The sequence below is a fragment of the Georgenia sp. Marseille-Q6866 genome (assembly GCF_965111665.1).
Map to the genome: position 1 here is coordinate 1 of NZ_CBCOOR010000013.1, position 56,416 is coordinate 56,416.

Consider the following 56,416-nt stretch of genomic DNA (forward strand, 5'->3'; position numbering starts at 1 on the left):
AGCTCCCAGCGCCCGACTGAGTTACGGCCTCAAACGGACCAAGCAGAAACGACGTCAACGGGCGACCGGAGCACTATTTTCAGCCCGCCAGGGCGCTCCCGCCAGGGAGCAGGGGGACTGAGTTGTTCCTCGGAACAACTCAGCGCTCGGCGGTAGGTCGGCTGCCGGTGGAGGGGGTGGGAGCTAGAGCTTGGTCACCGGGGCGTAGCGCAGGAGCAGGCGCTTGACCTGGCCGCCGCCGAAGTCGATCTGGGCGACGGCGCTGGAGCCGGAGCCCTCGAGGCCGACGACGGTGCCCAGGCCGTAGGAGTCGTGGGTGACCTTGTCGCCGATGTCGAAGCCGGGGATGTCGCCTGCCGGGCGCGGGGCCGCCGAGCCGAAGCTCGGGGACTCCGGCTCGCTGCGGCGCGTGCGCACCGGGCCGCTGCGGGCGCCGCTGCCCCCGGCAGGACGCCCGCCGCCGTAGCCGAAGCCGCCGGATCCCCAGCCGCCGCCGCGCAGGGCGTCGGTGGAGGACTCGGCCCGCCGCCAGTCGAGGAGCTCCTCGGGGATGTCGGAGATGAAGCGGCTCGGCGGCAGCTGCTGCGGCATGCCCCAGGCCGTGCGCACGGCCGCACGGGACAGGTAGAGGCGCTTGCGAGCGCGGGTGAGCGCGACGTAGGCCAGGCGCCGCTCCTCGGCGAGCTCGTCCTCGTCGGTGAGCGAGCGCTGGTGGGGGAAGGTGCCGTCCTCCAGGCCGGTGACGAAGACGACCGGGAACTCCAGGCCCTTGGCGGTGTGGACGGTCATGAGGGTGACCTGCCCCTGGTTGGCGGCGTCGTCGTCGGGGATCTGGTCGGAGTCGGCGACGAGCGCGACCCGCTCGAGGAAGTCCCCGAGGTCGCCCTCGGGGTCGCTCTGTGAGAACTCGGCGGCCACCGCGTGGAGCTCGGCGAGGTTCTCCACCCGGGTGGCGTCCTGCGGGTCCTCACTCGCCCGGAGCTCGGCGAGGTAGCCGGAGCGGTCCAGGGCGGCGTCGAGGATCTCGGCGGGGCCGGCGCCGGCGGCGAGCATGTCGCGCAGGCCGGTCATCAGCTCGTGGAAGCCGCGCACCTGGGTGCGCCCGCGGGTGGCGAGGCCCAGGACCTCGGGGGCGGCGCCGTCGGGAGCCGCGGCGTGCTCGATCGCGCCCCCGAAGGAGATCCGCTCGCGCTCGGCGTGGGCGGCGAGCATCGCCTCGGCCCGCTCCCCGAGCCCGCGCTTGGGGACGTTGAGGATGCGACGGAGGTTGACGGCGTCGTCGGGGTTGGCGACGGCCCGCAAGTAGGCGAGGGCGTCCTTGATCTCCTTGCGCTCGTAGAAGCGCGTGCCGCCGACCACCTTGTAGGGGATGCCGACGCGGACGAGCACCTCCTCCAGCGCTCGCGACTGGGCGTTGGTGCGGTAGAAGACGGCGACGTCACCGGGCCGCACGCCGTCGGAGTCGCCGAGGCGGTCGATCTCCTCGGCGATGAAGCGCGCCTCCTGGTGCTCGGAGTCCGCGACGTAGCCGACGACGTCCGGGCCGGCGCCGCTGTCGGTCCACAGGTTCTTCGCGCGGCGGTTCGGGTTGCGCGAGATGACCGCGTTGGCCGCGCTGAGGATGTTCTGCGTGGAGCGGTAGTTCTGCTCGAGGAGGATGGTCGTCGCGTCGGGGTAGTCCGCCTCGAACTCGAGGATGTTGCGGATCGTCGCGCCGCGGAAGGCGTAGATCGACTGGTCGGCGTCACCGACGACGGTGAGCTCGGCCGGCGGCAGGCCTGCGTCGTCGCCCTCGACGCCCGCGAGCTCCCGGATGAGGACGTACTGCGCGTGGTTGGTGTCCTGGTACTCGTCGACGAGCACGTGGCGGAACCGGCGGCGGTAGTGCTCGGCGACGTGCGGGAAGGCCTGGAGCAGGTTGACCGTCTGCATGATGAGGTCGTCGAAGTCGAGGGCGTGCGCCTGGCGCAGCCGCGCGTCGTACTGCCGGTAGGCCTCGGCGAGCGCGGTGTCGAAGGCGTTGCCCTCGCTCACCTCGGCGGCGAAGGAGTCCGGGTCGACGAGCTCGTTCTTGAGGTCGGAGACCTTGCGGGAGAAGGTCTTCGGCGGGAACTTCTTGGGGTCGAGGTCGAGCTGGCGCATGACCAGCGCCATGAGGCGCTGGGAGTCCGCGGCGTCGTAGATCGAGAAGCTCGAGCGCAGGCCGAGGGTGGCGTGCTCCCGGCGCAGGATCCGCACGCAGGCGGAGTGGAAGGTGGAGACCCACATGTGGCGCGCGACCGGCCCGACGAGCTCGGTCACCCGCTCGCGCATCTCCGCGGCGGCCTTGTTGGTGAAGGTGATCGCCAGCACCTCCCCCGCCCGGGCGCGCCCGGTGGCGAGCAGGCCGGCGATGCGGTGCGTGAGGACGCGGGTCTTGCCCGACCCGGCGCCCGCGACGATGAGCAGAGGCCCGCCCTGGTGCACAACGGCGGCGCGCTGCTGCGGGTTGAGGCCCTCGAGCAGGTCGGCCTGGCGCGGCGTCACGGGGGCGGCGGAGGGCGCGTCGTCCTCGCGCGGGGGGACGGCGGCGGCGAGGGGCGGCAGGTTCCCGCCCATGAGCCCGGGCAGGTTGTCGAAGAGGGAGGTCATGGCCCTTCCAGGGTAGGTCCTGCCACCGACACCGCCGCCGTCAGGTCTGCCACATGCCGATGAGGAGGGCGCCGGTCGCGACGAGCGCCCCGCTCAGCTCGACGAGGATCGCCAGGCCGACGGCGCGCATCGCCCGGACGGTGGAGCGCCAGGCCTCGCCCTGGTCGCGCAGGCGGGTGCTCTCGGCAGCGTAGACGCCGGCGACGAAGCCGATCGGCAGCCCGATGACCGGGATGACGAAGAAGCCGACGACGCCGAGCACCGCCCCGATGACGAGGGTGCGGGTGGGCACGCCGCCCTTGCCGAGGTAGCGCCCGGCGAGGACGTACTTGCCGATCTCCGCGCCGAGGACCGCGACGACGGCGATCGTCCCCACGGTCCACCCGACCGTGCCGCCCGTGACGACGGCCCACACGACGGCGGCCGCCCCGACGAGGAAGCCACCGCCCGGCACCACCTGCACGACGGCGCCGACGAGCCCGATGATGACGACGATGAGGACGATCGCCTCGCCGAGAACGCCCATCAGCGGGTCAGCGCCACAGCGCCGCGATGGCGATGTTGAGGGTGGTGAGCGCGGCGATGGAGCCGATGAGCGCGCGGCTCGGCTCCTCCTTGCGGCTCGCGACGACGACGAGGGCGGTGACGACGACGGCGACGACGAGCTTGATGCCGATCTTCATGTAGTTGAGGTCCGGCAGGCCGTCCCCCATCTCGGCGACGCCGGTCATGAGGACGCCGGTGACGAGCGCGGTGAGCGCGCCGTGCAGGACGCCCGGCGCGAGGCGCGGCGTCCGGAGGTTGGTCACCGTCCCGCCGAGGACGATGGCCCAGCCGACGAGGTGGAGGAAGAAGAGGAGGTAGTACACGACTGTCATGCCCGCCAGCCTAGGCGAGCGCCGTCGTCGCCCTGACGAGCCGGGCGCTTGTGTACCGGTTCTCACCCGACCGGAACCGCGCGTGGGTGCTGCTTCCCTTCACGGCTGCGAAGCGTTCGAAGGGCCGGTGGACGGGGCGCGGGATCCACGCGTCGAGGAGGGCACGGCGGCGGTCGTCGTCGAGCTCGAGCGCGGCGCAGGCGTTCGCGGTGATGTCGTGGAGCTCCACCACCTCGAGCGGGCCATCGCGCAGGGTGGCCTGCAGCTCCACCATCTCCTCCCGCCCGCGGAAGTCGGCGAAGAGGAGGCTCCCGCCGGGGCGGAGCACCCGGTACGCCTCCGCGAGGAAGGCCTCGACCGAGGGGTAGCAGTGGGAGGACTCGACGTTGACGACCACGTCGAAGGACTCGTCGGGGAACGGCAGGTCCAGCGCGTCACCCTGGACGAAGGTGAGGCCGGGGGCGTGGCGGTGGCGCCGGCACAGCGCGACCGCGGCGCGGGAGAGGTCGACGCCGGTCGTGGTGCGGGGCGCCCGGTAGCGCGCGAGGAACGAGGAGCCGCCGCCCCGCCCGCAGCCGACCTCGAGCACGTCGGCGCCGCGCAGGTCCGCGTCGCGGGTGACGTGGTCGTAGAGCTGGATGCACATGCGGTCGGGCTCGTCGGCGGGCTCGAGGGCCAGCGGCTCCTCGCCGTCGAGAGGCGCGTAGCCGTAGTTCATGAAGGCCCACTCCGGCCGGCGCACGCGCGCCCCGAGCACCTCGTACAGGGCTCGCCACCCGAGCTGCCGCATGCTCATGCCTCAGGCTAGAGCGCCCCGCCGCCGGGCGGCGTCAGATGAGCCGACGCACTGCTGCCCACCTCGTGAGCTCGTGGCGCGAGGAGAGCTGAAGCTTGCGCAGCACCGCCGACACGTGGGTCTCCACGGTCTTCACCGAGATGAACAGCTCGCTCGCGACCTCCTTGTAGGAGTACCCGCGGGCGATGAGGCGCATGACCTCCTGCTCGCGGGCGGAGAGGCGGTCGAGCTCGTCGTCGGTCGTGGCGATGTCCTTCGCGGCGGTGCCGAAGGCGTCGAGGACGAAGCCCGCGAGCCGCGGGGAGAAGACGGCGTCCCCGCCGGCCACCCGGCGCACGGCGTCGGCGAGCTCGGTCGGGGTTATCGCCTTGGTCACGTAGCCGCGAGCGCCGGCGCGGATGACCCCGACGACGTCCTCGCTGGCGTCCGACACCGACAGCGCGAGGAAGCGGGTCGGGACGTCACGGCAGCCGGTGATGACGTCGATGCCGCCCCCGCCACGCCCGCCGGGCAGGTGGACGTCAAGAAGGACGACGTCGGGCCGCGTCTCGCGGACGACGGCGACGGCGGACTCGACGTCCGCGGCCTCCCCGACGATCCGCAGGTCCGGGGCGTGCGCCTCGAGCTCGCTGCGCACCCCGCTGCGCACGAGGGCGTGGTCGTCGACGACGACGACCCGCAGCCGACCGTCCTCTGGTGTCGTGCTCATGTCACTCCCCTGTCGCCGGCTCGGGCATCCGGAGCACGATCTCCGTGCCCTCCAGGCCGCTGCCCGGTCCCGTACGGATCGTCGCACTGCCGCCGTGCCGTTCCAAGCGGCCGACGATCGAGTCGCGCACCCCGTGCCGGTCGCCCGGCACGGCGGAGGGGACGAAGCCCGGCCCGCGGTCGCGGACGAAGACCTCCGTCGCGCTCTCGCCTACCTCGACGTAGAGGGACACCGGCGGTGCGCCGTGGACGACGGCGTTGCGCAGCGCCTCCCGGGTGGCGGCGAGCAGCGCCTCGGTGGTCGCGTGCGGGGGCCGGTCGCCGGCGGTGACGACGTCGACGGCCACCCCGTGCTGGTCCTCGACCTCCGCGGCGACGTCTCGCAGCGCGGCGGCCACGGAGGTGCCGGCGGCGGGCCGGTCGGAGTAGAGCCACTGCCGCAGCTCGCGCTCCTGCGCGCGGGCGAGCCGGGAGACCTGGTCGGGGTCGTCGGCGCGGGCGCGGATGAGGGAGAGGGTCTGGAGGACGGAGTCGTGCAGGTGGGCGGCGATGTCGGCCCGCTCGGACTCCCGTGCGCGGGCGGTGCGCTCGGCGCTGAGGTCGCGCACGAGCCGCAGCCACACCGGCGCGAGGACGACGGCCACGCCGACGAGGATCGCGGTGCTCGCAAGGATCCCGGAGAGGAGCTCGTCGGCGCCCAGCCCGCGACCGAGCAGGAGCACGATGCCGACGACGGCGAGGAGCAGCCCGCCACCCACGCGCGCCACCCGGTGCCACCGGGGCGCGGGCGCGGCGTCCTGCCCGGACAGCGACGCGTCGAGCTGCGTCCAGACGAGGGCGGCGCCACCGACGACGACGAGGAGCGGCACCAGCCACTCGTTGGGCAGCGGCACGTCCGCCCGCCACAGGAGCACCGCGCCGGCGGCGAGGAGCAGGAGCAGGCCGACGACGACGTCGGTCGCCGGGACGACGCGGCCCATCTTCCGCAGCCGGGGCGCCAAGCGCACGGACGCCGCCGGCCGCGCGGCCTCGGCGGCGTCCTCGGGGTCACCGCTGGGCACGAGCACCCACAGCCAGCCGTAGAGGACGATCCCGGCCCCGAAGGCGAGCACCGACAGCAGCATGGCCAGGCGCACCCGCGCCACGGGCAGGCCGAGGTGGGCCGCCAGGCCGGCGCACACGCCGCCGATCCGCTGACCGGCCGTCGGCCGGCGCAGGGGCAGCCGCTCGGGGAGGAAGGTTGTCACGGCCCGATCGTCACACGCCGCAGGGCCTTACCGGGAGTCCCCCGGCCCAGGACCAGGGGCGCTCCCGGGGTCCCGGCGGCACCGGCCGGGGGCGGATCAGGGGTCTCCCCGATACCCGGCGCAGTCCGCGCACGCTTTGCTGGTCCTATGAACGGCCACAGTGCACCGCACACCCCACCCGCACCACCCTCTCCGCCGTCGGTCGGCTTCTTCGACTCCGTCCGCCGCCTCGGCATCTGGCGCTCCACCGACCGCTGGGCCGGGGGCGTGGCCGCCGGCATCGGCCGGCGCTACGGCCTGGACCCGCTGCTCGTGCGGGGGCTCTTCGTCGTCGTCACACTCTTCGGCGGCCTCGGGCTCGTCCTCTACGGCCTCGCCTGGGCGCTGCTCCCCGAGGAGACCGACGGCCGCATCCACCTCGAGGAGGCGGTGCGCGGACGGTTCGACATCGCCCTGGCCGGCGCCGCCGCCGTCCTCGTCATCGGCCTCAGCCGACCCGTCTTCTGGTGGGGCGCGGCCTGGTGGTCCGCCCCGTGGGTCCTCGCCGTCGTGGCGGTCGTCGTCCTCGTCATCGTGAGCAAGGACCGCGACACGACGACGGCGCCGCCCGCCCCGGGCACCCCGCCCCCTTCGCGGCCGGCCCGGCCACCGCCCCGCCCGCGCCCGCCCCGCCGCGGCCCGCCTACGACGTCCCGGAGGACGCCATGCCCCAGACCACTGCCCCGGCCACCGGGGAGAGTGCCTCCTCGACGGAGGTGACCGACTTCCCCACGCTGCCGATGATCGAGCCCGCCACGCGCCCGTTGTCCGCGGCCACCGGGACGACGACCGAGGACGTGCCCGGCCCCACCGAGCCCGCGGAGCCGGCAGAGCCCGGTACCACCGCGCCGGGTGAGGGCAGCTGGCAGGGCAGCGGCGCGGGTTGGCACGGCAGTACCGCCTGGCACGGCGGCTCGGGCGCCGACGGTTCCGGCGCCGGCGGCTGGGGCGGCTCCGGGTGGAGCGGCGGGCACACACCCCGCCGCAGCCGCCCGTCGCCCCGCGCCCGCCCGTCCCCGGACCGGGGGCCCGCACGACGAACCTCGTCCTGGCGATCTGCCTCCTCGGTGCCGCCGGCGTCGCCCTCGCCCACCAGCAGGGCGCCCTCGACGCCAACCCGTGGCTCATCGGCGGCGGCGGTGTCCTCGCCGTCCTCGGCGCCGGCGTCCTCGTCAGCGGCCTGCGCGGTCGCAGCCGGGGCGGGATCGGCGTCGCCCCCCCCCGCGTCGCGCTCGTCATGGTCCCGGCCGCGGCCGCGGCCGCCACACTGCCCGGCTTCGCCCGCTTCGGGGCCGACGCGACCACCTGGGCCGGGGACCCCACGTGGGTCCCTCGGACGGCGCAGGAGGCGGAGGCGGGCTACTCGCTCGTCGCCGGTGAGCTCGTCGTCGACCTCACCGATCTCGAGGAGGACGCGACCCTCCCCGTCAGCGTGACCTTCGGCAACCTCACCCTCGTCGTCCCCGAGGACGCCGACGTCACGGTCAACGCCGCGGTCACCGCCGGGGAGATCGTCGGCCCGCTCGACGGCGACTGGTCCGGCCCCGGGCTGCCCTCGGGCGACCCGGACGGGCGCGACCGCATCGCCGACGGCGCCGGCATCAGCACGACCCTCGTCCAGGAGGGCGACGGCCGCGGCCCGGAGATCGTCGTCGACGCGTCGGTCACCTTCGGCCAGCTCTACATCGAGGAGACGTCATGACCGACACCGACAGCTACACCGACCCGTCATCCGTCCGCCGCGGGCCCCGCGTGGGGACCGTCGTCTGGGGGATCATCCTGCTCCTGCTCGGGCTGGGCGTCCTCGGCGTCGGCGCCGGCCTCACCGTCGACCTCCAGGCCGCGCTCATCGCGCTCCTCGCCCTCGCCGGTGTGGGCCTGCTCGTCAAGGCCCTCCTCACCCGCTCCGACTGACCCGCCAAGACACGCCGAGAGCCGGATTCCTCGTCGAGGAATCCGGCTCTCGGCGCGTGCGGGAGTGCTAGGCGACGGGCTCGCGGACCGGCTCACGGGCCGGCTCGATGGCCGCGGGGACCTTGGCGAGCTGGTTCATGCCCAGGCCGATGACGACGAGGAGGGCACCGAGACCGATGACGAGGGCGGCGACGCCGTAGGAGACGACCGAGGTGAAGAGCGAGGCGCGGAGGAAGGAGGCGTTCATGATCGTCTCGCGCTGCGCCTGGAACTCGGCGGCGGCCTCGGTGTCACCGGCGGCCTCGGCCTCACCGGCGAGGGCGCCGAGCTCGGCGTAGGTGGCGCCGTTCGTGGCGTGCAGCGCGTGGGTGTTGATGATGTCGGCCTGGGCGTAGGCGCTGAACGGGCCCTGGACCTCGGCGCCGGCGAGGAACGCGGCGTCCTCGGGGACGGTGATGTTCTCCGCCTTGAGCTGGCTGGTGACCATTCCCCAGGTGACGCCGCCCGCGATGATGAAGATGGCTCCGGCAACGATCGCGAGGAGGCCGGCGATGCGGGCGATACCGGTGCGGCGGGTCGTGCTCATGGTGTGGTCCTTTCACAGTGGCTCAGTTGCCGTGAGGCCCGTGCTGGGCTTCTGAGGACAATCCTGGCATTCCGGATTGTCCGATTCCGGGCCCATGGTCCCAGGCCGCCACCACTGCGCCGCGAGTGCGCCGTGACCCGCGTCACCCTTGGGGCTCGCCCCTCTCCGCGGGCGCGTCGCTGCGCCCCGGGTGTGCGGTGAGGGTCAGGGTCGCCGTGACCGCGAACGCCAGCCACGTCGTCACGCTCCCCAGCCCGACGCTGAACGTCGTCGGGACGGAGAGCAGCAGTCCCGCCTCACCGGCAGGGACCGGACCCTCGACCAGGCCGAGCAGGAGGCACGCCCCGAGCGCCGCCCCGACGCCCAGGCCCCACCGGCGCCCCCATGCCCGGAACCCGAGGACGCACAGCGAGCTGACGACCACCGCGGCGACGATCGCGGGCCACGACGGCCGCCCGTGCACCGTCGCCTCCTCGTGCTGGTGGACGACCGCCGCGGAGAGCACCAGGAACCACACCAGTCCTGCGGCGACCCCGGCGGCGGTGACGTGTACCGGCCCGGTCCTCATGAGCACACCTTCACCTGCGTGAGCGTTCCCCCGGACAGGCTCAGGATGGCGACGATCAGTCTCGCGATCAAGACGTCCCGGGAGCTCGTGCTCGCGGCGCGCGTCCGCTCAGGTCGGTGCGGCCAGGGCGCGTGCGTAGAGCGCGTCGCAGGCACCGCGGACGTCGGACCAGTCGAAGGGCGGGGGCGTGGCGTGCGCGTGCTCGCGCAGGCGCCGCAGCAGGGCCGCGTCCTCGGTGAGCCGGACGACGGCGTCGGTGAGCGCCGCGTCGGCGGCGGCGTCGTCCAGCCCGTCGGCGCGGTCGGCGGTGAGCAGCCCGTCGACGCCGTCGGTGACGTACTCGCTCGGTCCGGTGCCGCGGCCGGCGACCACCGGCAGCCCGGCCGCGCGCGCCTCGAGCCCGGCGATGCCGAAGGCCTCGAGCCGGGCAGGGGCGATGAAGACGTCCTCCCCGGCGTAGCGCGCGACGAGCTCCTCCCGGGGCAGGCCGCCGGTGAGGGTGACGACGCCCTCGAGACCGAGCCGCTCGACGAGCGCGCGCACGCGGCGCTCCTCGGGGCCTGCGCCGATGAGGGTGAGGTGGACGCGCGGCTCCCCTGCCGGGCCCCGCCCGAGGCGGCGGTCGGCCGCGGCGACGATCTCGACGAGCGGTGCCGGACGCTTGCGCGGCGCCAGTCGCTGGGTGGCGACGAGGCGCAGGGTGCCGTCGGGGGTGCGCGGCGGCGCGGCCGGGCGCCAGTCGGTGACGGTGAGGCCGTTCGGCAGGACCGAGACGTCCTCCCGCCCGAGCATCCGCGCGACCCGCTCCCCCGCGGCGCCGGACACCGCCGAGACCGCGGCCCGCGAGCGCAGCGTCTCGCTGCGCCGGGCGAGCGCTCCGAAGCCGGTGACGACGCCGTCGAGCATGCAGTGCCACGTGATGGCGAGCGGCACCCCGGTGAGGCGGGCGGCCGTCACGCCGTCCAGGGCGAAGGGCGACACGACGCCGGCGTGGACGTGGACGACGTCGGGACGCAGCCGCTCGACGGCCTCCCGCAGCAGCCACGGGCCGCGCGGGTTGACCGGCAGGCCGAGGGTGATGGCCGAGGCCATCCGGTGCACGCGCACGCCCGAGCCCAGGACCCGGGTGGCGCGCCGCGTCCCGTCGGCGCCCGCCGTCGCCGTCGCGACGTGGACGTCGTGGCCGGCGCGCGCCTGGGAGACCGCGAGGTCGTGGACCTGCGTCTCGATGCCCCCCGTACGAGGCGGGAAGCAGTCCGAGACGTGGAGGACCCTCACTCCCACTCGATGGTGCCCGGCGGCTTGCTCGTGACGTCGAGGACCACCCGGTTGACCTCGGGGACCTCGTTGGTGATGCGGCTGGAGATGCGCGCCAGGACGTCGTAGGGCAGGCGTGACCAGTCGGCGGTCATCGCGTCCTCCGAGCTGACCGGGCGCAGCACGATGGGGTGGCCGTAGGTGCGGCCGTCACCCTGGACGCCCACGGAGCGGACGTCGGCGAGGAGGACCACCGGGCACTGCCAGATGTCGCGGTCCAGGCCGGCGGCAGTGAGCTCCTCGCGGGCGATCGCGTCCGCGGCGCGCAGCACGGCGAGCCGCTCGGCGTCGACGGCGCCGACGATGCGGATGCCCAGGCCAGGGCCGGGGAAGGGCTGGCGCCAGACGATGCCCTCCGGCACGCCGAGCTCGAGCCCGACGGCGCGGACCTCGTCCTTGAACAGGGTGCGCAGCGGCTCGACGAGCTCGAACTGGAGGTCGTCCGGCAGTCCGCCGACGTTGTGGTGGGACTTGATGTTCGCCGCGCCCTCACCGCCGCCGGACTCGACGACGTCGGGGTAGAGGGTGCCCTGGACGAGGAAGCGGACCTCCTCGTCCTGTCCGGCCTCCTCGACGATCTCGCGGGCGGCGGCCTCGAAGGTGCGGATGAACTCGCGGCCGATGATCTTGCGCTTCGTCTCGGGGTCGGTGACCCCGGCGAGCGCGGAGAGGAACTGCTCGGTGGCGTCGACGACCTTGAGGTTGACGCCGGTGGCCGCGACGAAGTCCTGCTCCACCTGCTCGGCCTCGCCCGCGCGCAGCAGGCCGTGGTCGACGAACACGCAGGTGAGCTGGTCACCCACGGCCTTCTGGACGAGCGCGGCGGCGACGGAGGAGTCCACGCCGCCGGACAGGCCGCAGATGACGCGCGCGTCACCGACCTGTTCGCGGATCGCGGCGACCTGCTCGGCGATGACGTTGCCGGCGGTCCACGTCGGCTGGAGGCCGGCGCCGTCGTAGAGGAAGCGCTCCAGCGCGGCCTGGCCGAAGTCGGAGTGCTTGACCTCGGGGTGCCACTGCACCCCGTAGAGGCGCCGGCCACGGTCCTCGAAGGCCGCGACGGGCGCGCCCGGGGAGGTGGCGAGGACCTCGAAGCCCTCCGGTGCCTCGTGGACGGCGTCGCCGTGGCTCATCCACACCTGCTGGCGCTCGGGCGTGCCCTGGAGGAGGGACCCGTCGCCGCGCAGCTCGACGACGGTCGCGCCGTACTCGCGGTCCCCGGTGCGGGCGACGGTGCCGCCGAGCGCGGAGGCCATCGCCTGGAAGCCGTAGCAGATGCCGAGGACCGGGACGCCGGCGGTGAAGAGCTCGGGGTCCACGCCCGGGGCGTCCTCGGCGTACACCGAGGCGGGACCACCGGACAGGATGATGGCGGCGGGGTCCTTCTCCAGGACCTTCTCGACCGCCATGGTGTGGGGGACGATCTCGGAGTACACCCCGGCCTCGCGCACGCGGCGCGCGATCAGCTGGGCGTACTGGGCGCCGAAGTCGACGACGAGGACGGGCTGCGGCGTGGCCGCGCGCTCGGCGGTGGTGGGGGCGTCGGTCGGGGCGTCGCTCATGCTCACCTCGCCAGGGTAGCCGCGCGGCGGGAGACCACGCCCGGGAGGTCCGCCTCGAACCAGCCCTTGGCGCGGTGCTCCATGACGAAGGACAGCACCGGGACGACACCGGCGACGACGAGCGCCGCCATCCGGCCCAGGCCCCAGCGCATCGCCGACCACAGGTTGAGGACGCTGACGAGGTAGACGACGTAGATCCAGCCGTGCGCGAAGGGGATCCACCCGATCCACGCCTCGACCTCCGGCCCCACCCCGACGAGGTAGACCAGGACCATCTCCACGCACAGGAGCAGCAGCATGACGCCTGTGACAAATGCCATGGCCCGGTAGAACGTCCAGGCCGTGCGCGCCTTGCGCTCACGCTCCGCCCGCAGGGCCGCACCCGGTGCGGTGCCCGGTGCAGCGGTGGTGTCCTCGCTCATGCGTCCTCCTTGCGCCCGCCCCTGCGAGCTCCTGCCCAGTGTCTCAGGAGCCGCCGACGGCGGAAAACAGGCTGCCCGGTGTCGTCGGCGACACCTAGGCTCAGGCCGTGCTCGACGTCCCGACCGGCCACCCCGGTCATCCCCCTCTCGGTGCGCCCACGGCCTTCCTCGCCTGGGCGGCCCGCGGAGCCTGGCCCACCCTCCTCGTCGGCTGCCTCCTCGCCTCCGTCGTCTCGCTCGCAGGGGCCGCGGTGCCGCTCGTCCTGGGCACCGCCCTGGACAGCGGGCTCGCCGACGGCGTCTCCACCCGGCTCCTGTGGCTGGCCCTCGCGCTCGTGGGGATCGGGCTCCTCAGCGCGGTCGCGACGAGCCTCGGCCACGCCGCCGAGGTCGGCGGCTGGCTGCACGGCGCCTTCAGCGCCTCGCGCCTCGTGGGGCACCATGTCACGCGGACCGGCCCCGCGATCGGCGAGGAGCTGCCCACCGGGGAGGTCGTCAGTGCCGTCGCCAACGACTCCTTCCAGGTCGGCAACGTCCTGGAGCTGCTGCCCGCCTTCGTCGGTGGGCTCGTCGGCTACCTCGCCGTGGCCGTCTACATGCTCCAGCAGTCCCCCACGCTCGGGGTCGTCGTCGCGCTGGGGCTGCCCGTCGTCACCGTCGTCGTCTCCTTCCTCATCAAGCCGCTCCAGGCCCGGCAGAAGGAGCAGCGCGACGCCGCCGGACGGCTCGCGACGCTCGCGACCGACACCGTCTCCGGCCTGCGGATCCTGCGCGGCATCGGCGGCGAGGACGCCTTCGCCGAGCGCTACCGCGCCCAGTCGCAGCGGGTGCGGCGGGCCGGAGTGCGGGTCGCCGGGCTGTCCTCGGTGCTCGAGGCGCTCCAGATCCTCCTGCCCGGCCTGTTCGTCGCCTGCGTCGTGTGGCTCGGGGCCCGGCTCGCGATCACCGGGGAGATCTCCCCCGGGCAGCTCGTCACCTTCTACGGCTTCACCGCCTACCTGTCCGAGCCGCTGCGCTGGGTCACCCAGTTCATCAACTTCCTCACCCGGGGACGCGTCGCCGCCCGCAAGATCACCGGTGTCCTGTCGGTGACCCCGGAGGCCGGGACGCTGGCAGAGTCCGAGGCCGCCGACTCGCTGCCCCGCCCCGCCGTCCCGACCACGCCGGGCGCGCTCGTCGACACGCTCACCGGGTTCGCGCCGCGACCGGGTGCGCTCACCGCCGTCGTCACCCCGCGGCCCGGGGAGGGTGAGGCGGTGGCGAGCCGGCTCGGGCGACTGGACGACCGCAGCACCGCGGAGGTCCTGCTCGACGGCGTGCCGCTGCGCGAGCTGCCCCTCGCCGAGGTCCGCCACCGCGTCGTCGTCGCCTCCTCGACCCCGCAGCTGTTCACCGGCCCGCTGCGCGCAGCGCTCGACGCCCGCGAGGACGGCCTCGACGACGCCACCCTTCTCCGCGCCCTCCACACCGCCGACGCGCACGACGTCCTCGAGTCGCTGCCCGAGGGTCTGGACGGGGAGATCACCGAGAAGGGCCGCTCCCTGTCCGGTGGCCAGCGGCAGCGGGTCGCGCTCGCCCGCGCGCTCCTCACCGAGCCGCAGGTGCTCGTGCTCGTCGAGCCGACCAGCGCCGTCGACGCCCACACCGAGGCGCGCATCGCCGCCCGCCTGGCCGAGTACCGCCGCGGCCGGACCACCGTCGTCCTCACCGCCTCCCCGCTCGTCCTCGAGCACGCCGACGACGTCGTCCTCCTCGACGACGGCGTCGTCCACGCCCGCGGCCGCCACCGCGAGCTCCTCGCCCGCGCCGCGGCCGGCGAGCCGGACGCGCAGGCCTACCACGCCGTCGTCGGCCGGTCCCTCACCACGGAGGTGGTCTGATGCAGCTCCCCGTCGCCGAATCTCGGCGCGTGCGCGCCTTCGCCGGGCGGCTGCTGCGCTCCTACCGGCGCCCGCTCGCCACCGTCGTCGTCCTCCAGGGCCTGGCGGCGGTCGCCGCGCTCGCCCTGCCGTGGCTGCTCGGCGGGCTCGTCGACGCCGTCGTCGCCGGGACCACGCGCCGCTACGTCGACACCGTCGCGCTGTGGCTCGTGGGGGTCGTCGTCCTCCAGGCGCTCGTCACCCGCTACGCCCAGCGCAGCGCCATGGTGCTCGGCGAGGAGGTCTTCGCCGAGCTGCGCGAGCGCTTCCTCTCCGGCGTCACCCACCTGCCGCTGTCCACGGTCGAGCGCGCCGGCACCGGTGACCTCCTCGGGCGGACCACCAACGACATCGACCGCGTGCAGTGGGCGGTACGCTTCGGCGTCCCGCGGGTCCTCGTCACGACGACGACGATCGTCCTCACCTTCGGGGCGGCGCTGCTCGCCTCCCCGCTCGTGGCGCTGGCCATGCTCGTCGGCCTGCCGGTGCTGGCGCTCGCCACCCGCCGCTACCTGCGCCGCTCCGCCCCCGCCTACCGGGAGAACGCCGCCGCCTACGCCGACCTCAACGGGGTGCTCACCGAGTCGGTCGAGCACGCCGCGACGGTCGACGCGCTCGCCCTGGGCCACCAGCGCCGCCGCCGGGCCGACGCCGTCGTCACCGCGGCGTGGAACACCGAGAAGGTGACGCTGCGGCTGCGGATGTCGGTGTTCTTCTGGCTCGTCACGTCCTTCGCGCTGCCGGTGGCCGCCGTCGTGCTGTGGGGCGCGCACCTCGTGGGCGCGGGCCTCGTCACCCTCGGCGCCGTCACCACGGTGGCGCTGTACGTCATCCAGATCCGCGGCCCGCTCTTCGAGCTGCTCATGTGGGTGGACGAGATCCAGGTGGCGACGGCGAGCCTCGCGCGGATCGTCGGCATCGAGCTCGTGCCGCCGGACCGCGAGGCCGGGCCCGCGCGGCCCGAGCGGGAGGACGTGCGCGCCCGCGAGGTGCGCTACGCCTACCGCGACGGCGAGGACGTCCTCCACGGCATCGACCTCACCCTCACCCCCGGGGAGCGGCTGGCGATCGTCGGCCCGCCCGGGGCCGGGAAGTCGACCTTCGGGCGCATGCTCGCCGGCATCCACCCGCCCACCGGCGGGCGCGTGACGATCGACGGCGTGCCGCTCGTCGACCTGCCCGAGGAGGAGCTGCGCCGGCACGTCGCGCTCGTCACCCAGGAGCACCACGTCTTCGTCGGGACGGTCGCGGACAACCTGCGGCTGGCCAAGCACGACGCCGACGACGCCGAGCTCGCCCGCGCCCTCGAGGCCGTCGACGCCCAGGACTGGGTGGCGGCGCTGCCCGACGGGATTGAGACGGCGGTCGGCTCGGGAGGTGCGACGCTCACGCCGGCGCAGGCCCAGCAGCTCGCGCTGGCCCGGCTCGTCCTGCTCGACCCGCACACGCTCGTCCTCGACGAGGCGACCTCGCTGCTCGACCCGCGCGCGGCCCGGCCCCTGGAGCGCTCGCTGTCCGCGCTGCTCACCGGCCGCACGGTGGTGGCGATCGCCCACCGCCTGCACACCGCGCACGACGCCGACCGCGTCGCCGTCATGGAGGCGGGCCGCATCGCCGAGATCGGCCCGCACGAGGAGCTCGTCGCCGCCGGCGGTGAGTACGCCTCCCTGTGGCAGTCCTGGCAGCAGGACTGAGGAACAACTCAGCTGTCGCTGCGGGGTTGTCCCCCACCCCCGCCGCGGGGTTGGCCCCCACCCCCGCCGCGGGGTTGTCCCCCACCCCCGCCGCGGGGTTGTCCCCACCCCCTTCGCCGAGAGCTGAGTTGTTCCTGTCTCAGCCGGCCAGCTCCTCCGCCAGCTCCCGCTCGTCCGCCTCGGAGAGGGAGGTCTTGAGGACCGTCCCACCGAAGTCGCCCATGGCCGCAGCGAACTTGTCCTCCGTGACCTTGCGCGCCATGACGACGACGGCTGCCTTGCCGGGCTCGAGCAGGCCCTGCACGCGGTCCTGGAAGCTCCGGTTGATCCCGGACCTGCCGAGCCTGCCGGTCAGCGCGCCGAGCGCGCCGCCGACGAGCAGCCCGAAGCCCGGCACGAGGAAGAGGAGGCCGAAGATCGCGCCCCACAGGGCCCCCGAGGCGGTGGAGGCCCCGACGACGTTCGACGGCGTGTCGACGTGCTTCTCGCCGTCGTCGTCGACGCGGACGAGCGCGAGCCCGGCGAGCTCGACGATGAAGTCGCCCTGCAGGTCCAGGACCTTGTCGTAGGCACGTCGGGCGGTGACGTGGTCGTCGTACCCGAGGATGATCAGCTCTGACATCGCAACGCTCCTTCTCCGGGAACACGGTCGGTCCCCACCCTTCCACCGGGCCGGCCGGGTCGGTACCCCCCGGGAGGGGGAACGGCGGGTGACCGGAGCAGCGGCTCGGCAGGACGGAGGCAGGGGATGACCGCGCAGCGTGTGGTCGCACCGGTGCCCGGCGAGCACGGGCTCGCCGCCGGGACCGCGCTGCGTGTGCTCGCGGCGCACTGGCGGGCCTGGCTGCCGGTCGCCGTCACCCTCCAGCTCCTCACCGCCCTCGTCGCCGGGCCGGTGGTGGGCCTGCTCCTCGCCGCCGCGCTGCGTGCCGCTGGTGTGCCGACGCTGACCGAGGCCAGCCTCGGCCAGGTGCTGCGGCACCCGGCAGCGGTCCTGCTCCTCGTCGCGCTCGCCGTCGTCGCCACGTCGGCGGCGCTGCTCCAGCACGCGGCCTTCGTCCTGTTCGCCCGGGGGCTGGCAGACGGACGGGTGACGCGCGTGCCGGAGCTCGCCCGGCAGGGCGTTGCCGTCCTCGTCCGCTCGGCCGGAGCACAGCTCGGGCTCCTCGCGCTCTACCTGCTCGTCCTCGCGCCCCTCGGTGGCTTCGCGCTGGGCGCCTCGTTCGTCCGGCCGCTCGAGGTGCCCGCCTTCATCGGCGGCGAGCTCCGGAAAACGCCACTCGGGACGGCGGCCTGGCTCGGGGCGGTCGCCCTCCTCGGGTACACCAACCTCCGTCTGCTGCTCGTCCCGACCCTCGTGCTCAGCACCGGTCTCACCCCCGCCGGCGCCTACGCCGCGAGCTGGCGGGCGACCCGTGGCCGGGTCACCCGGCTCGCACTCGTCGTGGCGGCGCTGTGGCTCGTCGCTGCCGTCGGCCTCGCGGCCCTCGCCGCCGCGGCCGTCGCCGTCACCCGTCTGTCGGACGCCCTCTGGCCCGCCGCATCACCGGTCGTCGCCGGCGCCGCCCTCGTCGTCGCCCAGGTGGCCCTCCTCGGCGGCGGTGGCCTGGTCGCGGCCTTCGTCGCGCTCCTGCTGCTCGGCATGGTCCCCGGCCGGCCTCCGGCGCCTGCCGGCCCGGCGCCTCCTGGTCGCGCGAGGCCTCACCGGGCGCTCGTGGGCGTCGTCGTGGCGGTGCTCGCCACCGGGACGGGCGCCGCCGGCGCGGCGAGCCTCCGCACCGCCGACCCCGGGCAGGCCACGCTCGTCATCGCGCACCGCGGCGCGACCTACGGCGCCGTGGAGAACACCCTCGAGTCGCTGGAGGCGGCGGCCCGGCTCGGCGCGGACGTCGTCGAGCTCGACGTCCTCCAGGCGGCCGACGGTGGGCTGGTCGTGGTCCACGACACCAACCTGCGCCGGATCGCGGGGGTGAACCGGGACGTCGCCGACCTCACCACCGAGGAGCTCACCGCCACGACCGTCCGGCAGGCCGGTCACGAGTCGACCATCCCGACCTTCGCCACCTTCGCCGCGCGGGCCGCCGAGCTGGGCGTCCCCCTGCTCGTGGAGGTCAAGCAGCACGGGCGGGAGCGCGGGGACATGGTCGGTGACGTCGTCGCCGTCCTCGAGGCCCACGACCTCGTCGGCACGTCCCTGGTCCAGGCCTTCGACCCGTCGGTCGTCGCCGAGATCGAGAGCCGCTTCCCGCACGTCACCACCGGGGGCGTCGTCGCCTTCTCCCGTGGCCGTCTCGACCCAGGCGCCGCCGACTTCCTCACCCTGGAGCAGAGCTCCTACACCCCTGACCTCCTGCGCCAGGCGCACACCGCCGGCGTGCAGCTGTTCCTGTGGACCGTGACGGAGCCGCGGCGGATGCGGGCTTTCGTCCGGGAGGGCGTCGACGGCGTCATCACCCCCTCCCCGAGCGTCGCCCTGGAGCAGCGTGGGGCCGTCGCCGCGGAGACCGGCGTGGCCGACCGCCTGGCCGACCTCGTCCGCTCGCTCGTCAGCTGAGGCTGCCCGGTCGGTGCCTACCCGCCGGTCGAGGCCAGGCGTGACTCGCGGACGTCGTCGCGCAGCACCTTGACCCAGAAGACCACGGCGAAGAGGGCGAAGGCCCACCACTCGATCGCGTAGGCCAGGCTCTGGAGGTTGGGGTCGGCGTCGAGCTCCTCGACGGGTGAGGGTGCCGGGGTCAGGCCGCCGGGCTGTGCCGGCTCCTCGAGCACGAGGTAGGCGCTGTACATCGGGGTGCCCCACTCCTGGGCGAGCTCACCGGCGCTGATGCCGCCGGCGAAGCCCTCGGGCAGGCCCGACTCCCCCGCGGCCTCGGAGTCGCTGAGCACCCCGACGACCTCGAGCCGCCCGGTCGGTGGCGGCGGCGCCGTCACCTGCGCCCCGCCCCCGGCACCGGCCTCGAGCCGGTCCGCGAGCGACTCCTCGGGGAGCCAGCCGCGCAGGACCGGCATGATTGCGCCTTCGTGCGGGCCGCCGCCGACGTGGAAGGCGGTGACGACCATGAGGGCGTCCTGCCCGCCGACGTTGCGGCCGGGCACGAGCACCTGCTGCTCGGCGTCGAAGGACCCCTCGAGACTCACCCGCCGCCCGAACTGCTCCATCCCGAAGGCGCTCTGCGGGGCCAGCACCTCGTCGATCGGGACGGCCGGGGCGGCCATGAGCTCCTCGCGCTCGATGCGCGCGGCCTCCTGCCCGCGGATCCCGGCCCGGTCCAGCTGCCAGAAGCCCAGGCGCGTGCACACCGCGGCCACGACGACGACGAGCAGCAGGAGGACGAGCATCCGTCGTGTCGTCGCCGCCCGCAGCCAGTCTCGGGCGTCGGCCCGGGGACGCTGGGCGGTGGTGGACACGCCTCCAGGGTAGTTCGCCGTGCCGGGGGTCCCGGCCTAGGACCTTCTCCGGTGGCTGCGGCCTCCGGGAACCGGAAGGCTGGGGGTGACTACTGACACAGGGAGTATCCGCATGAGCACTGCCTCCGTCCCCGTCACCACCAGCGCCTGGCGCCGCCGGGCCCGCCCCGCCCCGGACGACGCGACCCTCGACCGGATCGACGCCTGGTGGCGCGCGGCGAACTACCTGTCCGTCGGCCAGATCTACCTGCTCGACAACCCGCTGCTGCGCGAGCCGCTGCGCACCGAGCACGTCAAGCCGCGCCTCCTCGGCCACTGGGGCACGACCCCGGGCCTCAACTTCCTCTACGCCCACGCCAACCGGGCGATCCAGGAGCGCGAGCAGCCGATGATGTACATCACCGGCCCCGGCCACGGCGGACCCGGCCTCGTGGCGAACACCTACCTCGAGGGCACCTACTCGGAGGTGTACTCCGACATCACCCAGGACGCCGAGGGCCTGCGGCGGCTCTTCCGCCAGTTCTCCTTCCCCGGCGGCATCCCCTCCCACGTGGCACCCGAGACGCCCGGCTCCATCCACGAGGGCGGGGAGCTCGGCTACGCCCTGTCCCACGCCTACGGCGCGGCCTTCGACAACCCCGACCTCCTCGTCCTCGCCGTCGTCGGCGACGGCGAGGCGGAGACCGGCCCGCTCGCCACGAGCTGGCACTCGAACAAGTTCGTCAACCCCCGCACCGACGGCGTCGTCCTGCCGGTCCTCCACCTCAACGGGTACAAGATCGCCAACCCCACGGTGCTGGCCCGGATCGGGGAGGACGAGCTCACCGACCTCATGCGCGGCTACGGCCACCGGCCCTACGTCTTCACCGCCGGCTTCGACGACGAGGACCCGGCCTCCGTCCACGGCCGCTTCGCCGCGCTGCTCGACGAGGTCCTCGACGAGATCGCCGAGATCAAGCAGCGCGCCGCGCAGACCGACCCGGAGGAGGTCGAGCGGCCGCTGTGGCCGATGATCGTCATGCGCACCCCCAAGGGCTGGACCTGCCCGGAGGTCATCGACGGCCAGCAGGTCGAGGGCTCGTGGCGCTCCCACCAGGTGCCGCTGTCCAGCGCCCGCGACACCCCCGAGCACATGGAGGTCCTCGAGGGCTGGATGCGCAGCTACCGGCCCGAGGAGCTCTTCGACGACGACGGCCGCCTCGCCGGCGACGTTGCTGCCCTCGCCCCCGCCGGGCAGCTGCGGATGAGCGACAACCCGAGCACGAACGGCGGCCTGCTCCTCAAGGACCTCCGCCTGCCGGACCTCCGGGACTTCGCCGTCGACGTCCCCGCCCCCGGCGACGCGATCACCGAGGCCACCCGTGTGCTCGGCCAGTGGCTCACCGAGGTCATCCGCCGCAACCCGGACAACTTCCGCCTCTTCGGGCCGGACGAGGTGGCCTCCAACCGGCTCCAGGCCGTCTACGACGTCACCGCCAAGCAGTGGAACGCCGACATGGTGCCCGCGGACCGCGAGGAGCACCTCGCCCGCGCCGGCCGGGTCATGGAGGTCCTCTCCGAGCACCAGTGCCAGGGCTGGCTCGAGGGCTACCTCCTCACCGGCCGCCACGGCCTGTTCACCTCCTACGAGGCCTTCATCCACATCGTCGACTCGATGGTCAACCAGCACGCGAAGTGGCTCAAGGTCACCGACGAGCTCGAGTGGCGCCGGCCCATCGCCTCGCTCAACTACCTCCTGTCCTCCCACGTGTGGCGCCAGGACCACAACGGCTTCTCCCACCAGGACCCGGGCTTCATCGACCACGTCGTCAACAAGGGCGCCGACATCGTGCGCGTCTACCTGCCGCCGGACACGAACACGCTGCTCGCGACCTACGACCACGTGCTGCGCACGCGCCAGTACGTCAACGTCGTCGTCGCCGGCAAGCAGCCCGGGCCCGACTTCCTCACCATCGAGGAGGCGCAGGACCACTGCCAGCGCGGCGTGGGCATCTGGGAGTGGGCGGGCACGGAGGAGGAGGGCCAGGACCCCGACGTCGTCCTCGTCTGTGCCGGTGACATCCCCACCATCGAGGTGCTCGCCGCCGCCGACCTCCTGCGCCGGCACCTGCCGGAGCTGCGGGTGCGGGTGGTCAACGTCGTCGACCTCATGCGCCTGCAGGACGAGAAGGAGCACCCGCACGGGATGAGCGACCGCGACTACGACACCGTGTTCACCACCGACCGGCCGGTGATCTTCGCCTACCACGGCTACCCGTGGCTCATCCACCGCCTCACCTACCGGCGCACCGGCCACGCCAACCTCCACGTCCGCGGCTACAAGGAGGAGGGCACGACGACGACGCCCTTCGACATGGTCATGCTCAACGACCTCGACCGCTACCACCTCGTCATGGACGTCATCGACCGGGTGCCGGGCCTCGGCTCGCGCTACGCGGGCCTGCGCCAGCGGATGGCCGACGCCCGCCTCGCCGCGCGCCGCTACACCCGGGAGCACGGCACCGACATCCCCGAGGTCGCCGAGTGGCAGTGGCCCGACGTCGGGGAGACGGCCACCGCCTCGGGCGGCCCGCAGTACGACACCGGCGGCGACAACGCGTGAGCCCGGGACGTGGCCGGGCACACACGACCAACCGGGACAAAGTCCCAGGTGCTCCCGGAGCCACCGGGAGAGACTGACGTGTGGCCGCGAGCCTGGTGGCCGCCCGAAGCAGCACTGAGAGGAGACGTCGTGGCGCGCAGCATCTACATCGCCTCACCGGAGGGTGACACCGGGAAGTCGACCATCGCGCTGGGTCTGGTCGACCTGTTCGTGAGGCGGGTCGAGCGTGTGGGCATCTTCCGGCCGGTGGTCCACGCCGGCGACGAGCCCGACAACGTCCTGGAGCTGCTCCTGTCCCACGACGGCGTCGACCTCGCCTACGAGGACTGCGTCGGTGTCACCTACGACGACGTCCACGCCGACGAGACGGCGGCCCTCACGCGGATCGTCGAGCGCTTCCACGCCGTCGAGCAGCGCAGCGACATCGTCGTCATCGTCGGCTCGGACTACACCGACGTCGCCGGCCCGGCCGAGCTCTCCTTCAACGGGCGCGCCGCCGCGAACCTCGGGGCCCCGGTCCTCCTCACCGTGAGCGCCCTGGGCCGCACGACCGAGGAGATCCAGCAGGTCGTCGACATCGCCGCCGCCGAGCTGCGCTCGGACCACGCGACCGTCGCCGCCGTCGCCGTCAACCGCTGCGAGACGGAGCGCATCGAGGAGGTACGCGACGCCGTCGCCGTCCTCGACGTGCCCGTGTGGACCTTCCCCGAGATCCCGCTCCTGTCGGCCGCGACCATCGCCGACCTCGTCGAGGCGCTGGACGGCACCGTCATCGCCGGCGACGAGGACCTCCTCACCCGCGAGGCGGAGTCGATCCTCGTGTGCGGGATGAACGTCGAGCACATCCTCGAGCGGCTCAAGGAGGGCCAGCTCGCGATCGCGGCCGGGGACCGCTCCGAGGTGCTCATCGCGCTCGCCGCCGCGCACGCCTCCCAGAACTTCCCCTCCCTCGCCGGGATCGTCCTCAACGGCGGTTACGAGCCCAACGCCGAGGTCCGCACGCTCGTCGAGGGCCTGGGCCGCTCGCTGCCGATCGTCACCACCGAGCACAACACCTACGAGTCGGCGCGGATCGCCTCGACCACCCGGGGCCTCATCTCCCGCGGCAGCCAGCGCAAGCGGGACCTCGCGCTCAGCGCCTTCGAGCGGAACGTCGACGGCGAGGCCGTCCTCGCGGCCCTCGACGTGCCGCGCAGCTCGGTCGTCACCCCGCTCATGTTCGAGTCCGAGCTCCTCGAGCGTGCGCGCGGGGACCGCAAGCACATCGTCCTGCCCGAGGGCACCGACGACCGCATCCTGCGGGCGGCGAGCACGCTGCTCTCCCGCGGCGTCGCCGACCTCACGCTCCTCGGCAACGAGAGCGCCGTGCGCGACCGGGCCAGCGACCTGGGCCTGGACATCGACGCTGCCCAGATCGTCGACCCGCGCACGAGCGAGTGGCTGCAGCCCTTCGCCGAGGAGTACACCCGCCTGCGCGCCCACCGCGGCATGACGGTGGAGCGGGCGCTGGAGGTCCTCCCGAGCGTCTCGTACTTCGGCACGATGATGGTCCACCTCGGCTACGCGGACGGCATGGTCTCCGGTGCCCAGCACACGACCGCGCACACCATCAAGCCCTCCTTCGAGATCATCAAGACGCGGCCGGGCACATCGATCGTGTCCTCGGTCTTCCTCATGTGCCTGGCCGACCGGGTGCTCGTCTACGGCGACTGCGCCGTCAACCCCGACCCCGACGCCGAGCAGCTCGCCGACATCGCGATCTCCTCCGCCGAGACCTCCGCCCATTTCGGCATCGACCCGCGCATCGCGATGCTGTCCTACTCCACGGGCACCTCGGGCAGCGGCGCGGACGTCGACAAGGTGCGCGCGGCCACCGAGCTCGTCCGCGAGCGTCGGCCCGACCTCTTCGTCGAGGGTCCCATCCAGTACGACGCCGCCGTGGACGCCTCCGTCGCGCAGACGAAGCTGCCGGAGTCCGAGGTCGCGGGCAAGGCCACCGTCTTCGTCTTCCCCGACCTCAACACGGGCAACAACACCTACAAGGCCGTGCAGCGCTCGGCCGGCGCGGTGGCGATCGGGCCGGTCCTCCAGGGCCTCAACAAGCCGGTCAACGACCTCTCGCGGGGCGCCCTGGTCCAGGACATCGTCAACACCGTGGCCATCACCGCCATCCAGGCGCAGGCCAGCGAGGAGCAGCAGTGAGCAGCACCGTCCTTGTCATCAACTCGGGCTCGTCCTCGATCAAGTACCAGCTGATCGAGCCGGAGGAGGGCGTCGTCGTCGCCTCCGGGCTCGTCGAGCGCATCGGGGAGGACGCGGGCCTGCTGCGGCACACCTTCGAGGGCGTCGACACGCGGCTCACCGAGCCGGTCCCCGACCACGGCGCGGGCCTGCGTCGGGTCCTGGAGCTCTTCGCCGAGGTGGGCCCGGACCTGGGCGCCGCCGGGATCGTCGCCGTGGGGCACCGCGTGGTCCAGGGCGGGGCCCGCTACTCCGGGCCGGCCCTTGTCGACGACCACGTCCTCGCCGACATCGAGGAGCTCATCCCGCTCGCCCCGCTCCACAACCCCCCGAACCTGCGTGGGATCCAGGTGGCGCGCGAGCTGCTCCCCGACGTCCCGCACGTCGCGGTCTTCGACACCGCGTTCTTCTCCGACCTGCCCGACGCCGCCGCGACCTACGCCCTGGACCGGGAGGTGGCCAAGCGCTACCGGGTGCGCCGCTACGGCGCCCACGGCACCTCCCACCAGTACGTCTCCCGCACGGCCGCGACCGTCGTCGGCCGACCGCTGGAGGAGTTGCGCCAGGTGGTCCTCCACCTCGGCAACGGGGCCTCGGCCTCCGCCGTCGCGGGTGGGCGCGCCGTGGACACCTCGATGGGAATGACGCCGCTGGAGGGCCTGGTCATGGGTACCCGCACCGGTGACATCGACCCGGCCGTCATCTTCCACCTCAGCCGCAACGCGGGCTTCACGATCGACGAGATCGACGACCTGTTCAACCGGCGCTCGGGTCTCAAGGGCCTGTCGGGCAAGAACGACATGCGTGAGGTCCACGAGCTCGTCGCGGCCGGCGACGCCGGGGCCCGGCTCGCGCTCGACGTCTACGCCCACCGGCTGCGCAAGTACGTCGGCGGCTACGCCGCCGTCATGGGCGGCCTGGACGTCCTGTCCTTCACCGCCGGGATCGGGGAGAACGACGACATCGTGCGCGCCGAGGCGCTGAGCGGGCTGGAGTTCCTCGGCATCGAGCTCGACCCCGCGCGCAACGCCGGCCGCATGAGCGAGCCGAAGGTCATCTCCACCGACCGCTCCCGGGTGACGGTCCTCGTCGTCCCCACCCGCGAGGAGCAGGAGATCGCCCGCCAGGTCGTCGACCTCGTCTGACCCGCCCCTCCTCTCCGCCCTCCTCGTCGAGGACGCACGTTCGGTCACCTGGACGGCCCAGCACGGGCTCGCCGGTGACCGGACGTGCGTACTCGGCAGGGTGGACGGGACGCCTCAGCGGTCCGCCGTCGACTCCTCCTCGAGCTCCCCGCCTTCGGTCGACTCCTCGTCGCTGCCGACCTCGTCGGCCGTCGGGGCGATGACCGCGGGGTCCTCGCCGTAGAAGGTGCCGCGGTAGCGCGGGCGCATGAGGTTCTCCACCGAGAGGACGTCGTCGACCTCCGCCTCGGTGAGCAGCCCCCACTCCAGGACGATCTCGCGCACGCCGCGCCCGCTGCGGGCGGCCTCGCGGCCCACCCGGTCCCCGTTGTGGTGCCCGATGATCGGGTTGAGGAAGGTGACCAGCCCGATCGAGCTCATGACGTTGCGGCGGCACACCTCCTCGTTGGCGGTGATGCCGGATACGCAGCGCCGGTCGAGGGTGTCGCAGGCGCGGGTGAGCAGCGAGATCGACTCGAAGAGCGCCGTCGCGATGACCGGCTCCATGACGTTGAGCTGGAGCTGGCCGGCGGCCGCCGCCATCGTCACGGTCGTGTCGTTGCCCATGACGCTGAAGCAGACCTGGTTGACGACCTCGGGGATGACCGGGTTGACCTTCGCCGGCATGATCGAGGACCCGGCCTGCATCTCGGGCAGGTTGATCTCCCCCAGCCCGGCGCGCGGACCGGAGGACAGCAGCCGCAGGTCGTTGCAGATCTTGTCGAGCTTGACCGCCACCCGCTTGAGCGCGGCGTGCATCGACACGTAGGCGCCGGCGTCGGACGTCGCCTCGATGAGGTTCTCCGAGCGCACGACCGGCAGGCCGGTGACCTCGGCGAGGTGGGCGACGGCCCGCACCGTGTACCCGGGCGGGGTGTTGAGCCCGGTCCCGATCGCCGTCGCCCCGAGGTTGACCTCGAGGAGCAGCGCCTGCTGGCGGGAGAGGTTGAGCAGCTCCTCGCTGAGGAGCGCGGCGAAGGCGCTGAACTCCTGGCCCAGCGTCATCGGCACGGCGTCCTGCAGCTGGGTGCGGCCCATCTTGAGCACGCGGGAGAACTCGTGCCCCTTGCGGCCGAAGGTGCCCGCGAGCGCCTCCAGCCGCGCCTTGAGCCGCTCGACGGCCTGGTGGGTCGCGATGCGCAGGCCCGTCGGGTAGGCGTCGTTGGTCGACTGGCTCTTGTTGACGTGGTCGTTGGGGTGGACGACGTCGTAGCGCCCCTTGGGCAGGCCGAGCCGCTCGAGGGCGAGGTTGGCGATGACCTCGTTGACGTTCATGTTGACCGAGGTCCCGGCCCCGCCCTGGTACACGTCCACGGGGAACTGGTCCAGGCAGCGCCCGGTCTCGAGCATCTCGTCGCAGGCCCCGATGATGGCGTCGGCGATGTCCACCGGCAGGGTGCGCAGGTCCCGGTTGGTGAGCGCCGACGCCTTCTTGACCAGGACCATCCCGCGCACGAGGTCGGGCAGGTCGCGCACCCGGGTGCCGGACAGGGCGAAGTTCTCCACCGCGCGCAGCGTGTGGACACCCCAGTAGACGTCGTCGGGGATCTCGCGCTGACCGAGGAGGTCCTCCTCGGTGCGGGTGGCGGCCATCAGCTCGGGCGGGTCATCGAGACGACGTCGAGGGCCGCGTCGAGCTGCTCGGGCGTGATCTCCCCGCGCTCGACGTAGCCCAGCTCCTCGACGGACTCGCGGATCGTCGTGCCGTTCTTCACGGCGTGCTTGGCGATCGCCGCGGCGGCCTCGTAGCCGATGACCCGGTTGAGGGGCGTGACGATGGACGGGGAGGACTCCGCCAGGGCCCGGGCCCGCTCGACGTTCGCGGTGATGCCGTCGACCGTGCGGGTGGCGAGCGCGACGCTCGCGTTGGCGAGCAGGGTGATCGACTCGAGGAGGTTGCGCGCGATGACCGGCAGCATGACGTTGAGCTCGAAGGAGCCCGAGGCGCCGGCGAAGGCGATCGTCGCGTCGTTGCCGATGACCTGCGCACACACCATGAGCGTGGCCTCGGGGATCACCGGGTTCACCTTCCCGGGCATGATCGAGGAGCCCGGCTGGAGGTCGGGGATGGCGATCTCACCGAGCCCGGTGTTGGGGCCCGAGCCCATCCACCGCAGGTCGTTGCAGATCTTGACGAGCGAGACGGCCACGGTGCGCAGCGCGCCCGACATCTCGACCGCGCTGTCCTGGGCGCTCTGCGCCTCGAAGTGGTTGGTCGCCTCGGTGAGGGGCAGGCCGGTGTTCTCGGCGATCTTCGCGATGGCCGACGGCGCGAAGCCGGCCGGCGTGTTGATCCCCGTCCCGACGGCGGTGCCCCCGAGGGCGAGCTCGGCCAGCCGCGGCAGGGCGGCCTCGACCCGGGCGATGCCGTAGCGCAGCTGGGTGGCGTAGCCGGCGAACTCCTGGCCCATGGTCACCGGCGTGGCGTCCATGAGGTGGGTGCGGCCGGACTTGACGACGTCGGCGAGCTCCTCGGCCTTGCGCTCCAGGGACCCGGCGAGGGTGTCGAGCGCGGGCAGCAGGTCGTGGACGACGGCGGCCGTGGCGGCGATGTGGATCGAGGACGGGAAGACGTCGTTGGAGGACTGCGAGGCGTTGACGTGGTCGTTGGGGTGGACGCTGCGCCCGAGCAGCGTGCTCGCGATGTTCGCGACGACCTCGTTGGTGTTCATGTTCGACGACGTTCCCGAGCCGGTCTGGAAGACGTCGACCGGGAAGTGCTCGTCGTGCTCGCCGGCGATGACCTGCTCGGCGGCCTCGGCGATGGCCCGCGCGAGGTCCTCCTCGAGGACCCCGAGCTCGGCGTTGGCGAGCGCGGCGGCGCGCTTGACCTGCGCGAGGGCAGCGATGTGGTGCCGCGACAGGCGCGTGCCGGAGATCGCGAAGTTCTCCACGGCGCGCTGCGTCTGGGCGCTGTAGAGGGCGCCGCGCGGGACCCGCACCTCCCCCATGGTGTCGTGCTCGATGCGGAAGGCTTCGTCCTGCGTCACTGCTGCTCCAAAGCTTGGTTGGCGGGTACGGGTTGCGGTGGGTCCTACTTCTCGTCCAGGTCCTTGCTCAGCAGCTCGGCGAGGGAGTCGAGGACCTCCTCGGCGCGCTCGCCCTCGGCGGTGAGGACGACGTTCTCCTGGTACTTCGCGCCCAGAGTCATGACCCCGAGGATGCTGGCGGCGTCGACGGGCGTGCCCCCCTCCTTGGCGATCTTCACCGGGATGCCGGCCTCGCCGGCGGCCTTGACGAAGAGGGAGGCCGGGCGGGCGTGCAGGCCCACCTTCGAGCCGATGGTCACGGTGCGCTCTGCCATGGGAACTCCTACCGGTTGTTGTTGGGCGTGTAGGGGGAGACGACGACCTCGACCCGCTGGAACTCCTTGAGGTCGGAGTAGCCGGTCGTGGCCATCGCCCGACGCAGGGCGCCGATGAGGTTGACGGTGCCGTCGGGCGTGTCGCTGGGGCCGTGGAGGATCTGCTCGAGGGAGCCGACCGTGCCCACGCGCACGCGCTCGCCGCGCGGCAGCTGCGGGTGGTGGGCCTCCGAGCCCCAGTGCCAGCCGCGCCCGGGCGCCTCCTGGGCGCGGGCGAGGGAGGAGCCGAGCATGACGGCGTCGGCCCCGCACGCGACGGCCTTGACGAGGTCGCCGGAGCGGCCCACCCCGCCGTCGGCGATGACGTGGACGTAGCGGCCGCCCGACTCGTCGAGGTAGTCGCGGCGCGCGGCGGCGACGTCGGCGACGGCGGTGGCCATCGGGGTGTGGATCCCCAGCGAGGTGCGGGTCGTGTGGGCGGCGCCGCCGCCGAAGCCGACGAGCACGCCGGCCGCGCCGGTCCGCATGAGGTGGAGCGCCGCGGTGTAGGTGCCCGCGCCGCCGACGACGACGGGCACGTCGAGCTCGTAGATGAAGCGCTTGAGGTTGAGCGGCTCGGCCGTGGAGGAGACGTGCTCGGCGGAGACGGTGGTCCCGCGGATGACGAAGAGGTCCACACCGGCCTCGACGACGGTGCGCCAGTGCTGCTGGGTGCTCTGCGGGGAGAGCTTGCCGGCCACGGTGACGCCGGCGGCGCGGATCTCGTGGAGCCGCTGGGTGATGAGCTCGGGGACGATCGGCTGGGAGTAGATCTCCTGCATGCGCCGGGTGACGTCGGCGCCCTCGAGGGTCGCGATCTCCTCGAAGAGGGGCTCGGGGTCCTCGTAGCGCGTCCACAGGCCCTCGAGGTCGAGGACGCCGATGCCGCCGAGCTTGCCGAGGAGGATCGCCGTCGCCGGGCTCATCACCGAGTCCATCGGCGCCGCGAGGACGGGGATGTCGACGTAGTAGGCGTCGATCTGCCAGCCGACCGAGACGTCCTGCGGGTCGCGGGTGCGACGCGAGGGCACCACCGCGACGTCGTCGAAGGAGTAGGCCCGTCGTCCCCGCTTGCCGCGGCCGATCTCGATCTCGTTGCTCACACACGCCAGGTTACCCGGCGGTCGGTAGATTGCGGCCCATGGTCTGCGCGCACCCCCACGGTCCCTCCCGCCGGCAGGTCCTCACCTGGGCCGGCGCCGGTGCGGCGGCGCTGACGCTCGCCGCGTGCTCGGGCGAGGAGGACGCGCCGCCACCGCCGGAGGCCGGGGAGCGCCTGGTGGGCCTGGAGGAGGTCCCGGTCGGCGAGTCGGTCGGTGTCCGCACGAGCGCGGGCGCCGAGGTGGTCGTCACGCGGGTGGCCGAGGACGAGGTCGTCGTGCTCAGCGCCGTGTGCACCCACCAGGGCTGCACGGTCGTGCGGGAGGCCGAGGACCTCAGCTGCCCGTGCCACGGCTCGCGCTTCGCCGTCGCCGACGGCGCCGTCCTCCAGGGCCCCGCCGAGGAGCCCCTCCCCCGGGTCGAGGTCCGTATCGAGTCCGGCGCCGTCGTCACCGCCTGACCCTGCCCGCCCCGCCGACCGTTGAGTTGCTACGCAGGAACGAACTCGACGCTCTCCAGCGCTGGGCTGCCGACGCGGCGAGCAGTGCCGGCGTACCCGTCACTCCTCCTGGGTGGCGTCACCATCGAGACAGACCTCGAGCGCGTCGACGTCACTCCCTGTGACGTAGTGGCCCCAGTCGCCCCACACCCGGCATCCCACGAGCAGGGCCGGTCGCCCGTCGCGCGGCATGGCAACCCGCAGCATCACGCGTCCTTCGAGGACGGCCTGGACGACCTCCGCCACCGGCTCGACACCCCCGCCCAAGTCCTCCCCGACGAGCACCCCGGTCCCCGCGAAGGACACCCGGGCGACGCCGTCGTCGATCGAAGCATGGACGGTGAAGCCATCCGTCCGCACGATAACCACAGCAGTCCCGTCCGTCTGCGCCCGGACAGCGCTACCGAACCTCTGTAGGACGGCAGCGGCCAGGTCAGGTGCAGCAAAGCGTGTCATGGAAACACTCCCTCCTCGGTCGCCCTAGAGCAGAATCGCGAGCAAGATGCAATCAGCGATGAAGTGTGCGCCGATGACCCCAGCCAAACTACCCGACCGCAGCCTCAGGTACGCGGCAACGACTCCAAACGCTGCGGTGAGAACAACCCCTAGCCAACCGCCCGGGATGGCATGTAGGTGGATCGCACCGAACGCTGCACTAGTCACAAGAACGGCAGCGCCCCCCTGTGTGGAGAGGAGAGCGGCGCCGACGCGCACGCGGTCAAGCCACAGGTAACGCCAGAGGAACTCCTCGTGGACCGCATTGACCGCCGCCGCGCCGGCGAGCACCCCATACTGCAAGAGTGGGGTCTGGATCGCCGCGATCCGCCCGACATCGGACGACAGGAACAGCCCGTCTAGACTGGTGTACCAAAGGACAACTCCTAACGCCGCCGCTGATATTAGCAGCAACATCAGAGGCCAATCGCGTAACCGCCATAGGCTCTTCTTGTGCCGATAGAGGGCTATGAAGAGCGCGCACCCCAGTAGTGGCACTGGGACTGCGTAGCCAATGACGGCGCCAGCGCCCACGACTCCGATCATGACCGCGACTCCGAAGAACGCTAGGCGCTCCTTCCCACACCACCCGCGCCCGGCCATACACGCCGCGCCAGTTGCGAGAACAGAACCAGATACTGCCATCTCGACGCCTGGCAGGGTCATGAGGAAGAAGCCAGTTACGAAGAGTAAGAGCAGAAGATAGCCCTGGAGCCGCTGGACCTGCGATGTCAACTCAGCTCTCGGGCCTACTTTTTGCAAGTTACCTGAGCGCTTCCGCTGTACTGCCAACTCATCGACTTCGCGGAGACACCGTCCATCTTCCCTTGCCCCTTGGCGGCGGTACGGTACGTACCCCCAACACACCGCGTGTTCTTCGACGACATGATCGTGTACTTCTTGCCGTCTTCGACTGAATTGATCCTACGGGTGGCGGCAGAGTTCACGATCACCGATGTGGGCGGTCGAGCTCCGCCGCGAAGAAAGCCGAGGCGCTCTTGAGGATCGCGTTCGCCCGCCGCAGCTCGCGGTTCTCCCGTTCCAGCTCGGCCAACCGCTGGGCATCACTGCTCGTGGTGCCCGGCCGGTCCCCGGCATCCACCTCGGCCTGGGCAACCCAGCCGCGCAGCGTCTCGGGGTTGGCTAGCTGCTCACCCACCCGCCGACACGCCCCCACACGTGACTCGGGATCCTTCTTCGCTTCGAGCACCAGCCGCACGGCCCGCTCACGCAGCTCGTCGGGGTACTTCCTCGGTGCGCTCATAGCTCTCATCCTCCGTGGATTGAGAGCCTCCATGGAACCCGGGGCGGTTCAGTCTTCCACGACGGGCCCTACAGGACCCTGGCCGACGTCGAGTACGCCACCGCCGGCTGGGTCGACTGGTACACCACCGACGCCTCCACAGCTCCCTCTGGATGCTCACCCCGCTCCAGTACGAGCAAGCCCGCTACGCTGCGGTCAACCAAAAGCCGCAACCCGCATAGAAGCGGCAGAGAAGCCGTGCCGCTTCAGTACACCTAGGCCAGCACATGGGAGCCGGCGACGGCCCGGTCCACGGTCGGGAGCCACTCGAGGTCGATCCCGGGTCCGTCGAGGCCCTCGGCGGCGCGGCGGGCGTTGACGCGGGCCGCCCAGTCGCGGTGGTGCCCGCGCTGCCACTCGTGAAGGTCCGCCAGGTCGCGGGCACCGAGCTCGGGGAAGGCGACGAGCAGGCAGTCGAGCACCTGCAGTGTGGCGAGCACGTCGACCTCGGCGGTGTGGAGGCTCTCGAGGACCTCCACCCGGTAGTGCCCGCACAGGTCGACGAGCTTGCGTGCGCCTGCTCGCTCGTGGTCGAGGGCGCGGTCGATGACGAGGGGGTCGAGCACCGGGCCGAGGGTGCGGCCGAGCCGCTCGGCGAGAGTGGGCAGCTGCCAGCGGGCGAGCTCGTGCTCGAGCAGCGTGAGGTCGAAGCAGGCGTTGTAGGCGACGACGGGCACGCCGCCCTCGAAGGCTCGCACGAGCTGGTCCGCGATCTCCTCGAGCGCGACCCGCGGCGCAGCCCCCTCGGCGCGGGCAAGGTCGGTCGTCACGCCGTGGATCGCGCTGGCGGGCTCGGGGATCTCCACGCCGGGGTCGACGAGCCAGGTGCGCTGCCGGATCCCCCGGGCGTCACGGGTGACGAGCGCCGCGGTGACGATGCGGTCGTGGCGTGGGTCGACGCCGGTGGTCTCGGTGTCGAAGCCGAGGAACGGACCCGCCGTCCAGGTGTCCATGACCTCTCCTCCCGAGGTGCCCCGCTCCCGCGCGGCGTCGTCGATGTTCCCCACGGTGCCAGAGACCACCGACATCCCGGAGCGAGCCACGCGCACGGCGTCGGTCAGACCGGCAGCGCGACGTAGACGGCCTCGAGGAACTCCTCGATGCCCTCGACACCGCCCTCGCGGCCGAGGCCCGAGTGCTTGACCCCGCCGAAGGGGGCGGCCGCGTTGGAGACCAGACCGGTGTTGACGCCCACCATGCCCACCTCGAGGCGCTCGCTGAGCCGCAGCACGCGGGAGAGGTCGGCGGTGAAGACGTAGGCGGCCAGCCCGACGTCGGAGTCGTTGGCGAGCCGGACGGCCTCGTCCTCGTCGCGGAAGGTCGCCACCGGGGCGACCGGACCGAAGATCTCATTGACCATCACCGGGCTGTCGGGGGCGACGTCGGTGAGCACGGTGGGCCGGTAGAAGTACCCCGGCCCGTCGACGGGCTCCCCGCCGGTGAGTACGCGCGCCCCGGCCTCCCGGGCCGCGGTCACGAGCCCGTGCACGCCGTCGCGCTGGTCCGCGGAGACGAGCGGCCCGACGTCGGTGCCGTCCTCGAGTCCCGGACCGACCGTGAGGCCGGCGAAGTCCTCGGCGAGCCGGCGCGAGAACTCCTCGGCGACGTCCTCGTGCACGAGGAAGCGGTTGGCCGCCGTGCAGGCCTCGCCCATGTTGCGCAGCTTCGCCTGGCGGGCACCGACGAGCGCGGCGTCGAGGTCGGCGTCGCCGAAGACGATGAACGGCGCGCTGCCGCCCAGCTCCATCGAGGTGCGCAGCACGTTGTCGGCGGCCTCCCTGAGCAGCGACCGGCCCACCTCGGTGGAGCCGGTGAAGGAGAGCTTGCGCAGCCGCCGGTCCTGGAGGAGCGGGCCGGTGACGGTGCGCGCGCTGGAGGTCGGGACGATGTTGACGACGCCGTCGGGGACGCCGGCGTCCAGGAGGATCCGGCCGAGGGCCAGGGCGGTCAGGGGCGTGAGGGCGGCCGGCTTGAGGACGACGGTGCAGCCGGCGGCGAGCGCCGGGGCGATCTTGCGCGTCGCCATCGCGAGCGGGAAGTTCCACGGGGTGATGAACAGGCAGGGGCCTACCGGGCGCTTGGTGGTGAGGATGCGCAGCGTGCCCTCGGGCGCCGTCTGGTAGCGCCCGTTGACGTGCGCGGCCTCCTCGGAGAACCACCGGAGGAACTCACCGCCGTAGGCGACCTCGCCGCGTGACTCGGCGAGCGGCTTGCCCATCTCCAGCGTCATGAGGGTGGCGAGCTCCTCGGCGCGCTCCGTCACCAGGTCGAAGGCCCGGCGCAGGATCTCCGCGCGCTCACGCGTCGGCGTCGCCGCCCAGGCGTGCTGGGCGGCCGCTGCGGCGTCCAGCGCGGCGGCGCCGTCCGCGGCCGACGCGTCCGCGACCGCGGCGATCACCTCGCCGGTGGCCGGGTCGTGCACGTCGAAGGTCGCGTCACCCTCCGCGTCACGCCACGCACCTCCGACGAGCAGCGTCGTCGGGGTGGTCTCCAGGAGTGCGGAGGGGGTCAGCGGCATCGGGGCACCTCGTTCTTCGACAAGTGCTCCCAGCATATGGGCCGGCCCCCGGCACGTCCGGGCGGCGTCTCAGCGGGTGTAGTTGGGCGCCTCGACCGTGAGCTGGACGTCGTGGGGGTGGGACTCCTTGAGCCCCGCGGAGGTGATCCGCACGAACTTGCCCTTCTCCGCCAGCTGCACGAGGTCGTGCGCACCGACGTAGAACATCGACTGGTGCAGGCCACCGATGAGCTGGTAGGCGACCGCGGAGAGCGGACCGCGGTAGGGCACCTGGCCCTCGATGCCCTCGGGCACGATCTTGTCGTCGGTGTCGACGTCCGCCTGGAAGTAGCGGTCCTTGGAGTAGGACACCCGGCCGCGGGAGGCCATGGCCCCGAGGGAGCCCATGCCGCGGTAGTGCTTGTACTGCTTGCCGTTGACGAAGACGAGGTCCCCCGGGCTCTCGTCGCAGCCGGCGAGGAGCGAGCCGAGCATGACGGTGTCCGCACCGGCGACGAGCGCCTTGGCGATGTCGCCGGAGTACTGCAGGCCGCCGTCGCCGATGACCGGGACACCGGCCGGCTTGCACGCCTGGGCGGCGAGGTGGATGGCGCTGACCTGCGGGACGCCGACCCCGGCGACCACGCGGGTGGTGCAGATCGAGCCGGGCCCCACGCCGACCTTGACGGCGTCCGCGCCGGCGTCGACAAGTGCCTGCGCGCCCTCGCGGGTGGCGACGTTGCCGCCGATGACCTGGACGTGGCTCGTCGCGGGGTCCTTCTTGAGGCGCGTCACCATCTCGAGCAGCGCCCGGGCGTGCCCGTTGGCGGTGTCGGCGACGAGGACGTCCACGCCGGCCTCGACGAGGGCCGTCGCGCGCTCCCACGCGTCCCCGAAGAAGCCGATCGCCGCACCGACGCGCAGGCGGCCCTCGTCGTCCTTGGTGGCGAGGGGGTACTGCTCGGACTTGACGAAGTCCTTGACGGTGATGAGGCCCTGGAGCACGCCGTCGGGGTCGACGAGCGGCAGCTTCTCGATCTTGTGCCGGGCGAGCAGCGAGGCGGCGTCGTCGCGGCTGATCCCCACAGGGCCGGTGACGAGCGGCATCGGGGTCATGACATCCCGCACGATGCGGCCCTCGAACTCGGCCCGGTCGATGAAGGCGGTGTCGCGGTTGGTGATGATGCCGAGCAGCACGCCCCGCTCGTCGACGACAGGCAGGCCGGAGACGCGGTAGCGCGCGCACAGCGCGTCGAGCTCGGCGAGCGTGGCGCCCGGGCCGACCGTGACGGGGTCGGTGATCATCCCCGACTCCGAGCGCTTGACGGTCTGCACCTGCTGCGCCTGCGCCTCGATGGAGAGGTTGCGGTGCAGGATGCCGATGCCGCCCTGCCGCGCCATGGCGATCGCCATGCGCGCCTCGGTCACGGTGTCCATGGCCGCCGAGAGCAGCGGCACGCGCAGGGAGATCTCCTTGGTCAGCCGCGCCGTCGTGTCCACCTCGGAGGGGATGACGTCGGTGGGGCCGGGGAGCAGGAGGACGTCGTCGTAGGTCAGGCCGGTGAAGCCGAAGGGGTCCGTCACGTGGGAGTCGCTCACACCCCCGATCCTACGTGCGTGGGCGGCAGGTGGTGGAGGTGGGTCTAGTCACGGACGGCGGCGGCGATCTCCGCCACTGCCGCCGCGGCGGTCCGCACCCGGTGGACGTGGGGCAGCCACAGCGAGGGGCTGTCGTCGCCGAGGAGGAAGACGTCGACGTCGCCGCGCTCGGAGGCCTGGGTGGCGACCTCCTCCGCGCCCGGCGGGTTGCCGATCACCGCGAGCGCGGTCGCCTCACCCTGGGGCAGCCAGGTGAGGGCTCCGGCGCCTTCGGGCAGATGCTCGGCCGGGACGACGAGCGCCCCCACGCCGGCCTCCGCCAGCCCGCCGGCGATGACGTGCGCCGGCACGCGGTCGGCGACGGCGGTGAGGATCCGCACCGGCGCCGGACCGGACGCGGTGAGGTCGCGGATCGCCTGCATGAGGCCCAGGCGCATGACGCCGTGGGGGTCGCTGCCGGGCCGCTCGCCGAGGCGGTGGCGGCCCTGGTCGACCATCTCCGCCGCGGGCCGCACGAGGTCGGTCCAGACGGCGACGACACCGGCCTCCCGGGTGGCGCGGCTGAGCATCCGGTGGACGCGCCGCAGGTCCGGCTCGACGGCGGCCGCGGCCAGGGTGAGCGGGTCGAGGGCGAGGGAGCCGTCGTCGGCCTCCTCGGCGGGTCCGGTGTCCTCCCCGTCGCGGGGGTCGCCCGTGCCGGACTCGGTGGCGATACGGGCGGCGTCGACCGGCGCGACCCCCCGCAGGGTGAGGCGCCGCATCGTCTGGAGGCGGGCGACGTCATCGGGCGTGTACCGGCGGTGGCTGCCGGCCTGGTGCGCGGAGGGGCCCAGGCCGTAGCGGCGGTCCCACGTGCGCAGGGTCGAAGCGGCCACGCCCAGGGTTCGGGCAACGGCCGCCACGGTGAGGGGCGCAGCGTCCATCCGGGAGTCCCCGCCCGATCCGGGGGTCGCTCGAGCCACCAGTCCTCCTTCGTCGGCCTCGATTCTGCACCCCGGCGGCGGCGCGGGCACGTCCGCCGCGCCAGGAGTGCACCGAACGGCGCGGCTGCCCCGTTCACGGCGCGGTCCATGCCCGTTAGCGGATCGTTTCCTGAACTACTTTCGCGAGGGGCTTGAACAATGCCTGCATCGGTTGCTAGGTTCTACCTCATTGGCCCCGCGGCACCGAGGTCGCGCAGCACGGATGTGAAGGAGTACGACGATGGCAGAGCTCAGCAGGCTTCCCGGACCGGTCATGGACCTCTGGGAGTGGCAGTACCAGGGCAAGTGCCGCGAGGCCGACCCGAACCTCTTCTTCCACCCCGAGGGCGAGCGGGGTGGCACCCGGCGCCGCCGCGACGAGGCGGCCAAGGCCGTGTGCGCCGAGTGCCCCGTCATCCAGCAGTGCCGTGAGCACGCGCTGAAGGTCCGCGAGCCCTACGGCGTGTGGGGCGGCCTCTCCGAGGACGACCGCCAGCAGATCCTCACCACCCCGCTGCGCCGCGCCAGCTGACGCCGCACGTCGTCGTACGACGAAGGGCCCCGGTCTGACGACCGGGGCCCTTCGCTTGTCCTAGAAGGACGTCACTTCTCGACGACGGCGAGAACGTCACGCGCGGAGAGGATGAGGTACTCCTCGCCGGCGTACTTCACCTCGGTACCGCCGTACTTGCTGTAGATGACGACGTCACCCACGGCCACGTCCACGGGGACGCGGTTGCCCTTGTCGTCGACGCGGCCGGGGCCGACGGCGATGACGGAGCCCTCCTGGGGCTTCTCCTGGGCGGTGTCCGGGATGACGAGGCCAGACGCGGTGGTCTGCTCGGCCTCGAGGGTCTGCACGACGATGCGGTCCTCGAGGGGCTTGATGGAGACCGACACTGCGGACCTCCCCTTCGCTTAGGTGAGTAACGGAACAAGGTCAGGTCGCACCATGGCCGGCGGGCCGCCGTCGCGGGGGTCGGCCCGTGGTTCTGGTGCAGTCGCGGGACCCGGGGGCCGCCGCACGCCCAAATCTATGCCCGCGTTAGCACTCGGTCAAGGTGAGTGCCAACGGGTCGGGCGCCTACCATCGTCTGGTGGATGCCAGTGCGCTGAGCAAGCTGCTCTCCCCCGAGGGCTGGGCCCTGCTCGGCCAGCTGCCGCCCTACGACGAGGCGACCGCGCTCACGCTCTCGACGGCGCTGCGCGACCGGGGCCTGGACCCCGAGCTGGTCGCCGCCGCGATGACCCAGTCGCGGCTGCGCGCCAAGGGGCGGGCCAAGTTCGGGGAGTTCGCCGACGGGATGGTCTTCACGCAGGCGGGCCTCGAGCAGTCCACCCGGCTGACCGTCGCCGCGCACCACGCCGCGCGCTTCGCGGCGGCCGGCTCGACGAGGGTGGCGGACCTCGGCTGCGGCATCGGCGGCGACGCGATGGCACTGGGCGGCCTGGGGCTGCCCGTCCTCGCCGTCGAGCTCGACGAGCTCACCGCGGCCGTCGCGACCGTCAACCTGCGCCACTTCCCCGAGGTCACCGTCGTCCACGGTGACGCGCTCGCCACCGACCTCGACGGCGTCGACGCCGTCTTCGCCGACCCCGCGCGGCGCACCCGCGGCGGCCGGCGCATCTTCGACCCCTCCGCCTACTCCCCGTCCCTCGACGACGTCCTGGCGCTGCGCGACCGGGTGCCCGCGCTCGGCCTCAAGGTCGCCCCCGGCATCCCGCACACCGCGCTGCCCGCCGACGCGCACGCCCAGTGGGTGAGTGTGGCGGGGGACGTCGTCGAGGCGGGCCTGTGGTTCGGGCCGCTCGCTCCCGAGGGGCCGGGGCGCAGCGCCCTCGTCCTCGACCGCGAGGGCCGCGCGCACCGCCTCACCTCGGAGGTCGAGGCCGCCGACGCCCCCCTCCGGGCGGGGCAGGTGCGGGACCTGGACCACTACCTCTACGAGCCCGACGGCGCGGTCATCCGGGCCGGTCTCGTCGCCCTCGCCGGGGACGAGGTGGGCGCAGGCCTGGTGGCCGAGTCCATCGCCTACCTCACCGGGCCGCGGCTCGTGCGCTCCCCCTTCCTCACCGGCTACCGGGTGCTCGACTCCTTCCCCTTCGCGCTCAAGACGCTGCGGGCCTACCTGCGCGACCGGCAGGTGGGGACGGTGACGATCAAGAAGCGCGGCACCGCCGTCGAGCCCGGGCAGCTGCGCCGCCAGCTCTCCCCCAGCGGCCCGAACGCGGCGACGGTCGTCCTCACCCGGCTCGCGGGCCGGCAGAGCGTCATCGTCGTCGAGCCGGTCACGGCCCCCGAGTAGCCGGCGGCGGTCTCCGTGGCGGCGCATAGCGCCCGCGGACGGCATCATGTCCCCATGGAGATCGACTTCGCCCCCTCGGCGCGATCGACGGTGGGGATCGAGTGGGAGCTCGCCCTCGTCGACGTCGACTCCGGCGACCTGCGACAGGTCGCCCCCACCGTCCTCGAGGCGGTGCGCCCGCCCGGCGCGGACGCGCACCCCCACATCCACCCCGAGCTCCTCCTCAACACGATCGAGGTCGTCTCCGGTGTCGCGACGACGGTGCGCGGGGCGGGGGCGGACCTCGCGCGCACCGTCGAGGAGCTGCGCGCCGTGCTCGACCCGCTGCGGGTGGACCTCATGTGCGCGGGGACGCACCCCTTCGCCCGCTACGACTTCCAGCGGGTGACGAACAAGGAGCGCTACGCGACCCTCATCGAGCGGACCCAGTGGTGGGGCCGCCAGATGGTCATCTACGGCGTCCACGTGCACGTCGGCATCGAGGACCGGCGCAAGGTCCTGCCAATCCTGCGGGCGGTGCTGTGCTACCTGCCCCACCTCCAGTCCCTCGCCTCCTCCTCCCCGTTCTGGGCGGGACGCGCCACGGGCTACGCCTCCAACCGCGCCCTGCTCTTCCAGCAGCTGCCCACGGCCGGCCTGCCGCAGGTGTTCGACGAGTGGCACGAGCTCGAGGCCTACGCGGCGGACATGCTCCACACCGGCGTCATCGACTCTCTGGGCGAGATCCGCTGGGACATCCGGCCCGCGCCGCACCTGGGCACCCTGGAGATGCGCGTGTTCGACGGCGCCTCCAACCTCACCGAGGTCCTCGCCCTCGCCGCGCTCGTCCACTGCCTCGTCGAGCACTTCTCCACCATGCTCGACAACGGCGAGGAGCTGCCCCGGATGCCGCAGTGGTTCCTTCAGGAGAACAAGTGGCGCTCGGCGCGCTACGGCATGGACGCGATCGTCATCCTCGACGCCGCCGGCAACGAGCAGCTCGTGAGTGAGGCCGTCGCCGAGCTGCTCCCCCGGCTGGAGCCGGTCGCGGAGCGCCTGGGCTGCCTCGAGGAGCTCGACGGCATCCGCACGATCCTCGCCAAGGGCGCGTCCTACCAGCGCCAGCGCCGGGTGGCGCGCCGCCACGACGGCGACCTCGACGCCGTCGTCGCCTCGCTCGTCGCGGAGATGAGAGCGGGCCGCCCCCTCTGAGAAGCGCGCGGCCGGCCCGCCCGCCGCGCCGGACGAGCGCTGACCTACCCGCTCGTCCTCCCGCCTCCCCCGTCTGCACACCGCTGCGTGAGGGGAACGGGGGAGCTCGCGGAGCCGGCCGGCCCGCCGTCGCACGCAGGTCAGGCGCGGCGGGTCACCGACCAGGCGAGGGTCAGGGAGCCGGGCTCAGCGCGGGCTCCTCGCCGCTGAGGGCCGGGCGTCGACCGCGCACCGGGGGCAGCGTGTAGAGGCCGGGCACCTGGCGCGTGACCCTGTGCACGCCGAGACTGACGAGGATCGCCCCGACCGTCAGCACGGGTGGGAGCACCGGGGCCGCCCAGCCGATCCGGTCAGCGACGGGCTCGAGCAGCGCGGCGAGGACGACGATCGGGTAGAAGTGCAGGACGTAGATCGGGAGCGTCCGCCTCCCGAGGAACTCCAGCCACCGCATCGCGGGTCGCCCGCTGAGCACCACGGCGAGCGTGGCACCGAAGACGACCGCCAGGCAGCTGACGCCGAGGCGGACGCCGGGGACCCCCATCACGTCCGCCGCGGACACCGCTGCCGAGACCGCGAGGTAGCCGGCTGCGGCCACGACGGCGTGACGCGGGCGCACCCGCGTCGCCAGCTCGCGGAACCTGGGGCCGAGGAGCGCGGCCGCCAGGAAGAAGACGAAGTACTCCGTCATCTTGTTCAGTGTCATGTTCCCCGTGTCGAGAATGCCGGCCCCGAAGGCGAGGGAGACCAGCGTCGCCAGCGCGAGCTGCGCCCACACCGGTAGCCGGCGGATGGACCACGCAGCGAGGAAGTACAGCGCCAGGGAGTAGATGAACCACGTACTCGTGCTCGCGTGCGGCCACACGAGGACGCGCGCGAGCTCCGACCAGGACGGCACGTGGTTGAGGTTGGGCAGCACCTGGAACGCGAGGGTCCAGACGAAGGACCACAGCAGGTAGAGCCACAGCAGCAGGAGGACGCGCCGCCTCACCATGTGGCGCAGGTCCAGCGACAGTGCCTTCGCGGCGAAGATGCCGGCGGTGAAGAAGAACAGCGGCATCCGGAACGTCGTCAGCGCCCCGCCGGCGTCCGACCAGAACCAGGCCAGCCCGACGTCGTCGAGGAAGAACGCCGCGTGGTAGAGCACGACGAGGACGATCGCGCCGCCCTTGGCGACGTCCACCCAGCTCTCACGAGGCTTGGAGCCTGTAGTCATGGCGTGACGTTAACGACCGTCACCGGGGGGCAGTGGGGTGACCGGCGGGCCGAGGAGGAACAGGGTGGGGTGACCCCCGGGGTGAGCCGGCGGGGGCGTCAGGCGCGGACGGTGGTGAGCGGCATGCCCGAGTCGGCGGGGATGTCCCACGCGGAGGGTCCCACGCCCGAGCGGAGCATCGCCGAGCCCAGGGCAGCGATCATCGCGCCGTTGTCCGTGCAGTAGCGGATCGGCGGGATGCGCACCTCGATGCCGTGCTCCGCGCCGCGCTCGGCGGCCAGCTCGCGCAGCCGCGAGTTCGCCGAGAACCCGCCACCGATGACGACCGTCTGCGTGCCCGTCCGCTGGCACGCGGCCAGGGTCTTGCTCACGAGCACGTCGGCGACCGCCTCGGAGAAGGAGGCGGCGACGTCGGCGGCGGGGAGCTCCTCCCCGGCGTCCTCGACGCCCTCGACGTACCGGGCGACGGCCGTCTTGAGGCCGGAGAAGGAGAAGTCGTAGGGGTGGCGGGCCACGTCCTTGCCCTTCGACAGCCCGCGGGGGAAGCGGATCGAGGTGCGGTCGCCCTGCTGGGAGAGGCGGTCGACGTGCGGGCCGCCGGGGTAGGGCAGGCCGAGCAGGCGGCCGACCTTGTCGAAAGCCTCACCGGCGGCGTCGTCGAGGGTCTGCCCGAGCTCGACGACGTCGGTCGCGATGTCGCGCACCTCGAGCAGGCTGGTGTGGCCGCCGGAGACGACGAGCCCGACGAAGTGGTCGGGGAAGGCACCGTGGACGAGCTCGTCGACGGCGATGTGCCCGATGACGTGGTTGACGCCGTACAGCGGGCGGTCCAGCGCCAGGGCCAACGACTTCGCGGCGGCGAGACCGACGGTGAGCGACCCGACGAGGCCCGGGCCCGCGGTGACGGCGACGGCGTCGACGTCCTCGAGGCGGCAGTCCGCGGCGTCGAGCGCGGCGTCGAGCGTGGGGACGAAGGCCTCGAGGTGCGCGCGGCTGGCGACCTCGGGGACGATGCCGCCGAAGCGCGCGTGCTCGTCCATGGAGGAGGCCGTCACGTCGGCGAGCAGCTCGCGGCCCCTCACCAGCGCGAAGCCGGTCTCGTCGCAGCTCGTCTCGATGCCGAGGACCAGGGGTTCACTCACCCGTACAGGGTAGTGCGCCGCCCACCCGGCAACACCTGTGGCTGACCTCACAGCACCGGGGCGGATGGATCCCCGCGCCGGGGCGGTTGCCGTGGACATGACCACTGACGTGATTCCCGCGACCGACCTGCCGCGCGCGATCTTCCACGACGCGCGCACGACCAACTCCTTCACCCCGGAGCCGGTCGACGTGCAGCTCGTGCGCGAGGTCTACGAGGCGGTGCGCTGGGCGCCGACGGCGATGAACGGGCAGCCGCTGCGCCTCGCGGTGGTGGAGTCCCCCGCCGCCCGCGAGCGCCTCGTCGCCCACCTCAACGAGGGCAACAAGGCCAAGACCCTGGCGGCGCCGCTCACCGTCGTCGCGGCCTGCGACCCCGCCTTCCACGAGCACCTCGAGCTCCTCGCCCCGCACCGCGCCGGTGCCCGGGAGAAGATGGCGGGCGACCCGGAGTTCCGGGAGTCCTTCGCCCGCACCAACGGGCTCATCCAGCTCGGCTACCTCATCCTCGGCCTGCGCGCGGCCGGTCTGGCCGTGGGCCCGATGACCGGTCTCAGCGCGGCGGGCGTGGACGCCGAGCTCTTCGCCGAGTCCGGCTGGCGCACCCTCGCGGTCCTCAACGTCGGCCACGCCGCGAGCGAGGAGCCCGGGGCGGTGCACCCGCGCGCCGGCCGTCTCGACTTCGAGACCGCCGCCGTCGTCCTGTGAGGGCTACGGGGCGGCCGTGAGGTCGCCCCGGCCCGAACGCAGGGTGAGCCGCATGACGACGGCGTCCTCGTCGCCGTAGTAGCGCGGCCGGGTCCCGATCGGCACGAAGCCGGCGCGCTCGTAGAGCCGCTGCGCGCTGAGGTTGCCCGCCCGGACCTCGAGGAAGACGTGGCGGGCCCGCGCGGCGCGCGCCCGCTCGAGCAGGTCGGCGAGCAGGGCGGCGCCGGTGCCGCGGCCGCGGTGGCCGGTGGCCACCCCCACCGTCATGACCTCGCTGTCCTCCCCGAGCGCGATGCCCGCGTAGCCGACGACGGCGCCATCGCTCTCCGCCGCGACGTAGTACCGGCCCGCGTGGCTCAGCTCCTCCCGGTAGGCCGCCCGCGACCACGCACCCGGCCCGAAGAGCTCGCGCTCGAGCTCCATGACCCGGTCGAGGTCGTCCTCCCGCAGCGGCCGCAGGATCACGAGGCGCGCTTGCGCGCGGCCGCCGGGGTGACGTCGGGCCGGCGCAGGTACAGCGGCTCGGTGCCGAGCGCGACCTCCTCCCCCGCCTCCGCGCGCGCCAGCCGGGCGCGCACGACGCGGGCCAGGACGGCGGCGTCGACCTCGTCCGGCGCGCCGGGGGTGGGCGGCAGGACGTCGGCGTACAGGAGGGCACCGGGACCGGCGACGACGACGGGCCCCTCGTCCACCGCCGCGTCCAGCGGGTCCTCGGCGAGCTCGGCGGCGGGCCCCACGCGCGGCCCGGACAGGACCTCGACGTCGTCGTCCCCGAGCGCGCGGAAGCGGGCGGAGTAGACCTCCTTGCGCCGCGCGTCCCCGAGGACGAGGACGGTGGAGCCGGGGCGGACGTCGAGGACCTGGCGCGCGAGGACGTCGAGGCTGCTGACGCCGTGGACCGGGATGCCCCGGGCACGGGCGAAGGTGAGGGCGGTGACGAGACCGACCCGCAGGCCGGTGTAGGGCGCCGGCCCGGTGCCGACGGCCACGCGGTCGACGTCGGAGGCGCTCAGCCCCGCGGTCTCGAGGACCTCGGCGACGAGCGCGGAGAGACGCTCGGCGTGGCCGCGGTGGTCGGCGCTGCGGGCACGGGCCAGCACGCCGGCGTCGTCGTCGTGGAGGGCGACCGCACTGCCGGCGGAGGTGTCGATGCACAGGGTTCGCACGGCACCCAGGGTAGTCCGCCGTCGGCGGCGGTCACCCGCCGGGCTGCTCCGGGCGCGGGCCGTCGGCGTCGGTGTCCTCGGGCGGCGGCGCCATCCCGGCGTGAACGTCGGCCACGATCCGCGAGTCGGCCTGGCGGTACTGGCGTACCAGCAGGATGGCGACCCCCGCACCGGCGAGCACGATGACACCGATCGGGATGAGCGGGGAGAGGGTGCCGTCCTCCCCCTCGGACGTGCTCGGCACGGCAGCGGGCGGCGACTCCCCGCGCCACGCGGCGAGGAAGCCCTGGAAGACCTCGGCGGGCAGGGCGCCCTGGAGGACGCTGCGTGCCCCCTCGGTGAGCGGCCACACCTCCCCCTCGAGCAGGCCGAACCAGCCCTCGACGGTGTCGTCGCGGATGAGGACCGTGCCGGAGGGGATCTCCTGGAGGGCGGCGGCGAGCTCGGTGTCCTCGGTGACGTCGAGCAGCTCGAGCGAGCCGCCCTCCGCACCCGCGCGGACCACCCCCACCGGCTCGGGCGTGTCGGCGGTGCGCCGGACGACGGCGGCGACCCACTCCTCGACGGGGGCGGCCGGGACGTCGGGCTCCTCACCGGCGACGTAGGCGTCGTTCCACGTCGCGACCCGGCGCGGGGCGCCGAGGGTGAGGTCCTCACCGAGGTCGGCGACGGCGTCGTCGCCCTCCTCGGCGAACCAGGCGGAGACCTCGGCGGGCACGTCGGTGGCCGAGGCGCTGGGCGTGGGCTCGCTCGGCGCGTCTGTCGCGGCGGTGGCCGCGGCGGGGTGAAGCAGGACCGCGGCCGCGAGGAGCAGCCCGGCCAGCCGGCGTCTGGTCACCGGACGGTCCCGGCCGGGTCCGCCCCGAGGGCGGCGGCGACGTCGACGCCCTCCCACCGGGGCCCGTGGGCGTGGATCGTCACGGTGCGGGCACCGGCGTCGGCGACCTCGTCGGCGTCCCGCAGGCCTCCGCGCGGCCGGCCGACCATGACCTCGAGGCGGTCCTCGGCCAGCCCCTCGACCAGGCCCTCGCCCCACTCGACGACGGTGACGGAGTCCTCCAGGGAGCTGTCGAGGTCGAGGGCGTCGACCTCGGCGAGGGACTGGAGGCGGTAGGCGTCGACGTGGACGAGGTCGGGCCCCTCCCCCAGGCTCGGGTGGGCGCGGGCGATGATGAAGGTGGGCGAGGCGACCTGGCCGCGCACGCCGAGCCCGGCGCCGATGCCCTGAGTGAGGGTGGTCTTCCCGGCGCCGAGGTCCCCGGTGAGGACGACGAGGTCGCCGGCGCGCAGGACCCCGGCGAGGCGGCGCCCGAGCTCGCGGGTGGCCTCGGGGTCGGCGGGCTGCCAGGTGGTCATGAGGGGTCCTCCTGCGAGACGTGGGTGCGAGGGATGCGGCTGCCGAGGCGGGTGACGATCTCGTAGCTGATGGTGCCGGCGGCGTCGGCCCAGTCCTGCGCCGTCGGGTCGCCGTCGCGGGCGTCACCGAGGAGCACCGCGCGGTCACCGACCGCCACGTCCGCGCCGTCGGGCCCGAGGTCGACGACCACCTGGTCCATGCTCACCCGCCCGGTGACCCGGCCGCAGTGCCGGCCGACGCGCACCGGCCCGGCGTTGCCGGCGTGGCGGGGGATGCCGTCGCCGTAGCCGAGGGGGACGAGCGCGAGCCGCCCGGCCGACGGCGTCGTGTAGGTGTGGCCGTAGCCGACCGGTGTGCCGGCGGGGACGTCCTTGACGTGGACGACCTCCGCCTCCAGCCGCATGGCGGCACGCAGGCCGAGGGCGACGGCGTCGGCGACGTCCGGGGCGGGTGAGAGCCCGTAGAGGGCCAGGCCCGGGCGGACGAGGTCGAGGCGGGTGTCGGGGTGGAAGAGGGTGCCGGAGGAGGCGGCGAGGTGGCGGACGGCGGGCCGCAGCCCCGCCCGCTCGACAGTGGCGACGGCGTCGCGGAAGGCCGCGAGCTGCGTGGCCGTCGTCGGCTCGGCCGGCTCGTCACCGCGGGCGAGGTGGGACCAGATGCCGACGACGTCGACGGTGCCCTCCGCCGCGAGACGGGCCGCGTGGTCGACGAGCTCGGTCCACTGCGCGGGCCGGGCGCCGCCGCGGGCCATGCCGGTGTCGGCCTTGAGGTGGACGCGGGCGGCGCGGCCGGTGACGCGGGCGGCGGCGGCGAGCTCGTCCAGGGCCCACGGCGCCGACGCCGAGAGGTCGAGGTCCGCGGCCAGCGCGTCGGCGAGCGGGGCCCCGGGGCCGTAGATCCAGGTGAGGAGGGGCGCGTCGACGCCCGCGGCACGCAGCTCGAGGGCCTCGCCGAGCTGGGCCACCCCCAGCCACGTCGCACCGGCCGCCAGCGCCGTGCGCGAGACCGGGACGATCCCGTGCCCGTAGGCGTCCGCCTTGACCACGGCCATGACCTCCGCGGCACCCGCGACGGCCCGCAGCCGCTCGATGTTCGCGCGGATGGCGGCATGGTCGACGACCGCCCGTGCCGGGTAGTAGCTCACGGTGCCGAGTCTGCCACGGTGCCGCGCGGCCTCAGCGGTCCGCGAGCAGCGCGGCGACGACGCCGGGGACCGCGTCGGCAACCTGCAGGGCGGTGACGGGCCCGCCGGCCGAGGCGCGCGCGCCGGCGCGGCCGTGGACGAGGGCCGCGGCGGCGGCGAGCTCGGCGGTGAGGGTGCCGTCGGGGTCCTGGCGGTCGGTGAGGTCCTCCCCGCGGACGGCGAGCAGGGCACCGAGGACCCCGGCGAGGACGTCACCCGTGCCGGCGGTGGCGAGCCAGGGCGTGCCGTCCGCCTGGCTCAGCGCGGCACCGCCCGGGGCAGCGACGACGGTGGTCGGTCCCTTGAGGAGGACGACGGCGCCGGTGAGCGCGGCAGCCCGGCGGGCCAGCTCGAGCGGTGCGGCCTCGACGTCACCGCGCTCGGTCTCCTCCCCGCGGGCGGTGAGCAGCCGGGCCAGCTCCCCGGCGTGCGGGGTGAGGACGGTGGTGGGGGCGAGCCGCTCGGGCGCGAGGGCCAGGGCGCCGGCGTCGAGCACGGCGGGGACGCCGTCGTCGAGGGCGCGGCGGAGGGCGTCGCGCACGTCGTCGGCGCGGGCGTCGTCGTCGGGGTCGATGCCGCTGCCCAGGGCCCAGGCCTGGACCCGTCCGCTGCCGACCACGACCTCGGGGAAGCGCGCGTGGATCATCCGGGCGACGGCGTCGGGGCCGAGGTAGCGGACCATGCCGAGCCCGGTGCGCAGCGCGCCGGCGGCGGCGAGGACGGCGGCGCCCGGGTAGGTGGTCGAGCCGGCGACGAGCCCGAGCACCCCGCGGGTGTACTTGTGGTCGGTGGCGACGGGCGCGGGGAGGAGGTCGGCGACGTCGGCCGGGGTGAGGCGGCGCAGCGCCGGCTCACCGAGGTGGGGGGCCAGGCCGATGTCGACGACGACGACGCGTCCCGCCAGCGCCTCCGCGGGCTGGACGAGCAGGCCGGGCTTGGCGGCGCCCATCGTCACGGTGACGTCGGCGCGCAGCACCGGGCCGGGGACGGCGCCGTCGTCGACGCCGATGCCCGAGGGGACGTCGACGGCGACGACGGTGGGCTCGTCCGGCATGAGCGCACGCTGGTCCGCGAGCGCGGTGACGATGCCGGCGAGGGGCTCCCGCAGGCCGCCGCGGGCGCCGATGCCGGTGAGCCCGTCGACCCACACGCCGGCGCGGTCGGCGAGGACGGCGAGCTCTGCGTCGCGGGGGCGGCCGCCGTCGTCGAGGACGTGGCGGACGCGCACGCCGGCGCTGCGGGCCGCGTCAAGAGCACGCTCGTGCGGCCGGACCGTGCACAGCGCGGCGACGACCTGCAGCCCCCGCCGGGCGAGGTAGCCGCCGGCGTACAGGGCGTCCCCGCCGTTGTTGCCGCCGCCCACGAGGAGGAGGACCGTGCTCCCGCTGCGGCGCGCCCCGAGCCGGCGCAGCTCGCGCAGCACCTCGGTGGCGACGGCGAAGGCGGCCTGCGTCATCAGCTCGTCGGGCGCGGTGGAGGCGAGCAGCGGAGCCTCGGCCGCCCGGACCGCCTCGGCCTCGTGCGCACGGATCATGCCCTCATTGTGTCGCGTGCCCCCGGACCCCGCCGCCGAGCCAGGCCCCCCTCCCACCGCCGACAGCTGAGTTGTTACCCGCGGCAACCACCGCGGACGGAGTGAGCCCCCACTACCAGGAACAACTCAGCTGTCGGCGGAGAGACGGGGCGGCGGCTCAGCGCTCGGCGAGGACCATGGCGGAAGCGATCCCGGCGTCGTGCGAGATCGACAGGTGCCAGGTCCGGATCCCCAGCTCCTCGGCCCGCGCGAGGACCGAGCCGCGCACGTGGACGACGGGCGCCCCACCGACCACCCGCTCGACCGTGCAGTCCTGCCACGACATCCCGCCCGGCGCGCCGAGCGCCTTGGCGATCGCCTCCTTGGCCGCGAAGCGCGCCGCGAGCGAGGCGGGCGGCAGCCCACGCTCCTCGGGAGTGAAGAGCTTCTCCCGCAGCCGCGGGGTGCGCTCGAGCGTCCGCATGAAGCGCTCGACGTCGACGACGTCGATGCCCACCCCGACGATGCTCACTCGACGGTGACGGACTTCGCGAGGTTGCGCGGCTGGTCGACGTCGTAGCCCTTGGCGCGGGCCAGCTCGCCCGCGAAGATCTGCAGCGGGACGACGGAGACGAGCGGCGTCATGAGCGTGGGCGTGGGCGGGTAGCGGAAGACGACGTCGGCGAAGGTGACGTCGTCGTCGCCGTCCTCGGCGATGACGAGGTGCGCGCGCCACGGGCGCGGATCTCCTGGATGTTGGAGATGACCTTGGCGTGCAGGGTGGGACGGCGCGGGGTGGGCACGACGACGAAGACCGGCTGGCCCTCCTCGATGAGCGCGATCGGGCCGTGCTTGAGCTCGCCGGCCGCGAAGCCCTCGGCGTGGATGTAGGCGAGCTCCTTGAGCTTGAGCGCGCCCTCGAGCGCCACCGGGAAGCCGACGTGGCGACCGAGGAAGAGCACCGACGTCGCGTCCTTCATCGAGCGGGCGACCTCACGCACCTCCTCCTGGCGGGCGAGCACCTCCTCGATCTTCGCGGGGATGCGGCCGAGCTCGGTGAGGTAGTCGGCGACCTCGTCGATGTACTTGTTGCCGCGCAGCTGGGCGAGGTACAGGCCGAGCAGGTAGGTCGCGGTGATCTGCGCGATGAAGGCCTTCGTCGAGGCGACGGCGACCTCCGGCCCGGCGTGCGTGTAGAGGACGGCGTCGGACTCGCGGGCGATGGTCGAGCCGTAGGTGTTGACGACGGCGAGCACCTTGGAGCCCTGCTCGCGGGCGTGGCGCACCGCCATGATCGTGTCCATCGTCTCCCCCGACTGGGAGATGGCCACGACGAGGGTCTTCTCGTTGACGACGGGGTCGCGGTAGCGGAACTCGTGGGCGAGCTCGACCTCGACGGGGATGCGGCACCAGTGCTCGACGGCGTACTTCGCCACGTGGCCGGCGTAGGCGGCCGTGCCGCACGCGACGACGATGATCTTGTCGATGCTCCGCAGGATCGTCTCGTCGATGCGCAGCTCGTCGAGCTTGAGGCGCCCGAGCTCGTCGGTGCGGCCGAGCAGCGTGTCGGCCACGGCCTGCGGCTGGTCGTGGATCTCCTTGTCCATGAAGGAGTCGAAGCCGCCCTTGACGGCCGCCGCGGCGTCCCACTCGACGGTGAAGGCGCGCGGCTCGACCGGCTGCCCGCCGGCGTCGACGACCCTCACGGAGTCCCCGGTGATGGTGACGACCTGGTCCTGGTCGACCTCGAGCGCGGACTTCGTCTGCGAAACGAAGGCGGCGACGTCGGAGCCCAGGTAGTTCGCGCCGTCGCCCAGCCCGATGACGAGCGGGGAGTTGCGGCGGGCGGCGACGATCGTGCCCGGCTGGTCGGCGTGGACGGCGAGGAGGGTGAAGGCGCCCTCGAGCCGCTTGGTGACCTCGAGCATCGCGGCGGTGAGGTCGCCGTCGTAGAGGCGACCGAGGAGGTGGGCGACGACCTCGGTGTCGGTCTGCGAGGCGAAGACGGCGCCGTCGGCGAGGAGCTCGTTCCTCAGCTTGGCGAAGTTCTCGATGATGCCGTTGTGGATGAGCGCCAGGCGCCCGTCGCCGGACAGGTGCGGGTGGGCGTTCTCGTCGGTCGGCGCGCCGTGGGTGGCCCAGCGGGTGTGCCCGATCGCGGCCTGCGTCCCGGGCAGCGGCTCGCGCTCGAGCTCGTCGAGCAGCCCCTGGAGCTTGCCGGCCTTCTTCCGCACCGCGAGGGCGCCGTCGGCGACGACGGCGATGCCCGCGGAGTCGTAGCCCCGGTACTCGAGACGGGCGAGCCCGTCGAGGACGACGTCGACAGGCGGGGTGCCCGCGGTCGAGACGGACACTGCTCCCACGATTCCGCACATGGGTTCCAGCGTAACGGCCACCGACCCGCATTCTGCACGCGGGGGCCGTCCACAGATCTTCATGAGGGACTGACATTCGAGCGACTGGGCTCTAGGTTGTCCATCACGTGCGATGGGGGACGGTCATGAACCAGGTCGACGGCTGGACCATGCGGCTCCTTGCGGGCAGCGGCGGTGACGTGGCGCGCAGACGCGTGACGACCGCGTCGCACGACGCTGCAGCCCGACGCTCTCGGAGGAGGACACGGGGTCCGAGGGTTGCCGCTCTCATCAGCCTGCTGACGATGTCGGCTTGCAGCGCCGACCCCGAACCCATGCCCAGCGACGACCCCACGGCCACGGCCACGGCCACGGCCACGGCCACGCAGGAGACACCGAACTCCGGAGCAGTGCCCACACCATGGCCTGAGCCGGCACGTCCGACCGCTATGGAGCGGGACGGCATCGAGGGGGCGACGGCGGCGGCCGAGTACTTCCTCGCGCTCTACCCCTACGTGTACTCCACCGGAGACCTGGAGGTCTGGCGGGAGATGTCACACCCGGAGTGTGAGTTCTGTACGAACACATCGGAGGATGTGGCTGAGATGCACGGTGATGGAGGATTCGCCGTTGTCGGGGAGTTTGTTGTCGACGACGTCGTCGCACACCCACCGGACGAGGAGTTTCCCCACTTCCGCGTCGAGTTCACGGGCACTGAGGGTCCGTCGAGCCTCTACTCGCGGGACGGCGAGCTCGAGCTGAGTTCTCCGGGTGGCGCCGGCTCCTTCCGCTTTGCGGTCATCCGACAGGCGGGTGACTGGCAGATCCGGGAGGCGCTCGCTGAGAGTGAGGAGAGATGAACGGCGTCGTGACTGCTTCGCTTCTCCTCCTCACTCTCGTGCCATCCGAACGAGCTGGGTCTGACCAGGATGCGCTGTGGGCCGAGCTCCGCGGCAACGCCACCCACGTTGTCGACTTCTTTGCCAGCGACCGAGAGTCAGAGGGTCCTGCGCGCGGCCGCTCGTCAGGCGCCTCCTCCCCAACCACCTCCTCCGGGAGCGGCCGAGGCGGTTCGAGCGCGTCGGCATGCATCCCGCGCGTCCGCGTCCTCGACGGTGTCGCACAGCGAGGGTCGGCGTGCCCCGACGGGTCCGCGAGCGAGGGCGAGACGGGCGGGCTCGTGTGGGTGCCGGCGGGGGAAGGAGCCGACGACCCGGCCGTGGAACCACTGGTCGTGACACGGGAGGACGTCGAGTCACTCCTTGTGGACTCCGGCAGCCTCGAGGTGCAACCAGACCAACCGTGGGTCCTCGTCAACGCCGAGACGATCGTGTTCACCGATGCCGCCGAGCACGTGCTGACCACGCAGCCGCTCGGCCTCGACGTCGAGCTCCGCGTCGTGCCGGTGCAGCACACCTGGGACTTCGGTGACGGCAGCGTCCCCTTCGTGGGCCGCGACCCGGGTGCGCCCTGGCCGGACCACACCGTCGCCCACACCTACAGCACAGTGGGCGAGGCTCGGATCACCCTGCACACCGAGTGGGACGCCCACTTCCGCGTGGAAGGAACGAGCGCCTGGGTGCCGGTCACCGGGCGGCCGGTCACTGTGGCGACCAGTGACCCGTTCCAGGTCCTTGCCGCGGTCCCGCGACTGACGGGCTGACGTGCGCTTGCCGTCTGCTCCGGCGCGGTCGCGGTCGCGGTCGCGGTCGGCAAGAGTGCTGTGGGAATAAGTCGGCTCTCGGCGGAGGGGGTGGACGCGGCGGGCCGACGGCGGTGCGCACCACCCGCCGCCGTGCGCCAGACTGGTGCCGTGACGTCCCCGCAGGCAGCGACGTCGGCGACGCAGCCGGCCACCTCTCCCTTCCTCGAGTTCGACCGCGCGGCGTGGAGCCGGCTGTCGGCCGCGACCCCCCAGCCGCTCACCTCCGCGGACATCGACCGCCTCCGGGGTCTGGGCGACCCCGTGGACCTCACCGAGGTCGACACCGTCTACCGGCCGCTGTCCCGCCTGCTGTCGCTGTACGTCGCGTCCTCCCGGCGCCTCGGCTCGGTGACCTCGACCTTCCTCGGGGAGCGGATGGGCCGCACGCCCTTCGTCATCGGGGTGGCCGGCTCGGTCGCCGTCGGGAAGTCGACGACGTCGCGGCTGCTGCGGGAGATGCTGCGCCGCTGGTCGGGGATGCCGCGGGTGGACCTCGTGACGACGGACGGCTTCCTCCACCCCAACGCCGAGCTCGAGCGCCGGGGCCTCATGTCCCGCAAGGGCTTCCCCGAGTCCTACGACCAGCGCGCGCTGCTCCGCTTCCTCAGCGCGGTGAAGTCCGGCGTCCCCGAGGTCACCGCCCCGGTCTACGACCACCTCACCTACGACATCGTCCCGGGCCGGGAGATCACGGTGCACCGCCCCGACGTCCTCATCGTCGAGGGCCTCAACGTCCTGCAGCCCGCCCGCACGACGTCGGACGGCGCACCCAGCCTCGCGGTGAGCGACTTCTTCGACTTCTCGATCTACGTCGACGCCCGGACGAGCGACGTGCGCCGCTGGTACGTCAACCGCTTCCTGTCGCTGCGGGAGACGGCCTTCGCCGACCCCCGCTCGTACTTCCACCGCTACGCGGCGCTGAGCGACGAGGAGGCCGTCGAGACGGCCACCCGGATCTGGGGCTCGATCAACGAGCCGAACCTCGAGGAGAACATCCTGCCCACGCGTGGGCGCGCCTCCCTCGTGCTCACGAAGTCCGGTGACCACCGCATGCACCGGATGCGGCTGCGCAAGATCTAGCCGGGCGTGCTCGTGCGCTCGTCGCGGCGCGGCTCGGCGGGGTCCGGCGCGGCCACGTAGTCCGGGGCAAGGACCTCCAGGCTCTCGGGCAGCTTGCTGCCGAAGCGGCGGTGCACCCACTGCAGGGCCGCGTCGACGACGAACCCGATGACCACCCCGCCGGCGACGCCGACGGCGATCGCCACGAGCGGGTGGTCGTGGAGGAACACGCCGGCGCCGATCCCCAGGAGCGTGGAGTACCCGCCCCACACGAGGGCGGCGATCGCGGCGATGAGGATGAACCGCGGGCGGGGGAAGTGGACCGCACCGGCCGTCATGTTGACCGCTACCCGCCCGATCGGGACGAAGCGCGCAGAAAGGATGAGCACGGTGCCCCGCTGGGCCAGGGCGCGCCGGGCCCAGGCGAGGCTGGCCTTCCCGCGCTTGCCCTGGAAGATGCGCAGCCGGTCGATGGGCACCTTGGTGCCGATCGTGTAGGCGATGAGGTCCCCGGTGAAGGCGCCCACCGCCGCGACGAGGACGAGCAGCCACAGGCTGGGGCCGTCGCCCGTCATCGCGAGCACCGCGACGCCGATGACGATCGACTCGCTGGGCACCGGCGGGAAGAACCCGTCGATGGTCGCCAGGACGAGGACCGCGACGAGCAGCCACGGGGAGTCGGCCATGCCGAGCACCCAGGCCTCGATCGCCGCCATGGCCGCCGTCATCGGGCACCGGTTCGTGTCACCGGACCATTAGACCTTGCCGGGCACCCCGGTGTCACCGGGGATCACCCTGAGGAGACCCTGGGTCAGCCGAGCGCGAGACGCGCGCGGACGACGTCGGCGAGCTCCCCCGCGACGGCGTCGGCCTCCTCCTGGGTGGCAGCCTCGACCATGACCCGCACGAGCGCCTCGGTGCCCGACGGGCGGAGCAGGACGCGGCCGGTGTCGCCCAGGCGCTGCTCGGCGGCGGCGACGGCGTCGCGCAGCCCCTCGTCGGTGCCGGCGCGGACCTTGTCGACGTCGGGGACGTTGATGAGGGTCTGCGGGAGGCGGGTGACGATCGAGCCGAGCTCGGCGAGCGAGCGCCCGGTCTCGACCACGCGCGCGGCGAGGAGGAGCGCGGTGAGGAGGCCGTCGCCGGTGGTCGCGTGGTCGCTGGCGATGATGTGGCCGGACTGCTCGCCGCCGAGGCTGAAGCCGCCCGCGCGCATCGCCTCGAGGACGTAGCGGTCACCGACCGCCGTCTGGACCGTCCGGATCCCGGCCTCGCGCATGGCGAGGATGAGCCCGAGGTTGCTCATCACCGTGACGACGAGGGTGTCCTCGGCGAGCCGGCCCTGCTCCTTGAACGCGGTGGCGAGGATGCCCATGATCTGGTCGCCGTCGACGATCGTGCCCTCGTGGTCGACAGCGATGCAGCGGTCGGCGTCGCCGTCGAAGGCGACACCGAAGGCAGCGCCGGAGGCGACGGTGACGGCCTGCAGCTGCTCGGGGTGGGTGGAGCCGCAGTCGTCGTTGATGTTGCGGCCGTCGGGCGAGGCGTTGATGACGACGACGTCGGCGCCCGCCTCCCGCAGCGCGAGCGGGGCGATGTCGCTGGCCGCGCCGTTGGCGCAGTCGATGGCGATCCGCAGGCCCTCGAGCGGCCGGCCGGTCGCGGCGACGAGGTGGTCGATGTACGTGCGGTCCGCGGCGCGCGCGTCCTCCTCGATGCGGCCCACGCCGTCACCGGTCGGGCGGTCCCACGCGGCGCCCAGGCTCTCCTCGATCGCGTCCTCGATGGCGTCCTCGAGCTTGAAGCCGCCGTGGGCGAAGAACTTGATGCCGTTGTCGGGCATGGGGTTGTGCGAGGCGGAGATGACGACGCCGAGGTCGACGTCCGTCGTCGCCGTCAGGTGGGCCACGCCCGGGGTGGGGAGCACGCCGACCTCGACGACGTCGACGCCCGCGCTCGTGAGCCCGGCGGCCAGGGCCGCGGAGAGGAAGTCCCCGGAGATGCGG

52 protein-coding genes and 3 pseudogenes (1 of these 55 cut by a window edge) are annotated in these 56,416 nt (G+C 73.3%); 18 read left to right on the forward strand and 37 right to left on the reverse strand.

The window, feature by feature from the left end:
• Positions 1–183 precede the first annotated feature (183 nt).
• Genes pcrA through ACWPXV_RS11785 form a run of 6 tightly spaced genes read right to left on the reverse strand, consistent with a single transcriptional unit; the run spans position 184 to position 6,260 of the window.
• The gene (gene pcrA, locus ACWPXV_RS11760; RefSeq protein ID WP_454085406.1) at positions 184–2,631 is read right to left on the reverse strand and encodes a DNA helicase PcrA; all 2,448 of its coding nucleotides are present in this window, start codon (positions 2,629–2,631) and stop codon (positions 184–186) included.
• Between the two features lie 40 nt (positions 2,632–2,671).
• A complete protein-coding gene (locus tag ACWPXV_RS11765; RefSeq protein WP_454085407.1) occupies positions 2,672–3,157 on the reverse strand; it encodes a DUF456 domain-containing protein in 486 nt (161 codons plus the stop codon).
• A gap of 7 nt (positions 3,158–3,164) precedes the next feature.
• A complete protein-coding gene (locus ACWPXV_RS11770; protein ID WP_454085408.1) occupies positions 3,165–3,509 on the reverse strand; it encodes a hypothetical protein in 345 nt (114 codons plus the stop codon).
• 10 nt (positions 3,510–3,519) lie between these two features.
• Positions 3,520–4,305 (reverse strand): class I SAM-dependent methyltransferase, encoded by a 786-nt coding sequence (locus ACWPXV_RS11775; protein WP_454085409.1) that lies wholly within the window; start codon positions 4,303–4,305, stop codon positions 3,520–3,522.
• Between the two features lie 34 nt (positions 4,306–4,339).
• Positions 4,340–5,014 (reverse strand): LuxR C-terminal-related transcriptional regulator, encoded by a 675-nt coding sequence (locus ACWPXV_RS11780; protein WP_251838639.1) that lies wholly within the window; start codon positions 5,012–5,014, stop codon positions 4,340–4,342.
• 1 nt (position 5,015) lies between these two features.
• A complete protein-coding gene (locus ACWPXV_RS11785; RefSeq protein ID WP_454085410.1) occupies positions 5,016–6,260 on the reverse strand; it encodes an ATP-binding protein in 1,245 nt (414 codons plus the stop codon).
• Between the two features lie 147 nt (positions 6,261–6,407).
• On the opposite strand from ACWPXV_RS11785, the gene ACWPXV_RS11790 reads away from it, so the two are divergent.
• The 3 genes from ACWPXV_RS11790 (at position 6,408) to ACWPXV_RS11800 (ending at position 8,213) form a co-directional block, all read left to right on the forward strand.
• Positions 6,408–7,019, forward strand: coding sequence for a PspC domain-containing protein (locus ACWPXV_RS11790; protein WP_454085411.1), 612 nt, complete (start codon positions 6,408–6,410; stop codon positions 7,017–7,019).
• A gap of 163 nt (positions 7,020–7,182) precedes the next feature.
• A complete protein-coding gene (locus tag ACWPXV_RS11795; protein WP_454085412.1) occupies positions 7,183–8,001 on the forward strand; it encodes a hypothetical protein in 819 nt (272 codons plus the stop codon).
• Positions 7,998–8,213, forward strand: coding sequence for a hypothetical protein (locus ACWPXV_RS11800; RefSeq protein WP_454085413.1), 216 nt, complete (start codon positions 7,998–8,000; stop codon positions 8,211–8,213). Before ACWPXV_RS11795 ends, ACWPXV_RS11800 begins: the two co-directional genes overlap by 4 nt.
• Positions 8,214–8,280: 67 nt before the next feature.
• Here the strand turns inward: ACWPXV_RS11800 and ACWPXV_RS11805 are convergent, their stop codons facing one another.
• The 5 genes from ACWPXV_RS11805 to ACWPXV_RS11825 form a co-directional block, all read right to left on the reverse strand.
• A complete protein-coding gene (locus ACWPXV_RS11805; protein ID WP_454085414.1) occupies positions 8,281–8,799 on the reverse strand; it encodes an aromatic ring-opening dioxygenase LigA in 519 nt (172 codons plus the stop codon).
• Positions 8,800–8,941: 142 nt separating this feature from the next.
• A complete protein-coding gene (locus ACWPXV_RS11810; protein WP_454085415.1) occupies positions 8,942–9,367 on the reverse strand; it encodes a hypothetical protein in 426 nt (141 codons plus the stop codon).
• Positions 9,368–9,475: 108 nt separating this feature from the next.
• A complete protein-coding gene (locus ACWPXV_RS11815; RefSeq protein WP_454085416.1) occupies positions 9,476–10,645 on the reverse strand; it encodes a glycosyltransferase family 4 protein in 1,170 nt (389 codons plus the stop codon).
• Positions 10,642–12,246 (reverse strand): glutamine-hydrolyzing GMP synthase, encoded by a 1,605-nt coding sequence (guaA, locus tag ACWPXV_RS11820; RefSeq protein ID WP_454085498.1) that lies wholly within the window; start codon positions 12,244–12,246, stop codon positions 10,642–10,644. The genes ACWPXV_RS11815 and guaA overlap by 4 nt, the downstream gene beginning before the upstream one ends.
• Positions 12,247–12,248: 2 nt before the next feature.
• On the reverse strand, positions 12,249–12,668 hold the full coding sequence (locus ACWPXV_RS11825) for a DUF3817 domain-containing protein (RefSeq protein WP_454085417.1): 420 nt from the start codon (positions 12,666–12,668) through the stop codon (positions 12,249–12,251).
• Positions 12,669–12,775: 107 nt separating this feature from the next.
• Here ACWPXV_RS11825 and ACWPXV_RS11830 point away from each other — a divergent pair, with 107 nt between their 5' ends.
• Together ACWPXV_RS11830 and ACWPXV_RS11835 are read left to right on the forward strand one after the other, a co-directional pair.
• Positions 12,776–14,548 (forward strand): ABC transporter ATP-binding protein, encoded by a 1,773-nt coding sequence (locus ACWPXV_RS11830; protein ID WP_454085418.1) that lies wholly within the window; start codon positions 12,776–12,778, stop codon positions 14,546–14,548.
• On the forward strand, positions 14,548–16,281 hold the full coding sequence (locus ACWPXV_RS11835) for an ABC transporter ATP-binding protein (protein ID WP_454085419.1): 1,734 nt from the start codon (positions 14,548–14,550) through the stop codon (positions 16,279–16,281). The genes ACWPXV_RS11830 and ACWPXV_RS11835 overlap by 1 nt, the downstream gene beginning before the upstream one ends.
• Positions 16,282–16,420: 139 nt before the next feature.
• On the opposite strand, the gene ACWPXV_RS11840 is transcribed toward ACWPXV_RS11835, so the two are convergent.
• Complete coding sequence (locus ACWPXV_RS11840; RefSeq protein ID WP_454085420.1) at positions 16,421–16,903, reverse strand: DUF1269 domain-containing protein; 483 nt, start codon at positions 16,901–16,903, stop codon at positions 16,421–16,423.
• A gap of 126 nt (positions 16,904–17,029) precedes the next feature.
• Between ACWPXV_RS11840 and ACWPXV_RS11845 the strand changes: the two genes are divergently transcribed.
• On the forward strand, positions 17,030–18,835 hold the full coding sequence (locus ACWPXV_RS11845) for a glycerophosphodiester phosphodiesterase family protein (protein WP_454085421.1): 1,806 nt from the start codon (positions 17,030–17,032) through the stop codon (positions 18,833–18,835).
• Positions 18,836–18,852: 17 nt separating this feature from the next.
• Here ACWPXV_RS11845 and ACWPXV_RS11850 read toward each other — a convergent pair whose 3' ends face one another.
• On the reverse strand, positions 18,853–19,689 hold the full coding sequence (locus ACWPXV_RS11850) for an SURF1 family protein (RefSeq protein ID WP_454085422.1): 837 nt from the start codon (positions 19,687–19,689) through the stop codon (positions 18,853–18,855).
• A 112-nt stretch (positions 19,690–19,801) separates the two neighbouring features.
• Between ACWPXV_RS11850 and ACWPXV_RS11855 the strand changes: the two genes are divergently transcribed.
• The 3 genes from ACWPXV_RS11855 to ACWPXV_RS11865 all read left to right on the forward strand — a co-directional run bounded on the left by ACWPXV_RS11855 (position 19,802) and on the right by ACWPXV_RS11865 (position 25,677).
• Positions 19,802–22,291 carry a phosphoketolase family protein gene (locus tag ACWPXV_RS11855; RefSeq protein ID WP_454085423.1) on the forward strand — a complete coding sequence of 830 codons (2,490 nt, stop codon included), beginning with the start codon at positions 19,802–19,804 and terminating at the stop codon, positions 22,289–22,291.
• 129 nt (positions 22,292–22,420) lie between these two features.
• Complete coding sequence (pta, locus tag ACWPXV_RS11860; protein WP_454085424.1) at positions 22,421–24,493, forward strand: phosphate acetyltransferase; 2,073 nt, start codon at positions 22,421–22,423, stop codon at positions 24,491–24,493.
• The gene (locus tag ACWPXV_RS11865; RefSeq protein WP_454085425.1) at positions 24,490–25,677 is read left to right on the forward strand and encodes an acetate/propionate family kinase; all 1,188 of its coding nucleotides are present in this window, start codon (positions 24,490–24,492) and stop codon (positions 25,675–25,677) included. Before pta ends, ACWPXV_RS11865 begins: the two co-directional genes overlap by 4 nt.
• A 114-nt stretch (positions 25,678–25,791) precedes the next feature.
• Here ACWPXV_RS11865 and aspA read toward each other — a convergent pair whose 3' ends face one another.
• Genes aspA through ACWPXV_RS11885 form a run of 4 tightly spaced genes read right to left on the reverse strand, consistent with a single transcriptional unit; the run spans position 25,792 to position 30,162 of the window.
• Positions 25,792–27,309, reverse strand: a complete 1,518-nt coding sequence (gene aspA / locus ACWPXV_RS11870) for an aspartate ammonia-lyase (RefSeq protein WP_454085426.1) — start codon at positions 27,307–27,309, stop codon at positions 25,792–25,794.
• A complete protein-coding gene (locus ACWPXV_RS11875) occupies positions 27,309–28,706 on the reverse strand; it encodes a class II fumarate hydratase (RefSeq protein WP_454085427.1) in 1,398 nt (465 codons plus the stop codon). The genes aspA and ACWPXV_RS11875 overlap by 1 nt, the downstream gene beginning before the upstream one ends.
• 44 nt (positions 28,707–28,750) lie before the next feature.
• Entirely contained in the window at positions 28,751–29,020 is a 270-nt protein-coding gene (locus ACWPXV_RS11880) for an HPr family phosphocarrier protein (protein ID WP_110851875.1), read from the reverse strand.
• Positions 29,021–29,028: 8 nt separating this feature from the next.
• Positions 29,029–30,162, reverse strand: coding sequence for a GuaB3 family IMP dehydrogenase-related protein (locus ACWPXV_RS11885; RefSeq protein WP_454085428.1), 1,134 nt, complete (start codon positions 30,160–30,162; stop codon positions 29,029–29,031).
• 38 nt (positions 30,163–30,200) lie between these two features.
• Here ACWPXV_RS11885 and ACWPXV_RS11890 point away from each other — a divergent pair, with 38 nt between their 5' ends.
• Entirely contained in the window at positions 30,201–30,620 is a 420-nt protein-coding gene (locus tag ACWPXV_RS11890) for a QcrA and Rieske domain-containing protein (protein WP_454085429.1), read from the forward strand.
• A gap of 99 nt (positions 30,621–30,719) precedes the next feature.
• Here ACWPXV_RS11890 and ACWPXV_RS11895 read toward each other — a convergent pair whose 3' ends face one another.
• The 3 genes and pseudogenes from ACWPXV_RS11895 to ACWPXV_RS11905 all read right to left on the reverse strand — a co-directional run.
• Entirely contained in the window at positions 30,720–31,115 is a 396-nt protein-coding gene (locus tag ACWPXV_RS11895) for a hypothetical protein (RefSeq protein ID WP_454085430.1), read from the reverse strand.
• Between the two features lie 24 nt (positions 31,116–31,139).
• Positions 31,140–31,889, reverse strand: a complete 750-nt coding sequence (locus tag ACWPXV_RS11900) for a CPBP family intramembrane glutamic endopeptidase (protein WP_454085431.1) — start codon at positions 31,887–31,889, stop codon at positions 31,140–31,142.
• A 212-nt stretch (positions 31,890–32,101) separates the two neighbouring features.
• Positions 32,102–32,451 (reverse strand): annotated as a pseudogene (locus tag ACWPXV_RS11905) (transposase); the annotation flags it as partial.
• 15 nt (positions 32,452–32,466) lie between these two features.
• On the opposite strand from ACWPXV_RS11905, the pseudogene ACWPXV_RS11910 reads away from it, so the two are divergent.
• Positions 32,467–32,639 (forward strand): annotated as a pseudogene (locus ACWPXV_RS11910) (integrase core domain-containing protein); the annotation flags it as partial.
• A 33-nt stretch (positions 32,640–32,672) separates the two neighbouring features.
• Here the strand turns inward: ACWPXV_RS11910 and ACWPXV_RS11915 are convergent.
• The 4 genes from ACWPXV_RS11915 to ACWPXV_RS11930 form a co-directional block, all read right to left on the reverse strand.
• The gene (locus ACWPXV_RS11915) at positions 32,673–33,410 is read right to left on the reverse strand and encodes an exonuclease domain-containing protein (RefSeq protein WP_454085432.1); all 738 of its coding nucleotides are present in this window, start codon (positions 33,408–33,410) and stop codon (positions 32,673–32,675) included.
• 104 nt (positions 33,411–33,514) lie between these two features.
• Positions 33,515–34,975 carry an NAD-dependent succinate-semialdehyde dehydrogenase gene (locus tag ACWPXV_RS11920; protein WP_454085433.1) on the reverse strand — a complete coding sequence of 487 codons (1,461 nt, stop codon included), beginning with the start codon at positions 34,973–34,975 and terminating at the stop codon, positions 33,515–33,517.
• Positions 34,976–35,044: 69 nt separating this feature from the next.
• Entirely contained in the window at positions 35,045–36,562 is a 1,518-nt protein-coding gene (guaB, locus tag ACWPXV_RS11925) for an IMP dehydrogenase (protein WP_454085499.1), read from the reverse strand.
• 35 nt (positions 36,563–36,597) lie between these two features.
• Positions 36,598–37,515, reverse strand: a complete 918-nt coding sequence (locus tag ACWPXV_RS11930; RefSeq protein ID WP_454085434.1) for a MerR family transcriptional regulator — start codon at positions 37,513–37,515, stop codon at positions 36,598–36,600.
• A gap of 241 nt (positions 37,516–37,756) precedes the next feature.
• Here ACWPXV_RS11930 and ACWPXV_RS11935 point away from each other — a divergent pair, with 241 nt between their 5' ends.
• The gene (locus ACWPXV_RS11935; RefSeq protein WP_110851879.1) at positions 37,757–38,047 is read left to right on the forward strand and encodes a WhiB family transcriptional regulator; all 291 of its coding nucleotides are present in this window, start codon (positions 37,757–37,759) and stop codon (positions 38,045–38,047) included.
• Between the two features lie 71 nt (positions 38,048–38,118).
• Here ACWPXV_RS11935 and groES read toward each other — a convergent pair whose 3' ends face one another.
• A complete protein-coding gene (groES, locus tag ACWPXV_RS11940) occupies positions 38,119–38,415 on the reverse strand; it encodes a co-chaperone GroES (RefSeq protein WP_454085435.1) in 297 nt (98 codons plus the stop codon).
• 197 nt (positions 38,416–38,612) lie between these two features.
• Here groES and ACWPXV_RS11945 point away from each other — a divergent pair, with 197 nt between their 5' ends.
• Positions 38,613–39,821 carry a THUMP-like domain-containing protein gene (locus ACWPXV_RS11945; RefSeq protein ID WP_454085436.1) on the forward strand — a complete coding sequence of 403 codons (1,209 nt, stop codon included), beginning with the start codon at positions 38,613–38,615 and terminating at the stop codon, positions 39,819–39,821.
• A 54-nt stretch (positions 39,822–39,875) separates the two neighbouring features.
• The gene (locus ACWPXV_RS11950; RefSeq protein ID WP_454085437.1) at positions 39,876–41,012 is read left to right on the forward strand and encodes a glutamate--cysteine ligase; all 1,137 of its coding nucleotides are present in this window, start codon (positions 39,876–39,878) and stop codon (positions 41,010–41,012) included.
• A 172-nt stretch (positions 41,013–41,184) separates the two neighbouring features.
• Here ACWPXV_RS11950 and ACWPXV_RS11955 read toward each other — a convergent pair whose 3' ends face one another.
• The gene (locus ACWPXV_RS11955) at positions 41,185–42,225 is read right to left on the reverse strand and encodes an acyltransferase family protein (protein ID WP_454085438.1); all 1,041 of its coding nucleotides are present in this window, start codon (positions 42,223–42,225) and stop codon (positions 41,185–41,187) included.
• A 98-nt stretch (positions 42,226–42,323) separates the two neighbouring features.
• Positions 42,324–43,367: a tRNA (adenosine(37)-N6)-threonylcarbamoyltransferase complex transferase subunit TsaD gene (gene tsaD / locus ACWPXV_RS11960; protein WP_454085439.1), complete on the reverse strand. Its 1,044-nt coding sequence runs from the start codon at positions 43,365–43,367 to the stop codon at positions 42,324–42,326.
• Positions 43,368–43,464: 97 nt separating this feature from the next.
• On the opposite strand from tsaD, the gene ACWPXV_RS11965 reads away from it, so the two are divergent.
• Complete coding sequence (locus tag ACWPXV_RS11965) at positions 43,465–44,073, forward strand: malonic semialdehyde reductase (protein WP_454085440.1); 609 nt, start codon at positions 43,465–43,467, stop codon at positions 44,071–44,073.
• Positions 44,074–44,076: 3 nt separating this feature from the next.
• Here the strand turns inward: ACWPXV_RS11965 and rimI are convergent, their stop codons facing one another.
• From rimI to glmS, 8 genes and pseudogenes are all read right to left on the reverse strand, one after another.
• Positions 44,077–44,538 (reverse strand): ribosomal protein S18-alanine N-acetyltransferase, encoded by a 462-nt coding sequence (rimI, locus tag ACWPXV_RS11970; RefSeq protein WP_454085441.1) that lies wholly within the window; start codon positions 44,536–44,538, stop codon positions 44,077–44,079.
• A complete protein-coding gene (gene tsaB / locus ACWPXV_RS11975) occupies positions 44,535–45,239 on the reverse strand; it encodes a tRNA (adenosine(37)-N6)-threonylcarbamoyltransferase complex dimerization subunit type 1 TsaB (protein ID WP_454085442.1) in 705 nt (234 codons plus the stop codon). The genes rimI and tsaB overlap by 4 nt, the downstream gene beginning before the upstream one ends.
• Positions 45,240–45,270: 31 nt before the next feature.
• Complete coding sequence (locus ACWPXV_RS11980; protein WP_454085443.1) at positions 45,271–46,077, reverse strand: hypothetical protein; 807 nt, start codon at positions 46,075–46,077, stop codon at positions 45,271–45,273.
• Entirely contained in the window at positions 46,074–46,595 is a 522-nt protein-coding gene (gene tsaE / locus ACWPXV_RS11985; RefSeq protein WP_454085444.1) for a tRNA (adenosine(37)-N6)-threonylcarbamoyltransferase complex ATPase subunit type 1 TsaE, read from the reverse strand. Before tsaE ends, ACWPXV_RS11980 begins: the two co-directional genes overlap by 4 nt.
• Complete coding sequence (gene alr, locus ACWPXV_RS11990) at positions 46,592–47,740, reverse strand: alanine racemase (protein WP_454085445.1); 1,149 nt, start codon at positions 47,738–47,740, stop codon at positions 46,592–46,594. The genes tsaE and alr overlap by 4 nt, the downstream gene beginning before the upstream one ends.
• Positions 47,741–47,771: 31 nt before the next feature.
• Positions 47,772–49,313, reverse strand: coding sequence for an NAD(P)H-hydrate epimerase (locus tag ACWPXV_RS11995; protein ID WP_454085446.1), 1,542 nt, complete (start codon positions 49,311–49,313; stop codon positions 47,772–47,774).
• A 157-nt stretch (positions 49,314–49,470) separates the two neighbouring features.
• The gene (locus ACWPXV_RS12000) at positions 49,471–49,824 is read right to left on the reverse strand and encodes a holo-ACP synthase (RefSeq protein ID WP_454085447.1); all 354 of its coding nucleotides are present in this window, start codon (positions 49,822–49,824) and stop codon (positions 49,471–49,473) included.
• A pseudogene (gene glmS / locus ACWPXV_RS12005) lies at positions 49,821–51,667 on the reverse strand (glutamine--fructose-6-phosphate transaminase (isomerizing)). Before glmS ends, ACWPXV_RS12000 begins: the two are co-directional and overlap by 4 nt.
• Positions 51,668–51,792: 125 nt before the next feature.
• On the opposite strand from glmS, the gene ACWPXV_RS12010 reads away from it, so the two are divergent.
• The 3 genes from ACWPXV_RS12010 to coaA all read left to right on the forward strand — a co-directional run bounded on the left by ACWPXV_RS12010 (position 51,793) and on the right by coaA (position 54,431).
• Entirely contained in the window at positions 51,793–52,506 is a 714-nt protein-coding gene (locus ACWPXV_RS12010) for a DUF6318 family protein (protein ID WP_454085448.1), read from the forward strand.
• A 359-nt stretch (positions 52,507–52,865) separates the two neighbouring features.
• On the forward strand, positions 52,866–53,309 hold the full coding sequence (locus tag ACWPXV_RS12015; protein WP_454085449.1) for a hypothetical protein: 444 nt from the start codon (positions 52,866–52,868) through the stop codon (positions 53,307–53,309).
• A 150-nt stretch (positions 53,310–53,459) separates the two neighbouring features.
• Entirely contained in the window at positions 53,460–54,431 is a 972-nt protein-coding gene (coaA, locus tag ACWPXV_RS12020) for a type I pantothenate kinase (RefSeq protein WP_454085450.1), read from the forward strand.
• Here coaA and ACWPXV_RS12025 read toward each other — a convergent pair.
• Both ACWPXV_RS12025 and glmM read right to left on the reverse strand, forming a co-directional pair.
• The gene (locus ACWPXV_RS12025; RefSeq protein ID WP_454085451.1) at positions 54,428–55,126 is read right to left on the reverse strand and encodes a DedA family protein; all 699 of its coding nucleotides are present in this window, start codon (positions 55,124–55,126) and stop codon (positions 54,428–54,430) included. The genes coaA and ACWPXV_RS12025 overlap by 4 nt on opposite strands.
• Before the next feature lie 95 nt (positions 55,127–55,221).
• Positions 55,222–56,416: the 3' portion of a phosphoglucosamine mutase gene (gene glmM, locus ACWPXV_RS12030; protein ID WP_454085452.1), read on the reverse strand. It continues 158 nt past the right edge of the window; only the last 1,195 of its 1,353 coding nucleotides appear in the window; its start codon lies beyond the right edge, outside the window; it ends in the stop codon at positions 55,222–55,224.

Coding starts and splice junctions, on each gene's coding strand:
- pcrA (WP_454085406.1), bottom strand. CDS start 2,631: ATGACCTCCCTCTTCGACAACCTGCCCGGGCTCATGGGCGGGAACCTG.
- ACWPXV_RS11765 (WP_454085407.1), bottom strand. CDS start 3,157: ATGGGCGTTCTCGGCGAGGCGATCGTCCTCATCGTCGTCATCATCGGG.
- ACWPXV_RS11770 (WP_454085408.1), bottom strand. CDS start 3,509: ATGACAGTCGTGTACTACCTCCTCTTCTTCCTCCACCTCGTCGGCTGG.
- ACWPXV_RS11775 (WP_454085409.1), bottom strand. CDS start 4,305: ATGAGCATGCGGCAGCTCGGGTGGCGAGCCCTGTACGAGGTGCTCGGG.
- ACWPXV_RS11780 (WP_251838639.1), bottom strand. CDS start 5,014: ATGAGCACGACACCAGAGGACGGTCGGCTGCGGGTCGTCGTCGTCGAC.
- ACWPXV_RS11790 (WP_454085411.1), top strand. CDS start 6,408: ATGAACGGCCACAGTGCACCGCACACCCCACCCGCACCACCCTCTCCG.
- ACWPXV_RS11800 (WP_454085413.1), top strand. CDS start 7,998: ATGACCGACACCGACAGCTACACCGACCCGTCATCCGTCCGCCGCGGG.
- ACWPXV_RS11805 (WP_454085414.1), bottom strand. CDS start 8,799: ATGAGCACGACCCGCCGCACCGGTATCGCCCGCATCGCCGGCCTCCTC.
- ACWPXV_RS11810 (WP_454085415.1), bottom strand. CDS start 9,367: ATGAGGACCGGGCCGGTACACGTCACCGCCGCCGGGGTCGCCGCAGGA.
- guaA (WP_454085498.1), bottom strand. CDS start 12,246: ATGAGCGACGCCCCGACCGACGCCCCCACCACCGCCGAGCGCGCGGCC.
- ACWPXV_RS11825 (WP_454085417.1), bottom strand. CDS start 12,668: ATGAGCGAGGACACCACCGCTGCACCGGGCACCGCACCGGGTGCGGCC.
- ACWPXV_RS11835 (WP_454085419.1), top strand. CDS start 14,548: ATGCAGCTCCCCGTCGCCGAATCTCGGCGCGTGCGCGCCTTCGCCGGG.
- ACWPXV_RS11840 (WP_454085420.1), bottom strand. CDS start 16,903: ATGTCAGAGCTGATCATCCTCGGGTACGACGACCACGTCACCGCCCGA.
- ACWPXV_RS11845 (WP_454085421.1), top strand. CDS start 17,030: ATGACCGCGCAGCGTGTGGTCGCACCGGTGCCCGGCGAGCACGGGCTC.
- ACWPXV_RS11855 (WP_454085423.1), top strand. CDS start 19,802: ATGAGCACTGCCTCCGTCCCCGTCACCACCAGCGCCTGGCGCCGCCGG.
- aspA (WP_454085426.1), bottom strand. CDS start 27,309: ATGGCCGCCACCCGCACCGAGGAGGACCTCCTCGGTCAGCGCGAGATC.
- ACWPXV_RS11880 (WP_110851875.1), bottom strand. CDS start 29,020: ATGGCAGAGCGCACCGTGACCATCGGCTCGAAGGTGGGCCTGCACGCC.
- ACWPXV_RS11890 (WP_454085429.1), top strand. CDS start 30,201: ATGGTCTGCGCGCACCCCCACGGTCCCTCCCGCCGGCAGGTCCTCACC.
- ACWPXV_RS11895 (WP_454085430.1), bottom strand. CDS start 31,115: ATGACACGCTTTGCTGCACCTGACCTGGCCGCTGCCGTCCTACAGAGG.
- ACWPXV_RS11915 (WP_454085432.1), bottom strand. CDS start 33,410: ATGGACACCTGGACGGCGGGTCCGTTCCTCGGCTTCGACACCGAGACC.
- ACWPXV_RS11920 (WP_454085433.1), bottom strand. CDS start 34,975: ATGCCGCTGACCCCCTCCGCACTCCTGGAGACCACCCCGACGACGCTG.
- ACWPXV_RS11935 (WP_110851879.1), top strand. CDS start 37,757: ATGGCAGAGCTCAGCAGGCTTCCCGGACCGGTCATGGACCTCTGGGAG.
- ACWPXV_RS11950 (WP_454085437.1), top strand. CDS start 39,876: ATGGAGATCGACTTCGCCCCCTCGGCGCGATCGACGGTGGGGATCGAG.
- ACWPXV_RS11955 (WP_454085438.1), bottom strand. CDS start 42,225: ATGACTACAGGCTCCAAGCCTCGTGAGAGCTGGGTGGACGTCGCCAAG.
- ACWPXV_RS11965 (WP_454085440.1), top strand. CDS start 43,465: ATGACCACTGACGTGATTCCCGCGACCGACCTGCCGCGCGCGATCTTC.
- tsaE (WP_454085444.1), bottom strand. CDS start 46,595: ATGACCACCTGGCAGCCCGCCGACCCCGAGGCCACCCGCGAGCTCGGG.
- ACWPXV_RS11995 (WP_454085446.1), bottom strand. CDS start 49,313: ATGATCCGTGCGCACGAGGCCGAGGCGGTCCGGGCGGCCGAGGCTCCG.
- ACWPXV_RS12010 (WP_454085448.1), top strand. CDS start 51,793: ATGAACCAGGTCGACGGCTGGACCATGCGGCTCCTTGCGGGCAGCGGC.
- ACWPXV_RS12025 (WP_454085451.1), bottom strand. CDS start 55,126: ATGGCGGCGATCGAGGCCTGGGTGCTCGGCATGGCCGACTCCCCGTGG.